The organism is Stutzerimonas kirkiae, assembly GCF_004327335.1.
Lineage (GTDB): Bacteria > Pseudomonadota > Gammaproteobacteria > Pseudomonadales > Pseudomonadaceae > Stutzerimonas > Stutzerimonas kirkiae.
Genome location: NZ_QJUO01000011.1, coordinates 1 through 57,671, shown reverse-complemented (window position 1 = coordinate 57,671; position 57,671 = coordinate 1). Strand labels below are relative to the sequence as shown.

45 protein-coding genes and 2 tRNA genes (1 of these 47 running past the window's edge) are annotated in these 57,671 nt (G+C 64.1%); 23 read left to right on the top strand and 24 right to left on the bottom strand.

The genetic code is table 11. From position 1 onward, the window contains the following. The 7 genes from DNJ95_RS08210 to DNJ95_RS08180 form a co-directional block, all read right to left on the bottom strand. Positions 1-1,134, bottom strand: partial view of an efflux RND transporter periplasmic adaptor subunit gene (locus DNJ95_RS08210; protein WP_207388739.1) — the 5' portion only. 243 nt of this gene lie to the left of the window's left edge; only the first 1,134 of its 1,377 coding nucleotides appear in the window; the start codon lies at positions 1,132-1,134; the stop codon falls past the left edge of the window. Continuing rightward, positions 1,131-1,898, bottom strand: coding sequence for an efflux RND transporter periplasmic adaptor subunit (locus DNJ95_RS08205; RefSeq protein WP_131184236.1), 768 nt, complete (start codon positions 1,896-1,898; stop codon positions 1,131-1,133). Before DNJ95_RS08205 ends, DNJ95_RS08210 begins: the two co-directional genes overlap by 4 nt. Beyond that, complete coding sequence (locus DNJ95_RS08200; protein WP_131184235.1) at positions 1,888-3,582, bottom strand: TolC family protein; 1,695 nt, start codon at positions 3,580-3,582, stop codon at positions 1,888-1,890. Before DNJ95_RS08200 ends, DNJ95_RS08205 begins: the two co-directional genes overlap by 11 nt. A 23-nt stretch (positions 3,583-3,605) precedes the next feature. Further along, positions 3,606-13,196, bottom strand: a complete 9,591-nt coding sequence (locus DNJ95_RS08195) for a beta-propeller fold lactonase family protein (RefSeq protein WP_131184234.1) — start codon at positions 13,194-13,196, stop codon at positions 3,606-3,608. 38 nt (positions 13,197-13,234) lie between these two features. Further along, positions 13,235-14,944 carry a hypothetical protein gene (locus tag DNJ95_RS08190; RefSeq protein ID WP_207388740.1) on the bottom strand — a complete coding sequence of 570 codons (1,710 nt, stop codon included), beginning with the start codon at positions 14,942-14,944 and terminating at the stop codon, positions 13,235-13,237. Positions 14,945-15,222: 278 nt separating this feature from the next. Continuing rightward, complete coding sequence (locus tag DNJ95_RS08185) at positions 15,223-15,651, bottom strand: YbaN family protein (protein WP_131184233.1); 429 nt, start codon at positions 15,649-15,651, stop codon at positions 15,223-15,225. Between the two features lie 101 nt (positions 15,652-15,752). Then, a complete protein-coding gene (locus DNJ95_RS08180; protein ID WP_131184232.1) occupies positions 15,753-15,974 on the bottom strand; it encodes a hypothetical protein in 222 nt (73 codons plus the stop codon). A gap of 22 nt (positions 15,975-15,996) precedes the next feature. Between DNJ95_RS08180 and DNJ95_RS08175 the strand changes: the two genes are divergently transcribed. From DNJ95_RS08175 to DNJ95_RS08165, 3 genes are all read left to right on the top strand, one after another. Beyond that, the gene (locus DNJ95_RS08175) at positions 15,997-16,626 is read left to right on the top strand and encodes a C40 family peptidase (RefSeq protein ID WP_131184231.1); all 630 of its coding nucleotides are present in this window, start codon (positions 15,997-15,999) and stop codon (positions 16,624-16,626) included. A gap of 168 nt (positions 16,627-16,794) precedes the next feature. Beyond that, positions 16,795-17,328, top strand: a complete 534-nt coding sequence (locus DNJ95_RS08170) for a C40 family peptidase (protein ID WP_131184230.1) — start codon at positions 16,795-16,797, stop codon at positions 17,326-17,328. Between the two features lie 16 nt (positions 17,329-17,344). Continuing rightward, positions 17,345-18,286 (top strand): AEC family transporter, encoded by a 942-nt coding sequence (locus DNJ95_RS08165; protein ID WP_131184229.1) that lies wholly within the window; start codon positions 17,345-17,347, stop codon positions 18,284-18,286. A gap of 159 nt (positions 18,287-18,445) precedes the next feature. Here DNJ95_RS08165 and DNJ95_RS08160 read toward each other — a convergent pair whose 3' ends face one another. Both DNJ95_RS08160 and DNJ95_RS08155 read right to left on the bottom strand, forming a co-directional pair. Further along, on the bottom strand, positions 18,446-19,723 hold the full coding sequence (locus DNJ95_RS08160) for an OmpP1/FadL family transporter (protein ID WP_131184228.1): 1,278 nt from the start codon (positions 19,721-19,723) through the stop codon (positions 18,446-18,448). 38 nt (positions 19,724-19,761) lie between these two features. Further along, the gene (locus DNJ95_RS08155) at positions 19,762-20,088 is read right to left on the bottom strand and encodes a hypothetical protein (RefSeq protein ID WP_131184227.1); all 327 of its coding nucleotides are present in this window, start codon (positions 20,086-20,088) and stop codon (positions 19,762-19,764) included. Between the two features lie 568 nt (positions 20,089-20,656). Between DNJ95_RS08155 and rnd the strand changes: the two genes are divergently transcribed. After that, a complete protein-coding gene (rnd, locus tag DNJ95_RS08150) occupies positions 20,657-21,781 on the top strand; it encodes a ribonuclease D (RefSeq protein ID WP_131184226.1) in 1,125 nt (374 codons plus the stop codon). Next, on the top strand, positions 21,778-22,071 hold the full coding sequence (locus DNJ95_RS08145; RefSeq protein WP_131184225.1) for a YcgL domain-containing protein: 294 nt from the start codon (positions 21,778-21,780) through the stop codon (positions 22,069-22,071). The genes rnd and DNJ95_RS08145 overlap by 4 nt, the downstream gene beginning before the upstream one ends. A 78-nt stretch (positions 22,072-22,149) precedes the next feature. On the opposite strand, the gene DNJ95_RS08140 is transcribed toward DNJ95_RS08145, so the two are convergent. From DNJ95_RS08140 to puuE, 9 genes are all read right to left on the bottom strand, one after another. Beyond that, on the bottom strand, positions 22,150-23,109 hold the full coding sequence (locus DNJ95_RS08140) for a LysR family transcriptional regulator (protein WP_131184224.1): 960 nt from the start codon (positions 23,107-23,109) through the stop codon (positions 22,150-22,152). Between the two features lie 35 nt (positions 23,110-23,144). Beyond that, the gene (locus DNJ95_RS08135; protein WP_131184223.1) at positions 23,145-23,804 is read right to left on the bottom strand and encodes a TetR/AcrR family transcriptional regulator; all 660 of its coding nucleotides are present in this window, start codon (positions 23,802-23,804) and stop codon (positions 23,145-23,147) included. Between the two features lie 216 nt (positions 23,805-24,020). Beyond that, positions 24,021-24,827: an outer membrane protein OmpK gene (locus DNJ95_RS08130; protein ID WP_131184222.1), complete on the bottom strand. Its 807-nt coding sequence runs from the start codon at positions 24,825-24,827 to the stop codon at positions 24,021-24,023. 114 nt (positions 24,828-24,941) lie between these two features. Further along, a complete protein-coding gene (locus tag DNJ95_RS08125; protein ID WP_131184221.1) occupies positions 24,942-25,289 on the bottom strand; it encodes a hypothetical protein in 348 nt (115 codons plus the stop codon). A 385-nt stretch (positions 25,290-25,674) separates the two neighbouring features. Continuing rightward, complete coding sequence (locus DNJ95_RS08120) at positions 25,675-26,874, bottom strand: urate hydroxylase PuuD (RefSeq protein ID WP_131184220.1); 1,200 nt, start codon at positions 26,872-26,874, stop codon at positions 25,675-25,677. A gap of 1 nt (position 26,875) precedes the next feature. After that, positions 26,876-27,388 carry an ureidoglycolate lyase gene (locus DNJ95_RS08115; RefSeq protein WP_131184219.1) on the bottom strand — a complete coding sequence of 171 codons (513 nt, stop codon included), beginning with the start codon at positions 27,386-27,388 and terminating at the stop codon, positions 26,876-26,878. Between the two features lie 67 nt (positions 27,389-27,455). After that, positions 27,456-28,451 (bottom strand): allantoicase, encoded by a 996-nt coding sequence (gene alc, locus DNJ95_RS08110; protein WP_131184218.1) that lies wholly within the window; start codon positions 28,449-28,451, stop codon positions 27,456-27,458. 15 nt (positions 28,452-28,466) lie between these two features. Then, positions 28,467-28,982 carry a 2-oxo-4-hydroxy-4-carboxy-5-ureidoimidazoline decarboxylase gene (uraD, locus tag DNJ95_RS08105; protein ID WP_131184217.1) on the bottom strand — a complete coding sequence of 172 codons (516 nt, stop codon included), beginning with the start codon at positions 28,980-28,982 and terminating at the stop codon, positions 28,467-28,469. Then, positions 28,979-29,902: an allantoinase PuuE gene (gene puuE, locus DNJ95_RS08100; RefSeq protein WP_131184216.1), complete on the bottom strand. Its 924-nt coding sequence runs from the start codon at positions 29,900-29,902 to the stop codon at positions 28,979-28,981. The genes uraD and puuE overlap by 4 nt, the downstream gene beginning before the upstream one ends. Before the next feature lie 186 nt (positions 29,903-30,088). Between puuE and uraH the strand changes: the two genes are divergently transcribed. The 5 genes from uraH (at position 30,089) to DNJ95_RS08075 (ending at position 33,220) form a co-directional block, all read left to right on the top strand. Next, a complete protein-coding gene (gene uraH, locus DNJ95_RS08095) occupies positions 30,089-30,439 on the top strand; it encodes a hydroxyisourate hydrolase (protein WP_131184215.1) in 351 nt (116 codons plus the stop codon). A 242-nt stretch (positions 30,440-30,681) separates the two neighbouring features. After that, on the top strand, positions 30,682-31,299 hold the full coding sequence (locus DNJ95_RS08090; RefSeq protein WP_131184214.1) for a CoA pyrophosphatase: 618 nt from the start codon (positions 30,682-30,684) through the stop codon (positions 31,297-31,299). A gap of 126 nt (positions 31,300-31,425) precedes the next feature. After that, complete coding sequence (locus DNJ95_RS08085; protein WP_131184213.1) at positions 31,426-31,614, top strand: DUF1289 domain-containing protein; 189 nt, start codon at positions 31,426-31,428, stop codon at positions 31,612-31,614. Between the two features lie 25 nt (positions 31,615-31,639). Beyond that, positions 31,640-32,821 (top strand): formate-dependent phosphoribosylglycinamide formyltransferase, encoded by a 1,182-nt coding sequence (gene purT, locus DNJ95_RS08080; RefSeq protein ID WP_131184212.1) that lies wholly within the window; start codon positions 31,640-31,642, stop codon positions 32,819-32,821. Between the two features lie 69 nt (positions 32,822-32,890). Then, complete coding sequence (locus tag DNJ95_RS08075; protein WP_131184211.1) at positions 32,891-33,220, top strand: YqfO family protein; 330 nt, start codon at positions 32,891-32,893, stop codon at positions 33,218-33,220. A gap of 223 nt (positions 33,221-33,443) precedes the next feature. Here DNJ95_RS08075 and DNJ95_RS08070 read toward each other — a convergent pair whose 3' ends face one another. The 4 genes from DNJ95_RS08070 to DNJ95_RS08055 form a co-directional block, all read right to left on the bottom strand. Further along, positions 33,444-34,022 carry a BON domain-containing protein gene (locus tag DNJ95_RS08070; protein WP_131184210.1) on the bottom strand — a complete coding sequence of 193 codons (579 nt, stop codon included), beginning with the start codon at positions 34,020-34,022 and terminating at the stop codon, positions 33,444-33,446. Then, on the bottom strand, positions 34,019-34,612 hold the full coding sequence (locus DNJ95_RS08065; protein ID WP_131184209.1) for a phosphoheptose isomerase: 594 nt from the start codon (positions 34,610-34,612) through the stop codon (positions 34,019-34,021). The genes DNJ95_RS08070 and DNJ95_RS08065 overlap by 4 nt, the downstream gene beginning before the upstream one ends. A 112-nt stretch (positions 34,613-34,724) precedes the next feature. Beyond that, a complete protein-coding gene (locus tag DNJ95_RS08060) occupies positions 34,725-35,084 on the bottom strand; it encodes a YraN family protein (protein ID WP_131184208.1) in 360 nt (119 codons plus the stop codon). Next, the gene (locus DNJ95_RS08055) at positions 35,081-36,841 is read right to left on the bottom strand and encodes a penicillin-binding protein activator (RefSeq protein WP_165491572.1); all 1,761 of its coding nucleotides are present in this window, start codon (positions 36,839-36,841) and stop codon (positions 35,081-35,083) included. The genes DNJ95_RS08060 and DNJ95_RS08055 overlap by 4 nt, the downstream gene beginning before the upstream one ends. Before the next feature lie 120 nt (positions 36,842-36,961). Between DNJ95_RS08055 and rsmI the strand changes: the two genes are divergently transcribed. From rsmI to DNJ95_RS08035, 4 genes are all read left to right on the top strand, one after another. After that, positions 36,962-37,831 carry a 16S rRNA (cytidine(1402)-2'-O)-methyltransferase gene (gene rsmI, locus DNJ95_RS08050; protein ID WP_131184207.1) on the top strand — a complete coding sequence of 290 codons (870 nt, stop codon included), beginning with the start codon at positions 36,962-36,964 and terminating at the stop codon, positions 37,829-37,831. Between the two features lie 197 nt (positions 37,832-38,028). After that, positions 38,029-38,751, top strand: a complete 723-nt coding sequence (locus DNJ95_RS08045; RefSeq protein WP_131184281.1) for an AzlC family ABC transporter permease — start codon at positions 38,029-38,031, stop codon at positions 38,749-38,751. Beyond that, a complete protein-coding gene (locus DNJ95_RS08040) occupies positions 38,733-39,059 on the top strand; it encodes an AzlD domain-containing protein (protein ID WP_131184206.1) in 327 nt (108 codons plus the stop codon). Before DNJ95_RS08045 ends, DNJ95_RS08040 begins: the two co-directional genes overlap by 19 nt. 37 nt (positions 39,060-39,096) lie before the next feature. Beyond that, positions 39,097-40,824 (top strand): MFS transporter, encoded by a 1,728-nt coding sequence (locus DNJ95_RS08035; protein WP_131184205.1) that lies wholly within the window; start codon positions 39,097-39,099, stop codon positions 40,822-40,824. Between the two features lie 68 nt (positions 40,825-40,892). Here DNJ95_RS08035 and rdgC read toward each other — a convergent pair whose 3' ends face one another. Continuing rightward, positions 40,893-41,813, bottom strand: a complete 921-nt coding sequence (gene rdgC, locus DNJ95_RS08030) for a recombination-associated protein RdgC (protein ID WP_131184204.1) — start codon at positions 41,811-41,813, stop codon at positions 40,893-40,895. A gap of 203 nt (positions 41,814-42,016) precedes the next feature. On the opposite strand from rdgC, the gene DNJ95_RS08025 reads away from it, so the two are divergent. The 3 genes from DNJ95_RS08025 (at position 42,017) to DNJ95_RS08015 (ending at position 43,115) form a co-directional block, all read left to right on the top strand. Further along, positions 42,017-42,092, top strand: a tRNA-Val gene (locus DNJ95_RS08025). A 12-nt stretch (positions 42,093-42,104) separates the two neighbouring features. Continuing rightward, positions 42,105-42,181 (top strand) — tRNA-Asp (locus DNJ95_RS08020). A 199-nt stretch (positions 42,182-42,380) separates the two neighbouring features. After that, positions 42,381-43,115, top strand: coding sequence for a BamJ family beta-barrel-assembly machinery protein (locus DNJ95_RS08015; protein WP_131184203.1), 735 nt, complete (start codon positions 42,381-42,383; stop codon positions 43,113-43,115). Between the two features lie 70 nt (positions 43,116-43,185). Here the strand turns inward: DNJ95_RS08015 and DNJ95_RS08010 are convergent, their stop codons facing one another. Beyond that, complete coding sequence (locus tag DNJ95_RS08010; protein ID WP_131184202.1) at positions 43,186-44,145, bottom strand: LysR substrate-binding domain-containing protein; 960 nt, start codon at positions 44,143-44,145, stop codon at positions 43,186-43,188. Between the two features lie 201 nt (positions 44,146-44,346). On the opposite strand from DNJ95_RS08010, the gene DNJ95_RS08005 reads away from it, so the two are divergent. The 6 genes from DNJ95_RS08005 to DNJ95_RS07980 all read left to right on the top strand — a co-directional run. Continuing rightward, positions 44,347-45,171 carry a response regulator transcription factor gene (locus tag DNJ95_RS08005; protein ID WP_131184201.1) on the top strand — a complete coding sequence of 275 codons (825 nt, stop codon included), beginning with the start codon at positions 44,347-44,349 and terminating at the stop codon, positions 45,169-45,171. A gap of 128 nt (positions 45,172-45,299) precedes the next feature. Beyond that, complete coding sequence (locus tag DNJ95_RS08000) at positions 45,300-47,624, top strand: TonB-dependent receptor (RefSeq protein WP_242671905.1); 2,325 nt, start codon at positions 45,300-45,302, stop codon at positions 47,622-47,624. A gap of 649 nt (positions 47,625-48,273) precedes the next feature. Beyond that, on the top strand, positions 48,274-50,097 hold the full coding sequence (locus tag DNJ95_RS07995) for a TolC family outer membrane protein (protein WP_131184199.1): 1,824 nt from the start codon (positions 48,274-48,276) through the stop codon (positions 50,095-50,097). A gap of 61 nt (positions 50,098-50,158) precedes the next feature. Continuing rightward, entirely contained in the window at positions 50,159-52,297 is a 2,139-nt protein-coding gene (locus DNJ95_RS07990) for a type I secretion system permease/ATPase (protein ID WP_131184198.1), read from the top strand. Beyond that, positions 52,294-53,742 carry an HlyD family type I secretion periplasmic adaptor subunit gene (locus DNJ95_RS07985; RefSeq protein WP_131184197.1) on the top strand — a complete coding sequence of 483 codons (1,449 nt, stop codon included), beginning with the start codon at positions 52,294-52,296 and terminating at the stop codon, positions 53,740-53,742. The genes DNJ95_RS07990 and DNJ95_RS07985 overlap by 4 nt, the downstream gene beginning before the upstream one ends. Positions 53,743-53,803: 61 nt before the next feature. After that, a partial coding sequence (locus DNJ95_RS07980; RefSeq protein WP_220445715.1) for a VCBS domain-containing protein occupies positions 53,804-57,671 on the top strand: 3,868 nt, incomplete at its 3' end.

Here is a 57,671-nt window from a genome sequence, read left to right as displayed (position 1 = left end):
GCGCACGTCGCTGCCGTTTTCCAGTTCGATGGCGTCGCCCACCGGCAGGTCGATCTCCAGGCGAACGTCGTGTGGGTCGGCGACCTGCATGATGCGCTCGCCCAGTGCTACTGGCCGGCCAATCCAGTCGCTGGGGTCATCGAAGATCGCCACACCGTCACGTGGCGCGAGGATCAGCGTGCGTTCGAGGTTGTCGCTCAGGTAGTCGACATCGGTACGGGCCTGTTCGCGGCGGCTGCTCAGTTCCGCCAGGGCCGCCTTGGCACGCTCGTCGAACAGGGCCTGCTGGCGTGTCTGGCGCAGTTGCGCTTCGGCCGCGGCCAGGCTCTGGCGGGCCGACTCCAGGCGGCTTTCCAGTTCCCGGCGGTCGAGTTGCACCAGCGCTTCGTTCGCCGTGACCATCTGGTTGGGCTGGACCAGGATGCGTTCGACCACCGCCTGCAAGGGCGCCCGCAGCACGGCGGGCTCGCGCGGCACGATTTCGGCGGGCGCCAGGACCGTCTGCCGCACCGGCAACAGGGCCAGCAGCAGGAGGGCCGCGACTGCCGCCAACAGCAATTTCCGTGGGCGCCGGCGTAGCGGGCCGAGGCCAGCCGCCGGGCTGGCGCGCCGTCCCGAGAGGCTGTCCCAGGCGTGGGCATAGGCATCCTGCAACAGTTCCAGCAGGGCCCGTTGCGGGCGTGCCAATGGCTGTTCGCAACTGAACAGCAGGCAGGCCAGCAACTCGCCGTTACGGCTTTTCAGGGGAACCCAGAGCAACTGTGGCGCCAGGTATTCGGACCACTCCGGCTGCTGGGCGGGGGGCACGTCGGCCACACTCAGTTCGTGCAGTTCGCCGGCCCAGGACTGGTGCCGCCAGTCCTGGCAGATGCGGGCCAGATAGAGCATGAAGGGCGCATTGGCTTCCACCTGGGCCAGCCCCGAGCAAGCCGCGATACGCCCGCTGTCGGCGCGCCAGAGCAGGGCTTCGCGGTAGTCGAGCAACTGGCGGCTGTCGTTGACCATCAGAAAGCCCAGGCCGAGCCGGTCTTCCTGGGCGCGGGCGCGCCGTTCCAGTTGCAACAGCAGCGCCATGCGTTCGCTGCGCCGGTCGCGCAGGGGTGTCACATTCGGAGGGGGCACATTGGCGCTCACGAATCCTCTCCGGGTGCTTGCAGCAACGCCACGCCACTCATGCCCGGCAGCAATCCCGCCGTATCGCCGGTAATGCGCGCGAACACCTTGAGCGACTGGCTCAACGGGTCGATGGCCGCGCCGAGGCGTTCGACCTGGGCGGCATAGCGCTGCCCGGTTTCGTCCAGGGCCACTTCGAAGTCCAGGCCGGCCTTCAGCCAGGTGAGCCAGGCGGAAGGTACGATCAGCTCCAGTTGATAGACGCTGTCGTCGTAGATCGCCAGCAGTTCGGTGCCCTCGGCGACGTGCTGCCAGCGTTCGGCCATGCGTTGCGACACCCGGCCGGCGAAGGGCGCATCGAGCGTGCAGCGTTTCAGCATGGCCCGGCTGACGCCGCTTTCGGCCTGGGCCACGGCCAGGTCGGCCTGGGTCTGGGCCACTTCCGCCTGGCTGATAGAGCCCAGCGCGTCGAGGCGCTTGGCCACGTCGAGCTTTTTCTGCGCGCCGCGCTGGACGGCTTCGCTACGGGTCAACTGGGCGCGTTGCACCGAGCAGTCGAAGGCGGCCAGACGCTGGCCCTGCTTGAAGGTTTCGCCCTCCCTGAGCGGCAGCTCGGTGAGCTTGCCGCTGATCTCGCTGGACAGTACGGTCTGGCGGACCGGGCTGAGCTGCACGCGCAGCTCGCCGGTTTCCTCGGCCTGGGCCATGTCCGGCAGGCTGGCGGCGATCAGCACCGCCAGCAGTGAACAGCGGAAGCTGTAGGTGTGGCGCCGCTCAGCGATCATTGACTCGCTCCACCGGCACCAGTTCGGCGCCACGCAGCGAGCCGAGGCTTTCCCACATATCCAGGCGCAGCACCTGGCGTTGCATTGGCGCCTGGGCGATCAGTGGAGTACCTGCGGCCGCGCTGCTCGAGGCCACGCCATAGGGCGCCTGCTGGGCGGCGGCGATGCCCGCCGGTATCGCGCCCTGGCCCTGGTCGAGGCGTACCGCGTTACTGGCGATGCTGCGGCTGAGTTCGGCGATGCTGCGGCCGGCGATGCGCTCGGGCAACGGGTCGAGGCCAGCGGCCTGGTAGACGGCGCCATGGGCGACCTGCAGTTCGGCGAAGGCGCGGTCGCGGGTGCGGGTGGCGAGTACCGTCTCGGTCGCCGTGCGTACGCGCTCCAGCCGGCTCTGCGCCTGGCTGGCGTAGGCGCTTTCGCTCTGGCGCAGGATATTGCGTTGTACCTGCTGCAGTTCATTGGAGCGGGCGAACACCTGGCTGGAGCGCTGGAATTCGCGCCAGGCCACGTTGACCTGGGTGAGGACGGCCATGCGCATGGCCTGGCGGCGCAGTTCGGCGACTTGCAGGCGGGCTTCGCCGCTCCTCTTCACGGCCGGATAGGCCAGCACGTTGAACAGGTTCCAACTGACCTGCAGGCCGGCGTCGGCCCAGTTGTCGTTGACCAGGTAGCTGTTGCTGTCGTAGTTGGCGCCGACGAACAGGTTGGCCCCCGGCAGCAGCTTGAGCATCGCGGCGCGGGTTTCCAGCACGGCATTGCGTGCCTGGTAGCTTTCGCTGCGGATTTCCGGGCGCTGCACCATCGAGGTGGCTTCCAGGTCGGCCAGGTTGTAGGCCAGGGCAGGCTGGGTATAGCTGGACTCGCCAGGCTGCACCAGGCTGTATTGGCTGGCTGGCGGCAGGTTCATCAGGCTGGCCAGGCGCGACTTGGCCACTGCCAGTTCGCCTTCCACGACTTCCAGTTGGCGCACCATCTCCAGCAGTCCCTTCTGATAGCGCAGGGACTCCAGTGGCGCGATCAGGCGTTGCTGTTCGGTCTGGCGGGCCTGTTGCAGGGCATTGCGGGCATCGCCGAGGGCGCGTTGCACTTCCGGTTGCAGGCGTTCGGCACTGGCCGCCTGCCAGTAGGCCTCGCGGACCTGCTGGATGATGTCGGCGACCACCTTGCGGCGCGCCTCTTCGGCGGCCAGCACCTTGTTGGCCTGGGCCTTGGCGCTGAAATAGCTGACGCCGAAGTCGAGCACGTTCCACGACAGGCGCAGGTTGGCGTCGCGGCTGGAGCGGTCGCTGCTGGTGGAGGGTTCCAGCGACTCCTGGCCGGTGGTGACCGATTCGCTGGACGAGCCGGCGACGTTGTCGCGGCCCTTCCAGCCGGCGCTGGCGGCCAGTTGCGGCAGCAGGTTGAGGTTGCTGACGCTCAGGGTATTGTCTTCCAGGGCGCGCTGCATCAGCCCCAGGCGCTGTTGCAGGTTGTACTTGACCGCGCGCGCCATGGCCTCTTCCAGGCTGATGGCGCCGGTCACCGGCTCCTGGGATTCGAACATGCTGCGGCGGTCTTCATTGGCTTCGGCCAGTTGCTGCTCCGGCGTCAGCGCCTCCGGGGTGACGGCGCAGGCGGAAAGGCCCAGGGCGGCGCAGGCGATGGCCAGGCGCAGGGAGGTCGGTTTGAAAGGGTTGCGGGTCATTTTCTGATGGTCCTTGAAAGTGTTCAGGCAGTGTGTCGGGTTGTCTGGATAACCGGTTCGTCGTTCAGCTCGCTCAGTTGGTCGAGCAGTTCCAGGGCCTCGCTGAGCAGGGCGCCGGAGGTTGCCTGGTGCAACTGTTGCGGCAGGCTCTCGACCGTCTCGACCGCAGGCCGGCTCGCCGGCTCGCGGCTGGCGCTGCCCGACTCATCCGTGACCTGGATCACCACTGGGGTTCTCCGCTCGTTGCCATCGGCGTCGCGGCTGACCAGGGTCAGGCGTACGTCGCCATGGCGTGCGAGCCAGGCACGATCGATGCGCAACTCGCCGGTGCGGGCATCGAAGGCGAAGGCCCCGCTGGGCAGGCGCATGCCATTGGCCAGGGTGATGCGCTGCGCCGTGTCGCGCAGTTCCGTGGGCAGGCGCAGGGTGATGCTGCGTTCGCTGACTGTTGTCAGGTTCACGCTGGCGCGCAGGGTGGAGCCATCGAGCTCGAAGTTGCCATCGAGCGCCGCCTCGGAGGTGTCCCGCAGCACTTGGTCGGCATTGGTCAGTTGCTGGGCAATCGAGGTCTTGCCATCGAAGCCACTGCCATTCGCCTGAACCCGTACCACAGGTGCACTGGCAGGCTGCGCTGTCGTGGAAGCGGCAGGCTGTGCGCTCTCCAGCAAGCCACGACCGTCTGGGAGTTCGAAGGGGGAGCGGTTCAGGGGCGGGGCATCGAAGTGAACAATGTTCGGTACCCCTGTTGCCGGTGGCATACCGGTGTTCAGTTCTGGCAACGTCGGGTCGCCGGAGGGGACTGTGTCGCCTGGGCCGGTGGCTGTGCCCGCGCTGGTCACGATCAGAGTCAGCGTACGCGAGGCGGTGGCGTTGCTGGTGTCGCTCACGCTGACGGTCAAGGTATGGCTGCCGGGCGTGGCGACACTGCCGGAGATCGTCCGTGTGCTTGCGTCGAAGCTCAGGCCGCTGGGCAGGCCGCTGACGCTCCAGCTCAGCACGTCGCCGTCGGCATCGCTGAACAGCGTTTCCGGAAGGGTGACGCTGTAGTCAGTGCCCGCCGTGGCGGCGGCGAGGTCGTAGCTGTCGTTGCCGGCGACCGGTGCCTGGTTATCGGCGGATGACAGGGAAACCTGTATTTCGAATGTCGCGCTGTCCGACGTGCCGTCGTTCAGGGCCAGAACGATGATACGTGTACCTGCTTCCCCGGAGGTACTGGCATAGGTGACCTGACGCAGGATGGCGTTGGCCTGTTCCTTGGTCAGGGCGGCGATGAAGCTCAGCGTGGCGCTGCCGCCGGTTTGTGTCAGTGTCGCCACTGCCGTGCCGTCCAGGCTGATGGTGTCGCCGTCCAGGGTGTAGCCGTTGCCGGCCTGGAAGCCGAAGACGTCGCTGGCCTGGCCGCCGAAGGTGACGCTGGCGCCCTGATAGTTGTCGGCGGTATCCAGCTCGGCATCGCCAAGCGTCAGGGTCGGCGCCAGCAGCACCGGATCGCCGCCGATCACGGCGCTGGGGGCCGCGGCTGGCGGCGCGTTCAGCACCTCCAGCGCATCGCCGACGACGATCACGCCGCCATCCGCCGACACGGATATCTGCCCCGCGCCGTCCAGGCCGCTCTGTGACGAGACTCGCGCCAGGGTGGCGGTGGCGTAGTAGTTCAGTGTGCCGTCGGCCAGCGTCACGAACAGCGCCTTGCCGTCGGCGGAGATGGCGATATCGCCGATGGATTCGCCGGTGATCGACCCCAGGTGGGTCAGCGTGCCGGTGGACGCATCCAGGCTGAAGGCATCGATCTGGCTGTCGTTGGCGACGAAGATCGTGCCGCCGTCGGCGCTGACTGCGACGTGTTGGAGGCCTGTCAGCGAGTCGCTGCCGTTCTGGGTGTAGCCCAGCAGATCGAGTGCGCCGTTGGCATCGCGCTGATAGACGATCAGCGAGGAACCATCGCTGGCATTGGTGACGACATACACCAGGCTACCCTGGCTGACGATGTCGGTCGGCGCCCACAGATAGGGCTCGCTCCACATGCTGCCGCCAAGCGCTTCGACGTAGGTCAGTTCGCCCGTCGCGGTATCGCGGCTCAACCAAGCCAACTGATCGTAATAGCTGTTGATGAGGTAGAGGTTTTCGCCGTCTTCCGACAGGGCGATACCCTGGATGCTATTGAGGTTACCGCCATCCACGCTGTAGTCGCTGACGATCGTGGCCTGGTGCGTGAGTGCGCCCGTGGCATCTGCGTTGAACCAGGCGATGGCGTCGCCGTCCGCGCGCAGGGCGTAGAGGCTCGTACCGTCGGCGGAGAGTAGCAACTGACTGATGCCGGCCAGCCCGTCCACGGCCTCGAAGGTGCTGACGTAGTTCAATTCGCCGCTGTCCACGTCGCGGCTGAACAGGGCGATAGCACCCTGCTCGTCGGCGAGGTACACGCGGGTACCGTCGCTGGAGACGATGCTGGAGGACAGGGTGCCCAGTCCGGCGATGCCGGTGAACGCCTGCAGGTGCTCCAGCTCGCCGAGCGAGAGCACCGGGTCGGCTTCGACGGTCGGCACGTCGTTGACGGCGGTGATGGCGATGGCCAAGTCCAGCGCCGCCGAGTCCAGGCCGCGTTGGTCGGCCAGGCTGACGCTGACGGCCACGCTGGCCGCCGGCGTATCGCTGCCGTTGGCGTAGGTGATCTGGCGCAACGCGTTCTGCACGTCCGCTGTGGTGGGAATGGCACCGTTCGCGTCGGTGAAGGTGATGCTCAGCACACCATCCGCGCTGGTCACGCTGCCGATGGTCACGCCGTCCTTCTTCAGGCTGCCGTTTTCCAGCGTCAGGCCGTTGCCGGCCGCGAAACCCAGCACGTCCGCCGTGCTGCTGCCTTCGCCGAGGGCGACGGTCAATACCGCGCCGTCGTAGTTGCCGCTGCCGCCGTTGAAGGCATCCATCTGCGTGTCGGACAGCGTGGCGCCCGGGGCGATGGCCACGGGATCGGCCTGCTCGGTGTAATCTGCCGTGGCACCGCCGCCCAGGCTCGGGGCGGTGTTTTCGGCGGTGGCGTTCGCCAGGGTGACGACTGCCGTTGCGTCGACCACCGTCGTGTCGTTGCCGCCATCCGCGTACTCTTTGACGCTCAGGCTGATACTGCGGGTGCCGCTCAGGTCGCTGCCAGTGTTGCCATAGGTCAGGCTGTCGATGACCCCGGCCGCGCGCTCGGGGGTGCTCATCAGGTACAGGGTGACGATGGTCTTGCCGTCCTGGATCTGTACGTAGTAGGACAGGCCTGTACCGGTGCTCTGTGTGCCGCTGGTGGCCGCGTCGAGCAGGATCTTGCCGCCATCCACGCCCAGCACGTCGCCGGCATCGGCAGGCTCCAGCGTGACGACCACCTGCCAGATCTGCTGGCCGGTCTCCACCGTGTCGATGACGGTGTTCTCGAACAGACTGACCCGCTCGCCCTCGGCGTTGTAGGTGGGTGCCAGCGCATCGGTTTCGATCACGGGCGGGTCGTTGACGCCTTCGAGCGTGACATTGGCGCTCAGTTCGTCGCTGTAGCCGGTGCCGTCGTTGAGCTTGATGGAGAAGGTGGCCTGGCTGCCGTGCTGTGTTGGATCGTCGCTGGTATTGCTGTAGGTGATGTGACGCAGCACGTTCTGTGCGTCGGCGCGGCTGACGGCAGCGGTGAAGGTGACGATGAACGACGAACCGGTGTCGATCACCGAGGCGATGGTCGCGCCGTCGAGTTTGATGTTGCCGTTATCGAAGGTCAGGCCGTCGCCGCCGCTGAAGCCGAAAACGTCATGCTCGCCGCTGCCGTCGTCCGTCCGGCTCACGACGATGCTGGCGCCCTGGTAGTTGCCCGCGCCATCGTCCAGGGCGTCCAGTTGCGGATCGCTCAGCGTGCCGCCGGGCAGCAGGGCGACCGCGTCGCCGTCTTCGGTATGGATGGCGCTCGCCGCCTTCAGGTCGAGCACCAGCAGGCCGTCGTCCCAGGAGAAGGTGCCGGCCACATAGAGCTGGGTGCCGTCGGCGCTGAGCGCGGCGCCACGCAATTCGCCGAAGTCCTTGCCGCCGGCGCCCTCCAGCGTTTGCGCCAGGGTAGGCGTACCGTCGGCGGCACGCGTATAGATGCCGATACTCTCTTCGCCTATAACGAACAGTGCCGCGCCGTCGTCAGAGACGATGATGCGCTTGGCGGTTTCGTCCAGTTCGCTGGTGGCCACGGCGCCCAGATTCCCCTCGGCGTCCACCGAGAGGGTGTACAGGCGGTAGGCGCTGCCGTCGTAGTCGATGGCGTAGAGCGTCGTGCCGTCGGGCGAAAGCGTCAGCGCCGAAGTGTAGTAGTACTGTTCCTCCGCCGCCGGGTCCGTGCCCTGCGCCGCCATCACGAAGGTCAGGCTGCCGTCGCTGGCCAGCCGATACACGCTGGCCAGCGTGCCGCCGCCGGAGGTGCCGACGAACAGGTACTGACCATCTGCGGAGAGTTGCAGCGCACTGAACTGCGCCTCTTCGCTGGAAGTCGTGTAGCTGTTCTTCTGCGTCAGTGTGTCGCCGCTGCGCTCGAAAACGGTCAGGCTGGAGCCCGCCGTGACATAGACGAGATCGCCATCGGCCAGCACGTCGCTGATCAAGCCGTGCTCGCTCACCAGATCGGCGCCGAAGCTGCCCAGCGATTCCAGCTCGCCGTTGCCCGCATCGACCGCGAACAGGGCCACGCTCTCGCCGCCGATCACGTAGACCGTGCCGCCATCGGCCGATAGCTGGATTTGCGCCGCGCCGGTCAGCGCGTCCACGTCCGTACTGGCGATGCTCTGCAGCAGCGTAAGCGCGCCGTCGCCGCCGCGCTGCAGGACATACAGCGTGCTGATATTGATGTACGCAATGGCTTCTGAACTCCACACTTCCGCCGTGCGCACCACATAGACCAGATCGCCCACACTGGCGACATCCTGGATGCCTTCGTACGGGCTGGGCCAGTCGTCGGAAGAAATCAGGTCCGCATAGTCGAGCGTGCCGGTCTCGGCACCGAGCGTGGGGCTCTGCCCCACCTCGACCAGCACCGTGGCCGCGATGGACAGCTCGGCCGTATCCACGCCGCCATTGTCCGTGCCGCCGTTGTCCTGGATTTCGACCAGGGTGACGACGCGCTCGCCGACCGTGCCGGTGGCCCTGTCGGTGTTGGCATAGGCCAGGCCGTCGATTAGCGCGGTGGCGGCCTCGCCGCTCATGCCCGCGCTGCTGGTGATCGTGACGGTGGCGACGCCGCTGTCGGCATCAATGGCGACGCTCCAGGCATGGCCATTGGTGGTCGTACCGCTGCCTGCCACCAGCGCGACGGTGCTGCCGTCGATGCGCAGCGTTTCGCTTGCACCATCCAGCAGGCCGGAAACGGTGAGCGTCAGGCTGGTGATGGCCTGCACGCTTTCCACGGCGGACACCTCGACATCGCTGAACAGATCGGCGGCGGCCCTGCCCGCGTCCTGCTTGGTGCTGGCCGGCGTGGCGTTCACCAGCGGGGCGTCGTTCACTTCGGTGACGGCCAGCGCCAGGGTGATGCTGTCGGTGCCGCTGGTGTACTGGTCTTTCACGCCGAGCGTCAGGCGGATGCTGGTGCCGGGGTCCCCGCCCTGGTAGGTGTAGCTGATCTGCCGCAGCACCGCGTTGGCGGTGGCTGTGCTCACCTCGGCGGTGAAGAGGATGGTCAGCGTGCCGTCCGCGTTGGCAAAGTCGGCGATCTTCTCGCCGTCGAGCAGGATTTCATCATCTACCAGGGTCAGGCCGTTTTCTTCGATGAGGCCAAAATTATCGTCAGCGTTGGCGTTGCCTTCACGTTGCAGCGTGATGCTGGCACCGTTGTAGTCGCCGGTGCCGTCGGCCAGGGCGTCGAATTCGGCGTCGGAGAGGGTCAGATCGGCGGCGAGGGTGAGGATGGTGCCTTCGGTGTAGGCGACGACCACCGAAGTGCTGATCTGGCCCAGGCCCTTTCCGTTCCAGAAACTGCCGTAGTAGATGGAAGAGCCATCCGAGGACATGGCGTAGCGCAAGCCCTGTGCGCCGCTGGTACCCAGAGTACTGGATTGAGTTAGCGTGCCATCGGCGTTGACGCTGAAAATGAGGACGTTGCCGCCGTTGAGGCCTGCATAGAGCGCGGAGCCGTCGGATGAGAGCGCCAGGCCCCAGGTCTGTCCGGGATTGTAGGTGGTGGCGCTGGTAACGGTATTGCTATCCTTGTCGTAGTGCAGCACCTGAATGCCGCTCGTGCCGCGTGACACATAGACGTAGCCGCTGTCGGTGGCGGCAATGCTGCGCATGAAGGTACTGCCGCCAGACCAGGTGGTGGCATGGGCCAGGCTGCCGTCGTCATTGACGGTGTAAATGGCGACCCGGGAGCTGCCGGTCACGTAGACCACGCCATTGGCAATGGCCAGCGCATTGGAGGTGTCGATACCGTCGGTGTAGCTGTCGAGCAGGTTCAGCGAGCCGTCATCGGCGGTGGAATAAGCGTAGAGAAAACTGTTGGACACGACGTAGAGCGCCTTGCCGTCGTCCGACACCACCATCTGCCGGACGGTGGACGAATCGGCGATCTCGACGCTCAGGCCGGTGGCAGCGAGGGTGCCGTCCGCGCCCACTTGCAGCGTCGTGACGGTGTAGGTGCCTGAACTGTTCTTGCCCACCAGGTACACGTACTGGCCGTCGGCGGAATACACCGCCGAGGAGGCGCTGTCCAGACCGTCGATTTCGATGCCGTTACTGTCGTCGCCGTCATTGCTCGTGCCTTGCACGAACTTCTGCACCAGTGTCAGGTTGCCTTCGCTGTCGCGGCTGTAGACGTACAGCGTGCTGTTGCCGCCAGGCGTCACAGCGTGTCCGCCTGAGTCATTGCCTACGATCAGTAGGGTACTGTCATCGGATGATAGTTCCAGGCTGTAGACGTTCTGATTGAAGCCAGTGAGGTCGCCCTCGGAGGTATAGGTCAGGTTGATGTCGTCCGTGCTCAACACCGGTGCACTGTTATCCGCTTCAGCCTGGCTGATCACCCGCAGCATCAGGGTATGTTCGGCACTGGCGCCATGCTCGTCGGTCACGGTCACGGTGATGCTGTAGTCACCCACAGTGCTCGGCGTGCCGCTCAGGGTGCGCGTGGCGGGATCGAAGCTCAGGCCGGCTGGCAGTCCGCTCACGCTCCAGGTCAGGGTGCTGTCGTCATAGATGGCGTCGGCATCGCTGAACAGGCCGGCGTCCAGCGTCACGCCGTAGCCCTCGGTGCCGATGACGATGGATTCCAGAGTGCCAGGCGCGTTCGCGCTGACCTCGGGGGCACGGTTGGCGATCTGTTCGACCACAAGATCCATTTCGCGCTCGGCGCTGAGGCCAGAGGTATCCGTCACCTTGACCGTCAGCGTGAAGGTGCCGGTTTCGGTGGTCGTGCCGGAAATGGTGCGGGTGGCCGCATCGAAGGTCAGCCCTGCGGGCAGGTCTGTGACTTCCCAGGTCAGCTTGTCGTTGCCGGCATCCGTGAACAGATTGGCGGGCAGGACATAGGTATAGGCTGTCTCGCTGGTGGCCTTGCCCACGTCGGTGGAAGCGGCGGAATTCACCTGCGGCGCTTCGTTGGCGCGCAGCAGCAGCGTCACGCTGTTGCTGGCGAGCGCGCCGTCGCTGCCTTGTAGCGTGAGCGTGACCAGACTGCCCGCGACGGTGCCTGCGGCACTGGTATAGGTGAGCTGGCGCAGTACCTGGTTGGCGACCGCCTTGCTGGTGTCGGCGGTGAAGGCGACGGTCAGCCTGCCGTCGGTATCGACGGTGAAACTGGCGATGGCCGCGTTGTTCAGGGTGATGGAGTTGCCGGACAGGGCGAGATTGTTGCCGACGGCGAAGCCGAAGGTTCCGCCCGCGACGTCGGCACTGACGGTGAGGCTGGCACCCTTGTAGTTGCCGGTGCCGCCATCGAGCGCGTCATAGTTGCCGTCCTTGAGCGTCAGCCCGTCGGCGAACGCGGTGGGCTCGCCAAGGTTGAGGGTCTGAACATCGGTGTAGCGGGTGAGGTTGCCGCCTGCCACTAACAATGAACCATTGATGGAGACGGCGATGTCGCTGCCGCTGGTATTGCCGGCGATGGTACTGACCAGGCTGATCGAGCCATTGGCCACAACCGTATACACATTGATCGTGCCGCTGGAGGTTGTCGCATATAGCCGGTCACCCTCGGCGTTCAATGCCAGATCGCGGACGCCGCTGAGCGATGCCGAATCAACCTGAGTCAGTTGGCCATCGCTCAAGTGGTAGACGGAGAGGGTGCCGGAGGAGGGATCTCCCACGTACAGGTATTGGCCGTCGGCTGACGTTTCCATGGCATAGGCGACGGCGTCAGACCCTGTCTGACTGGTTGTGGTACTGGCCACCAGGGTCAATCGACCATCATCGCCGCGCTGGTAGACCTTCAATTCATGAGACTGCCAACTCACGGCAGCACTGTGCATGACGTAGACGAAATCGCCGGACGTAGCGATGACGCCGTTGCGATGCGCATCCAGTGTCTGCAATTGGCTCAATGCGCCCGTTTCGGTATCGCGGTTGTAGACATGGATCTCTCTGTTGTAGTTGCTGGAGGTGTCCACGTAGACCTGCGTGCCATCATCCGAAATCGCCAACCCGCCGCTGCCGCTGCTTGCGCCCTCGTTCAAGGTGATCGTTGCGGTATAGCTCAGTACGCCGTCGTTGATGCTCAACTGAACCAGCCTGCCACTGCTGGAAATCGTGTAAAGCGATTTACCGTCCGGGCTCACCACCATATTGCTGATGGCACTCAAATCGGTATGGGTAAGCGTCTGCAATGCGCTCAAGGCACCCGCGTCGTCGACGGCGAACACCTGGATGCCGCCGCTGCCGGCCACGTAGGCATACTGGCCGTCGGCGGAATAGGCCACCTCGGTGCCATTGCCGATACCCAGTTCATCGGGCGTGAAGGTTTCCCGGGCTTCCAGCCCGCCGTCGTTCTCCAGCACCGGCGCGACATTGATCTGGTTGTCGATGCTGATGGTGGCGGAAGCTTCCGGGGCGATTTTCTGGCCTCCGGTGTCTTCAAGGCTGGACAGGGTCACCTCGACGGTCCCGCTTTCAAGTGATTTGTCCAGTACTTGGTATTTCAGGTCATCGATCAGTTGTGTCGCCGCTGCTGCGTCAATGCCCTCGTCCGCCTCGAAGTTGAGGGTGATGGTGGTCGTGGAGGCACCGACGCTGACCGTGTAGCCGTAGCCGTTTGCATCGGTGAACCCGGTGGCCCCGATGTCCAGCGTGAGTTGCTGGCCGTCGACCACCAGTGCCTGGTTGGCGCCGCTGCTGTTCACCGTGATGACCAGTTCCTGGATCAGTTCCCCGCCGTTATCGAGGGTGATATCGACCGCCTGGAAAAGATCGATCTCCACCGGAAATGCATCGGTGCTGTCGGTAACGGTGACGGTGCTGTTGGTCGGGGTCGCTTCGACTCCGGGTGTCGTCTCGGTGGCGCCCACCTGTGCCGCCACATCGGCAGCAGTGGACACTGCGGCAGCATCGAGCAGGATGCGCGGCTCCAGGGCCAGTGCCAGGCTGGTGCGTTTCGTGCGTTTGCGGGCGTTCGGGATGGTGGTCATGTCGAAGTCCTGTCGGAGGATACGGAAACGGCCTGCGGTCACTCGACCAGGCGGACGTAATATTCGTGTTTGATCTTGTCGGTGATGTCGGTGAGGAGGCTGTCGATCTGGTCCTCGCCTTCACGGAAGCTGGTAGCGTTGGCGAAGGTCATGCTGCCCGTGCCCTGGGCACAGATGCGCAGAGGCGTTCCCGCCACGCTGTCGAACAGCACTCGGCCGAATTCTGACGGGTCCCCCGGACGGACCCCGATGAAGTGGAATTTCAGCTTCCTCTGCTGGAAGCTGTTGCAGAGACTCTGGAAGCGTCGAGAGGCCGCTTCCGTATCACCCTGGCCGGTGCCAGTCGACTGGCCATCGATGGCGGAGCCGACCTGGGCGGAGTTGTAGGCGTCGGTGTCGAACCAGTTGCCGGTGGTGTTGGCCAGCATGACCATGATCTTGACGTTGTCGGTGTTGTCTTCCGTGGCGAAGTCGAGTGGCAGTTCGCTATCGCCCCAGCCATTGCTGCCGCGCATGTTTGGGGACAGGGCATGGGCGGCCCAACCCATGGCGATGGCGTAGTTCGTGTTGAAGCCGGTGCGCATTTCGTCCAGGCGCTCTTCGATCTTTTCCAGGTCGTTCGTCAGGGGCAGCAGGGGCGCCCTGGGACATCCCACGTCGCCGATGATGTAGCGGATGTCGTTGGTGCCGCTGGCCTGGCCGAAGGTCGGGTTGGGGCCGGTCCAACTGATACTGGGTTCGGATGGGTGGTTTTCGGGCAGGTCGTGGCGGTAGTAGACCCGTGTGAACTGGCCTGCGGGTGGTTGGTCCCAGAAGTAGTTTTCGCCGAGCCGCAGGCCACGGTTCAGGCACAGGCGCTCGGTCATGGGGTCGGGCATGCGGCGGTCGCTGAGGTCCCGTATCCCGGTGCGGAACAGTGTGGTCAGCTCCACCGGGCGGATGGCCGTGCTGGTGGCCCAGCGGCGGATGCGGTTCGGATCTTCGGTGTCGTAGACATTCACTGTCTGGCTGAAAGGGATCAGGGAAATCCAGATGCGCCGTTCGTCACTTTCGTCGCCTTCGAGCAGGCGGTTGGCGAAGCCTTTGAACAGGCGGCGCAGGGCGGCCAGCTCGGCATCGCCTTCGGTCAGGCTGTTGGGAAGCACGATGGCGATTTCGGTCGATTTGGCGACCACCTCCGAGGTGGAGGACACCTGGATTTCTTCGCTGGCGGCACCCAGCATCGGCGCCTCGGCCTGGAAGCTTGCCATCACGGTGTAGCGGGTGTGGCCTTCCTCGTCGGTTTCCCTGCTCAGGGATACGTTGTCCTGGGCAATCCGCTCGGCAAGGCTGCTGTCCATGCCCAGGTTATTCTTTACATAGTTGTAGGCCAGAGGTGCCAGTGCCTCCAGCGAACGTTCGCCGTCCATCAGGTGCGCCTTGCCCACCGCCATGGCCGCCACATCGGTGGCTCGCTTTACCTGGGCCGCATCATTGGTCATACGGCTGGTTTCGAGCGAGTAGGCTGTCGACAGCAGGGCACCGCCCAGTGCCAGGACCATGAACGGAGCGATACCTCCATCCTGCTTGCGCATGAAGCCGCTGAACGGGTTGCGAGGATGGTGCGTGGTGCCTGGAGAGGCCTGGGGGTTGTTCGGGCCTTCATGCGCCAGGCCTGTCGTGGCGACCATGGCCGTCGGCCAGGCGCGATTCCCTGCGGCGGCCATTAGCCGCTGCAGCCAGTGGCGAAATAGGGCGTGGTGCTTCATGAGGGTATTCTTTTCCTGGGCCAGCAGCCGTTCGTCGAGTGGACGGGTGGGTTGGCAAAATAAGAATACTTCCCAATATCGGCAAGTTAAGCATTATTAAGAATGCTTAACGAAGGCTCCCGCATGGCGCGGCCCTGTCTGCCGGGGCTGCGGGAGGGCGGTCGCGCCACGCGTGCGAATAGCCGGGAAGAGCGCGCTGGGAAAGCAGGATGAGGGCCAGGCTTTTCGTCCAGTGTTCAGGCTTCCAGCGCTTTTGCCGAGCGCAAGTCCCGAGGCGCTTACTTGTCGCCCAGGGCGGGCAACTGCTCCGTGCCGCCCGGCCGTTCAGGACGCGACCAGATCCATGCGGCGCCGATGACCATCCCGCTGGCGGCGAGAAGCGTCAGCCAGAATGGCGGGCTGTGCCATGCCAGCAGGGCCAGGCAGGCGAGCATGCCGAAGCTGGCGAATGCCTTGCTTTTGCGTGTGATGACACCGCCGTTGCGCCAGTTGCGCAGCAGTGGGCCGAAGACCCTGTGCCTTTCCAGCCAGTTGCTCAGGCGCGGCGAGCTGCGGGCCGCGGCCCAGGCGCTGAGCAGGACGAACTCCGTGCTTGGCAGCCCGGGAATGAAAAGGCCCAGAATGGCGCAGCCCAGGCTGAGATAGGCCAGGAATACGAGTGCCAGCCGTCTGAGGCCGGTTGCGGGGGATTTTCTATATGAATGCATGGCAAGACTGCTGCGGCGGGCGAAGGCTGATGTGTATGGCGGAAGTGCAACGCATCTTCTCGGAGCCTGTTCACGATCTGTTGTGCGTCGGCCCTGCTGCGTTAAAAACAGACCCTGGCTCGCGAGATCGTGAACAGGTTTCCAGGGCAGTAGAGTTCAAGAGGGCGCTGGACGCCAGTTAATAAAGCTTCATGGTTATCAGGGAAACCGTTGCGGGTCTTGCGTTTGCCGGCCAGACGTTTCTCTCCGGGCAATTCGTCACATTCGCGGTGATAAAATTTGCTCATCGCGCTAATAAAGGGCATAGTTTCGCCTTCGTTCATTTACCCTGACACGGTCGTGCCCATGCGCCAACGCTTCGCACCCCTCGTGCCCTTCGCACTGACAGCCCTTCTGGCAGCCTGTGCTGCACAGCCGCAGCAGCCTGAATTGGTACAGCCGCCGCAGCCGCGCCTGCAGCCGCTGGTACTGCAATTGCCTGATGAACCATCGGCAGTGGCGCAGCAGGCAGAGCCGGCGCATGACTTCTCCGCCGAGCAGGGCTATGAAATGCCCGTGCTGGCCGACAGCATCCTCGAGAGCGGTTTCAAGCTTGTGGGAACGCCTTATCGCTATGGTGGCAGCTCGATCAGGACCGGCTTCGATTGCAGCGGCTTCGTCGGCTTTCTGTTTCGCGAGGAGGCAGGCATAGAGCTGCCCCGTTCGACGCGTGAAATGATCGACCTGGATGCCCCGCTGGTAAAACGCTCCGAGCTCGAACCGGGGGATGTGCTGTTCTTCAATGACCGTGGGCGTGGCCGTGTCACCCATGCCGGCATCTATATTGGCGATGACCAGTTCATCCACTCCTCGAGCAGCCGCAGCGGCGGTGTGCGCGTGGACAGCCTGGATGACAAGTACTGGCGTGCCAGCTATATGAAAGCCAAGCGTGTCCTGGCTCTCGCTTCCGTGGATGGCGCAACTTCCCATCATTGATGGATAGCCCCGCACCGATGGTGTCGCCCGAGTTTGTCGCTTCCGTAAAGGGTGCCTTGGCCGCGGGTGGCGGTGCTCCCGGAAAGCTTCGCGGGGCCCTGACATAGCCTTGTTTTTTGCCGGTTGCCCATGCACAGTGACCGCTCATCCGTCGGGAGCCGTTCTGTAATGCCTATGCCGGTCAGAATCTCACTGCTTGCCTGCTGCGCGTTGCTGGTTGCCTGTGCCGGCTCTCCCCCGCAGGTTTCTCATGAGCACTCCCGTGTCGTGGCATTTTCGCCGATGGCGGCCTCGGGTACGGCCGAGGACGTACTGTTCAGTGCGCTGGGCCTGGTGGGTACGCCTTATCGCTGGGGTGGCAATACACCCGAGAGCGGTTTCGATTGCAGTGGGCTGATCGGCTACGTCTATCGTGGCGCCGCCGGCGTGGTGTTGCCGCGTACGACCCAGGAGATGATGGGCGCGAGCGGCGCCAGGGTAGGGCGCGATGCCCTGCGCAGCGGCGATCTGCTGTTCTTCGCGACCAATGGCGGACGGCGGGTCAGCCACGCCGGTATCTACGTCGGTGATGGCCGTTTCGTACACGCGCCGTCGAGCGGCGGCACGGTGCGCCTGGATAGCCTGTCCAACAATTACTGGCACAAGAGCTATATAGCAGCCAAGCGGGTGCTTGGTGCGGAGAGCCTGGCCAGTAACCCGTAAGGGCCCGTGATTTCCCATGTTCGATCTCTTTATCCAGACCCTGGGCGTCACGGCTCCGGTGTTCGCCATGATGTTCCTCGGGCTGTTGCTGCGGCGTCTGGAGTGGATCGATACGGCTTTCGTCAGTACGGCATCGAGCCTGGTCTTTCGTGGCACCATGCCGACACTGTTGTTTCTTTCCATTCTGCGTGCCGATCTGTCGATGGCGCTGGCGCCCGCGTTGCTCGGCTATTTCTGCCTGGCCAGCGTGGCGAGTTTTCTGCTGGCGTGGGGCTGGGCGCTGTGGCGCTGCCCCCGGGCCGATCGTGGCGTCTATGTGCAGGGCGCCTTTCGTGGCAACAACGGCATCATCGGGCTGGCGCTGGCGGCCAGTCTTTATGGCGAGATCGGGCTTTCCCTGGGCAGTGTGCTCGCAGGCGTGGCGATCCTCTGCTACAACGTGCTCGCGTCGGTGATACTGGCGCTGTACAGCCCTGCCGCCAGTTCCGACGTGCGCAGCATCCTGCGCAGTATCGTCCGCAATCCGTTGATCATCGGCATCGTGCTGGCCATTCCGTTCGCCTATTGGCGGATCCCGCTGCCCGAGTGGCTGCTCGAGTCGGGCGACTATTTCGCGCAGATGACGCTGCCGCTGGCGTTGATCTGCATCGGCGCCACGCTCTCCCTGAGGGGGCTGCGTGACAGTGGCCGGGTCGCGCTGAGTTGCAGCCTGCTGAAAATGTTCGGCCTGCCATTGCCGTTGACGCTGGTGGCCTGGTGGCTCGGTTTCCGTGGAGCCGAGCTGGGTATTCTCTTCCTGTATTTCGCTTGCCCTACCGCGGCGGCCAGTTTCGTCATGGCCAAGGCTGTCGGTTCGAACCATCAGTTGGCGGCCGCGGTCATCGCCATCACGACGCTGATGGCGGTGGTCAATACCAACCTGGGGTTGTTCATCCTGCAATGGGGGGGCTGGATCTGATCGCTCAAGGGTTGTGTCGGGTAGGCGCAGCCGGAAGCTGGAAGCCAAGTCCACGTGCGCCGTGCGCACCGAGGGTGATCGCGCATCGCTTGCCGGCCCTTCTTCGAGCCGGTTGCCGGATGAAAGGCCGGGAATGCTCCCGGCCTTTGGCCTTGCGGGTCAGAAGCGGTAGGTCAGGCCCGCGCCGAAGCCGTGGGCACGGTTCTCGTACCTGGCCGAGTAGGCGCCGCGAGAGGGGCTGCTGCGGTTGAGCTTGGTGTCTTCCTCCCACAGGTAGCTGTAGGCGAAGTCGAGGGTCACGTCGTCGCTGGGGTTCCAGGCCAGGCCGAGGCTCACCGCGGTGCGGTCGCCGGAGGGAATGCGCGGCGAGCGGTCGACGTTGTTGGTCGGGCTCTGGTCGAAGGCTACGCCGCTGCGCAGCGTCCATTGCGGGCTGAGCTTGTAGGCGGCGCCCACGGCGTAGGCCCAGGTGTCGTGCCAGTGCTGGTCTTCGACGACGGGGTCCAGGGCCGAGCCCTGCAGCGCCAGTGGCAGGCCCGCGTTCTCGATGACCAGTGCCTCGAAGCGGCTCCAGCGGGTCCAGGTGGCGCCGGCATAGAGCGTCCACTGGTCGTCCAGCGCGTGGGTCACGGAGAAGTCCACCGACTCGGGCGTCTGCAGTTTCAGCGAGGCGTCGTATTTTCTATCCGCCCCCAGCAGCGCGAAGGTTCCACCGGACAGCCTGGTATCGCCTTCCAGCTTGTACTTGACCTTGGAGTGGTAGGTGATGCCGGCGCGGGTATGCGGGGAGAATTCGTAGAGCACGCCGACGTTGAAGCCCAGCGCGGTGTCATCGCCCTTGACCTTCACGCGGCCATCGTTGGTGCCGGGTGTGAAGGAGTTGAGCGATGCGCTTTCCAATTGCCCGTCGATACGGTTGATGGTCGGCCCGAAGCCGATCGACAGCCGCTCGTTGAAGCGGTAGCTGACAGTGGGTTGCACGGTGATCACGCGCACTTCGCTGTAGTCCCCGAAGTAACGCCCCTCGAAGCCGTTTTCATAGTCGCTGATCATGCCGAAGGGGACATAGATGCCGACGCCAACGGCCCATTTCTCATCCAGCGGCTTGACGTAGTAGCCCATGGGCACTGCGGTGAACGGCACCATGTCGCCATCGTTGCTGCCACTGACATGGGACGGGCTGCTGGTATGGCTGATGTCGGTGCGGGCATGGATGGCGGCGATGCCGAAGCTGGCTTCCTCGCGTTGCAGGCGAGCCATGCCGGCCGGGTTGCCGAACAGGGTGCTGGCATCGTCCGCCGCCGATGAACGACCGGCAAAGGATGTTCCCATGCCGCTGATACTCTGTTCGTTGAGCGCGTAGCCAGCGGCCAGGGCCTGGCCGCCCAGTACGCCGGCAGTCATGGCCAGTGTGGTTTTCAAGCATGCATTTTTCATTTTTGTTTTCATTATTGGTTCTCGCTTCAGGGGACGGTTCACGCCTGCCGGTTTTGACCTGGCTCATCCTGAATGGTGCCGGGCAGGCTCTGTTTCGCAGCTTGCGATCCGTTGGCGAGGGAGTGTAGCGCAGTCTGCAAGGTGACCGTTCGGACCATTCGTGACCTTATGGACAGATTTTCCGGGATGCAGGTGGCGATCATATGCGCGCCCGCCTTTGCGCCTTCATAAATGTGTGCACTGGCGTCGGGGTACGGTGCCTTGCGAGCGGATTGGCAATAGTGTGTCTGGCTGGCTTCTGGATCGTAGAGCATGATCTCGGGATCATCTTCCTTGTGCGAATGCCTGGTGGCGGGACGGGGCACGCGTGAATACTTCCCTGTAGCTCTTCGCTGCCATCCCTGGCGGCGAAGGCCCCGTCCCGCCACCAGGCATTCGCACAGCCACCTCCAGCAGAGCCAGTGGGAAAGAGCTGCTGAAACCGAAAGCCCTACCAATGATCCAGCAGTGCGCTGACGGCTTCTTCCATAGTCGCCGCGGTATTCGCCGCGAGCCCGTCCAGCCCCGCCACGAAACCTTCGTCCGCAGGGACGCCGACGAAGAGGCCCCTTATTCATATGCGCGACGGGTTCGTGCGTGTTTCGTAGCGGGGCCGTCCGGATTGGCGACATCTCGGACGCCCGGACAGCGCCAGCGGCCTACGATAAAATGCACACCTGATTGCCAATCCGCTCGCAACGAGGCAGCGTACTGGCCTCCAGCCTCCAGCCTCCAGCCTCCAGCCAGCCTCCACGGCCTGGCCTGGACGGGGCTCCATGCGATTGGGCTGCGGGATGTTCGATGTTTCCGCGCAAGATGGAGGCGGGACGTTATACTGCGCGCCTTTCGGCCTTATGCAGATCAGGCTCCGAACCGCTTCGCAAGGAGACGCCTTTGTCCCTGGAAATCCAATGGGTACTCGACAACGAGCAACTTGCCCGGCTGTGCCGACAATGGTGCCAGCAGCCTTATGTGGCGCTGGATACCGAATTCATGCGGGTCGATACTTTTTATCCGATCGCCGGGTTGCTGCAGGTCTGCGATGGCCGTGAGGTCTGGCTGGTCGATCCGCTGCGGATCGACGACTGGAGTGCATTCGCCGCATTGCTGGAAAAGCCCGAGGTGGTCAAGGTGCTGCATGCCTCCAGCGAGGACCTGGAGGTCTTCCTGCATCTGGCCGGTGCCTTGCCCGCGCCGCTGTTCGATACACAACTGGCGGCGGGCTACCTGAATATCGGTTTCTCCATGGGCTATTCGCGTCTGGTACAGCAGGTACTGGGTATCGAGTTGCCCAAGGGCGAGACCCGTTCCGACTGGTTGCAACGCCCGCTCAGCGAATTGCAGGTGCGCTATGCCGCCGAGGATGTGCAGTACCTGGCCGAGCTCTACGTTGCCCTGGGTGCCAGGCTGTCGGCCGAGAAGCTGGCCTGGGTTCTGCAGGATGGCGCCGAACAGGTCGGCAACCTGCGGCGTGTGGTCGATCCGCGTCAGGTCTACCGTGATCTCAAGCAGGCCTGGCGCCTGCAGCCGCAGCAACTGGCGGTGTTGCGCGAGCTGTCGGCCTGGCGCGAGACCCAGGCGCGCGAACGCGATGTAACGCGCAACCGGGTCGTGCGCGAAAACAGCCTGTGGCCATTGGCACGGACCCAGCCCGGGGACCTGGTCAGCCTGGCGCGTATCGAGGACATGCATCCGCGCACCGTACGCGAGGATGGCGAAACCCTGCTGGAGCTGATCCACCGGGCCGCCGCACTGCCCGAGGGGGACTGGCCCGAGGTGCTGCCGGAGCCGTTGCCCCTGGAGGTATCCACCCTGCTGAAGAAGTTGCGCGCGGTGGGCCAGCGCGAGGCGCAGCGGCTGGATATCGCGCCCGAGCTGATGTTGCGCAAGAAGGTACTCGAGGCCCTGCTCAAGACGGGGTACCCCGATGGCCCCTACCAACTGCCCGAATCCCTGCGCGGCTGGCGTCGCGAACTGATGGGGCAGGCACTGCTGGATACCCTGGAGCCACAGCCATGAAACGTATCTGTTCGATCTACAAGAGCCGGCGCAAGAACGAGATGTACCTGTATGTGCTGAAGCAGGATGCCTTGTCGCGGGTGCCCGAACCGCTGCTGGCCGCGTTCGGCCCGCCGATCCATGCGTTCGACCTGGTGCTGAGCCCGCAGCGCAAACTGTCGCGGGAAGATATCGAACAGGTGCTGGCGAATCTCGACCAGCAGGGCTACCACCTGCAGATGCCGCCGCCCGAGGACGATTACATCGAGCACCTGCCGGAAGAGTTGCTGACCCGCAACGATCCGATCTGATCATCGGCTTCAAGCTTCAAGCTTCAAGCTTCAAGTGTGGCGCGCTGTCCTGCCTGGCGATGACCAGCGAGCCACGCGCTATTGGCCATTCTCTGCGGCCGGGGCTTTCAGATTCCTTTCCAGTTGTTCGCGCTCGGCGATTTCCTCGCACAGCGCGCGTACGAATGCGTCCACCGCCACCGGCAGGTAGCGGGCGCCGCGTACGTAGACCCCGAGGTCGCTGAACACGCCGCCATTATCGGTCAGCGGCAGGTGCACCAGTTCGCCGCGGGCGATTTCCGCTTCTATGCCGATGCGGGTCTGGAAGGCGACGCCGATGCCGCGCCGGGCCATTTGCTGCGCCAGTTCCACCGAACTGGTTTGCAGGCTGGCCTGGTGGGAAATGCGGTTGCGCGTCAACAGCGGAGCCATCAGGTGGTGGATGGACAAGGCGCTCTTGGCCAGGATCAGCGGGTACTCGGCACAGGTGGCCAGGCTGACCTCGCTGCGTGTCGCCAGCGGGTGATCGGCGGCGACGATGGCACCGAGGCGGAAATGGCCGACGCCGAGTTGCTGCAACTCGGCCGTGCGCGGCAGGGCGAAGGCCAGGCCGATGTCCGCCTGGCCGCTGATGACCGATTCGGGAATGGCCTGCGAGCCAAGGCTGGTGATGCCCACGGTAATGCGCGGATAGCGCTGGTTCAGGCGTTCCAGCACGCAGGGCAGCAGGTCGATGGTCACGCCCTCGATGGTGGCGATTTCCACATGGCCGCTACGCAGCCCTTGCAGGGCATCCAGCTCGGAGCGCACGCGCTCGGCATCCTGCAGCACCACCAGCACATGGCGCGCGAATATCTCCCCCGCGGCGGTCAGGCGCAGGCCGCCGGGCAGGCGCTCGAACAGCGGCATGCCGATCTCGTCCTCGAGCTTGAGAATCTGCCGGTTCACCGCCGATGAGGCGATATTCAGGCGGCGCGCCGCCTCGCGGATGGAGCGGCAACGGCGGACCATGTCGAAATAATGGATGGCCGGGGAGTGGATATGCAGCTTGCGGGACATGGGGAGCCTTCGATTCCAGCCTGGTGTGCGGGGCGTCAGCGCGGCGGCGTGAGGCCGCAACCCTTGAGCACGATCTGGATCAGTGAGTCGGTGGCGCGGGCGAAGTCTTCCCGGGTCAGGCGCTTCTGGCCGACCATCTGGGTGATCTGCTCGGAAAAGTCGGCATAGTGCTGGGTGCTGCTCCAGATCAGGAAGATCAGGTGGGTGGGGTCGACCGGGTCCATCTTGCCAGCGGCGATCCAGGCTTCGAACACGGCGGCACGGCCACGGAACCAGACCCGGTAGTCCTGGCTGAAGTGCTCGGACAGGCACTCGCAGCCACTGATGACCTCCATGGCGAAGATCTTCGAAGCCTTCGGGTGGCGGCGCGAAAACTCCATCTTGGTGCGGATGTAGGCGGCCAGGGCCTGGGCCGGGTCGTCATCCACGCTGAGGTTGTCGAAGGCGCTGTCCCACAGTTCGAGGATATTGCGCATGACCTCGACATAGAGCCCGAGCTTGCTGTTGAAATAGTAGTGCAGGTTGGCCTTGGGCAGTCCGGCGCGCTGGGCGATGGCGTTCATGCTGGTGCCCTTGAAGCCGTAGCGGGCGAACTCCTCGGCGGCGGCGGCGAGAATGACGTCTTCGTTCTGTTGTCGGATACGGCCGCTCGGACGTTCCGGCGACTCGGTGTACGAGGGTATCTTGGCGTTCATGGGCTCCCTTCCGGATATGGCAGTACGGGGCTATCTGATAGCCTTTGGCCGCCCGGCGCAAGGGGAAACAGCCAGGGGGCGATCGCGCTATGCGTTCGAAGAGCCGAAAACGGCGCTGAAGGCTTGGGGCTGGACGACAGGCTTCTGCGTCCAGCTTTCCAGCCTCCAGCGCTTTTGAGCGAATGCCTGGTCGATAGTGCGATCGCCCCGGGGCTATCAGAAATGCGCCTTGATAAGCAGACTGGTGCTGTTCTGGTTGGTGTCGAAGCCGCTCCTGTCCTCGATGCCGTACTTGTTTTCCCAGTAGCTGTATTCCACCCCGACGTAGAGCTTCTTGGCACCGTAGTTCAGCGCCTTGCCCAGGTCGTACTTGATCTGCGGGTTGAAGTGCAGGTTGCGGTTCATGTAGTTGCCTGTCTTGTTCTTGGAGCCGGCGTCGTTGACCACCCAGTCGATGTAGCCGTCGAAGAGGATATCGGATTTGCCCACGGGAATGGTCATGGCCCAGGTGGGGGTGATCTGCCACTGGCCGCTGGGCTTGTTGCCGTAGGTGCCATCGGGCTTGCGGTAGTAGGTGTTGATCGCAAGGCGGTCGAAGCCGGGCACGTTCAGGTCGACGGCGGGGCCGAGCAGGTAGCTCTGGTTGCCGTCCTTGCCGCGTTCGTAGGTGGCCGAGATCAGCACATCCTTGACCGGTCCGAAGGCGAAGCTCTTGCCTGTGACCTTGCCGAGGGACAGGCGTGGGCTGAATTCCCCGTAATAGGTGCGTCCTTCGCTGCCGGACAGGCCGTTGAACCACTTGTGGTCGACGAACATGAAGAGGTCGCCCCAGCGCCAGCCACTGACATGCTCGAAGGTGACGGTCTGCTGGGTCTTGCCTTTCTGGCCGCCATCCACCTGGAAGTCCGTGCCGTTCAGGTAGGTGAGGCTGTTGCCATGCCAGAGCAGTGGACTGTCGGCCATGCCATAACCGCTGAACAGAAGGCCGGTGGCCAGGGTGAAGCAGGGCAGAGTGCGTTTCATTATAAGTGCTCCTGTCGATAGTTTTTAGTTGACCAATCAGTCAGGAAAAATGATGGCAATTCGTGTGCCATTATCTGTGTCAATGTTCTTTGTTTTTTAAAAATTCCTTTTTAATCAAAAGGATATTTTATTTTTTTGGCTGGATAAGAGGTTTGCATGGATGTCTATATAGGTGTGTTGATAATCAAATAAGCTGACTGACCGGTTGGTCAGGTTATTTTGTGGGTCAGATTTGTGCGGGAAGTGTTGGCGAGGGCTCCGTTTTGGCGCACGGATGGGCTGCCGGGCTTGTGCCGGCGTGGCGGCATTGTCAGCGTGGCTCGCGGTGAGCACGTATGGGAGAGCGAGCTTTTCGCCGCCCAGGGTGATCGGATGAAATCCCGGCCCATCGCCGTGGAGGCCGGACTCGCGGCGAATATCGTGGCGCCGATGGAAAGAGCCGCCGCTCGGTGCCTGGATCATTCACAGGGTTTTCGGTTTCCCGCTCTTTCCCTCAGGCAGTACCGCTAGTGGCTGTGCGGATGCCTGGTGGCGGGACGGGGCCTCGCCGCCAGGGAAGGCGGTGAAAAGCTACAGGGATGTATTCATGCGTGCCCCGTCAGGCATTCGCACGGGGACGATCAGCCCGAGGCCGCGCTGTACGATCCTGAGGCAGACACACTATCGGCAATCCCGTCGCACTGTCCCGCCCCTGAGGCAGGGCGGATGCCGGCGGGAGCAGAGGTGAGCGTTCATGCGATGGCCCTGTTCCGCCACCGTACAATCCGCGCACCGAAGGTTTTTCGTCTTGAAAAGGGTTGGCTCTTTTGACGGGAGCGACATTCGATCACCGCCAGTGCCCTGGGTATCAGTCGCTGTGGGCGCCGTGGGCGATCCAGTGGCCCAGTAGGTCACGTTCTTCCTGGGTCATCTGGGTGATGTTGCCCGGCGGCATGATTGGTGTGGCCACGGCCTGGGCATGGATTCTGGCCGCCATCTGGCGAATCTGTTCGTCGCTGTCGAACATTACCCCGGCCGGCGCGGTACTGAAGAACTCGCTGGTGGGGCTGGACGAATGGCAGACGGTGCAGCGCTCGTGGATGACTGCGCTGACCTTGCCGAAGGCACTGGCGGATATGCCGCCCGCGGCCTCGGCGGGAGGCTGCGTGACCTGCTGCCTGGGGGCGCTGACGAACGCCAGGCAGATCAGCGCGAGAGCGGCGGCCGGCAGTGCCCAGGCGAATCTGCGGGTTTGCTGGCGGGTATTGAAATAGTGCCGTACCAGCACGGCGATCAGGGCGATGGCGGCGAGGATCAGCCAGTTGTACTGGCTGCCGTAGGTGCTCGGGAAATGGTTGCTGATCATGATGAACAGCACGGGCAGTGTGAAGTAGTTATTGTGCCTGGATCGCAATAATCCCTTTCCTGGCAGGCCCGGATCGGGTTGCCGGCCTTCGCCTATGGCTGTCACCAGTTCGCGCTGGGCCGGCATGATGACGCGGAACACGTTGCCGACCATCAGTGTGCCGATCAGCGCGCCGACATGGATATAGGCGGCGCGCCCGCTGAACACCTGCGCATAGGCCCAGGCGGCGAACACGATCAGCGCGAACAGAAGCGCGCCGAGCAGGCCGGGGCGCCGTCCGAGGGGCGAGTCGCAGAGGCGGTCGTAGACCAGCCAGCCGGCGAGCAGCGAGCCGAGGCCGATGGCCACGGCGGCTGCCGGCGACAACTGGCTACCGGGGGCGATCAGGTAGATGGCGGGGTTCAGGTAGTAGACCACGGTGAGCAGGGCCACCCCCGAAAGCCAGGTGCTGTAGGCTTCCCATTTGAACCAGTGGAGCTTTTCCGGCATCTGCGCGGGCGCCAGCTTGTACTTCTCCAGGTGGTAGATGCCGCCGCCGTGGATGGCCCAGAGGTCGCCGGACAGCCCTTCCCCCGGGTTGTCGCGCTCGAGGTTGTTTTCCAGCCAGACGAAGTAGAAGGAGGCGCCGATCCAGGCGATGCCGACGATCATGTGCACCCAGCGGATACTCAGGTTCAGCCATTCGGTCAGGTGAGCTTCCACGTCATATCCCCCTGTCGACCAGAGAAAGCAGGACACGCTGGTCCTCGGGGAAGAAATGCTCGTCGCAATTGTTGCCGGCGCCGGCGCGATCGATCACCAGGAAGTCATCCTCGGGGGCGATGCTCAGCACCGGGTGGTGCCAGACACCGCGACGGTAGTTCACGCCCTGGCGGCCATTGCTGATAAAGGCGTGGATCTGGCCTGGTTGCGGTTCTTCGCCGATGGGCGCGACCACGATCAGGAACGGCTTGCCGTGCAATGGCATGAAGGCCTGGCTGCCCAGTGGATGGCGCTCCAGCATGGCGATGGGCAATGGCCGGGGCAGTGCCTGGGCGCGGAAGATGCTGATCAGCACTTCGTCTTCGGCGGCGGCTGTCTCGACCTTGCTCAGCCGGTGGTAACGGCGGGTGGAGCCGTTGTTGATCATGAAGAAGTCGCGTCCGGCGCTCTCGATGACATCGCCGAAGGGGGCGAAAGCGCTTTGCGTCAGGGGTTCGATGGTCAGGGTACGCATGGGATATTCCATATCGGTTGGTCGGGTTCGCAGCCCCTGGATAGGGTGATGGGGCTGGACACGCTTCTCACTTCGCCACCTTGCCGAACAGCCGCAGGCGGCTGACGCCGCCATCCGGGAAGATATTCAGGCGCACATGGGTGATCGGGCCGAGGGCGGCGATCTGTTCGGCGAATTCGTGTTCCTGGTGCATCGAGAGTTTCTGGCTGGGCAGCAACTCGCGCCAGAACAGGCTCTGGGTCTCGATCTGGGCGTCGGTGCCGCCTTTGACGAAGGCGCCCTGGATAGAGCAACTGTCCGGGTAGTTGCCCTTGAAGTGCAGGGTGTCGACGACGATGCGTTCGATCTCGCCCGGATGGCCGAGGGCTACGATCACCCAGTCGTTGCCCGGGGTACGGCGGCGCGCGGTTTCCCAGCCGTCGCCCATGTTGACGCCGCGACCGGGGTTGAGCAGGTTGCCCATGCGGCCGAAATGCTCGTCGGAGCAGGCCAGGGCACGACCGCCATTGAGGGCGGCGGCCAGGTCGATGGCTTCCTCTCCGCCCTGCGCGCTCCAGTCGCGGTAGGGAATGCCGTGCACGCGCAGGCGCGCTACGCCGCCGTCCGGGTAGATATTGAAACGCAGGTGGGTGAAGGGCTGGGCGCAGTCGAGCGCATGGTAGTGGTGGCTGTCGCCGCACAACTCGACGGCGGGCAGCACTTCCGTCCACTGAGTCTCCTGGTCCGGGTCGCCCGCGGCGACGAAGCAGGCCTCGAGGGACGCCGATGGCGGGTAGTTGCCGGTGAAATGACGGGTGTCGATGTCCACGCCCTTGAGCACGCCAGGGACGCCCAGGCGGATCACTGCATGGTCGTAACCCTCGAAGCGCTTGCGGCGGGACTCCCAGCCATCCATCCATTTGCCGTTGTCGTCGAACACGCCTTCCTTCCACACCGGCTCGCCGGGCTGCAGCATGCGGTCGGCGGCGGCGAACCAGTCATCGCTGACCTCGATGACACGGCTGCCGAGGCGGGCATCGGCCAGGTTGAGGTATTTCTCGAAGGGAGCTGCACAGGTCTTCATGGGAATGCTCTCGAATTACAGCGCCAGCAGGCGCAGCAGGGCGATCTTGTTGATTTCGGCGATGGCGCGGGCGAACTCCTGCTCGGGCGTGTTGTGCAGGCGTTCCTCGAAGGCGGCGAGGATCCGCTGCCGGTCGCTGCCCTTGACCGCCATGATGAATACGAAGCCGAAGCGCGACTTGTATGAATGGTTCAGGTACTGGAAGCGTTCGAACTCCTCGGCGCTGCAATCCTGGATGCCGGCACCGGCCTGTTCCGCGCTGGAGGCGGCGGTCAGTTCACCGCGCACGGCGGCCTTGCCGGCCAGGTCGGGGTGGGCGTTGATCAGGGCGAGCTGCCTGGCCGGGTCGGCATCCAGCAGCACCTGCGCCATGCGCGCGTGCAGGTGTTCGATCTGCTCGTCCGCCGCCGTGATGCCCTGTTCGAACAGCGCTTCGGCCACCCAGGGCGAATGCTCGTAGATATCGGCGAAGGCCTCGATAAAGGCCTCGCGGCCCAGGGTCGAGGGCTTGAGCGTGTGGAAGGCGGTCATCCTTGTGCTCCGAACGGGTGGGTGGCGTGCCAGTGGCGGGCGATATCGACGCGGCGGGCGAACCAGACCCGCTCATGCCCCTTCACGTAGTCGATGAAACGGCAAAGCGCGGCGAAACGCGCGGGACGGCCGAGCAGGCGGCAGTGCATGCCGATGGACAGCATCTTCGGCGCACCGGCGCGGCCTTCGGCATAGAGCACATCGAAGGCGTCCTTCAGGTAGTTGAAGAAATCGTCGCCGCTGTTGAAGCCCTGTACCTGGGTGAAACGCATGTCGTTGGTGTCCAGGGTGTAGGGGATCACCAGATGCGGGCGTTCCACGCTCGAGGCCGGGTCCCAGTAGGGCAGGTCGTCGTCGTAGCTGTCCGAGTCGTAGAGAAAGCCGCCTTCCTCGCGCACCAGGCGGCGGGTATTGGGCCCCGTACGGCCGGTGTACCAGCCCAGCGGGCGCTCCCCGGTGATCTCGCCGAGGATGGCGATGGCTTTTTCCATCTGCCGGCGTTCCTCGGCCTCGTCCATATGCTGGTAGTCGATCCAGCGGTAGCCGTGGCTGCAGATTTCATGGCCGTCCGCGCACATGGCGCGGATGACCTCGGGGTGACGCTGGGCGGCCATGGCTACGGCGAAGATGGTCAGCGGGATGCGCTGCTGGCGGAACAACCGCAGCAGGCGCCAGACGCCGGCACGGCTGCCGTATTCGTACAGTGACTCCATGCTCATGTTGCGCACGCCTGGCAACGGCTGGGCCGCGACCATCTCGGACAGGAAGGCTTCCGACTCGTTGTCGCCATGCAGGATGCAGCGCTCGCCGCCTTCCTCGTAGTTGAGCACGAAGGACAGGGCGATATGCGCGGCGTCGGGCCAGTGCGGATGGGGTGGCCGGTCTGCGTAACCGACGAGGTCGCGGGGATAGGGATTCACCTTGGAGGCCTCCTGCTTGTTCTGTTCGGGGCGGATACTGCCCGGTGCATGTCATGAGCAAAGCAAAAAACTTGCCCGATTGGTCAGGTTTTTGCTCGGGACACTATGCCGGTCGCGCTGCGTGACGGCAAAATCGCTACGCTGGTAGCACTGGCAATACCACCCCGAGCCTGGAGATCGAAGCCCATGGGGAAACTGACGACACACGTCCTGGATGCCGCCCATGGCTGTCCGGGAGCGGGAATCACACTGCTGCTGTATCGCCTCGAAGGCGACCGGCGACACTTGCTTAAAGAGCTGCAGACCAATGCCGACGGGCGCTGCGACCAGCCGCTGGTCGATGGCGAGGAGGCCCGGGAGGGCGTCTACGAACTGCATTTCCGCATTGGCGACTACTTCCGCGGGCGTGGTGTCGAACTGCCCGAGCCGGCCTTCCTCGATACCGTTGTGTTGCGCGTCGGGCTGTCCGCCGAGCGCCACTTTCATGTGCCCTTGCTGGTCTCGCCCTACAGCTATTCGACCTATCGGGGTAGTTGAGGCTGCCTTGTTATGGGGCGCACGGCCGTGTGGGTGCGCCGTTTTGTTGCATGCGACCGATGCCATCGGCAAGGTGCTTCGATAAGGGCGCCGGAGGCTGGACGAAAAGCCGTGATAGCCGCCGTTTTTCGTCCAGCCTCCCGGCGTTCTTTCCCCAGGAGCCCGTAGCGCGATCTCCCGTGGGTCTGTGCGCCCGGAGTCTTTCATGCCATGATGCCCGGAAAGACAAAGCGAGAAGAATCATGTTGGAAAAGCTTATCCAACGTGTGCGTGATTACTCCCCGCACCTCATGGTCACCTCCAGCCGTTACCCCGAAGCCGCCGTGCTGATGCCGGTGACCCGCAGTGACGATCCCGAGCTGGTGCTGACGCTGCGCGCCAGCGGTCTTTCCACCCACGGCGGCGAGGTCGCCTTTCCCGGTGGGCGGCGCGATCCCGAGGACAGCGACTTCATCAGCACCGCCCTGCGCGAGGCCGAGGAAGAAGTCGGCCTGCCGCCCGGCATGGTGGAAATCATCGGCCCGCTCAGCAGCCTGGTTTCGACCTATGGTATCCACGTCACTCCGGTGGTCGGCATCGTGCCGGACTATGTCGAGTATCGCGCCAACGATGACGAGATTGCCTCGGTATTCTCGGTGCCCTTGAGTTTCTTCTGCCAGGACCCGCGCGAATTCACCCATCGCATCGACTACCAGGGGCAGTCCTGGTATGTGCCCTGCTACCGCTACGAGGACTACCAGATCTGGGGACTGACCGCGATCATGATCGTGGAACTGGTCAACCTGGTGTACGACGCGGGTATCGAACTGCGCAACGCTTCCGCCTCCTTCATCGACCTGAGCCCGCGGCGCCCGCGCTGACCGGGCAAGGCCAGCGGGCTGCCGGCGAAGGCGAAGACATGGCGGCCATGCCTGGCTTGCGGCTTGCCGCCCGGCCTTGCATCATTACCGGCAATTCGATTGCCAGCCCCCTGGACGCCCACGACGATGGAAAAGGAAAGACCGCTGCCCTCGCCGTGCGTGAGTATCTGCGCACTCGATGAGCAGGATATCTGCACCGGTTGCCAGCGCAGCATCGACGAGATATTGCGCTGGAGCCGCCTGAACAATGACGAGCGCCGCGAGGTGCTCGCACGCTGCCACGAGCGGGCGAAAGCCGCCGGGCTGCTTCTCTGAAAACCGCTTGAACCGAGGAATTCCCATGCCCCGTATTGGTACCCCCCTGTCGCCCAGCGCGACCCGTGTCCTGCTGTGCGGCTCCGGCGAGCTGGGCAAGGAGCTGGTCATCGAACTGCAGCGCCTCGGGGTCGAGGTGATCGCCGTCGACCGCTATGCCGATGCGCCGGCGATGCAGGTCGCGCACCGTCACCATGTGGTCGATATGCTGGATGGCGCCGCGCTACGTGCGGTGATCGAGCGGGAAAGGCCGCACTATATCGTGCCGGAGATCGAAGCCATCGCCACCGCGACCCTGGTCGAGCTGGAGGGCGAGGGCTATACCGTCATTCCCACCGCGCGGGCCACGCAACTGACCATGAACCGCGAAGGCATCCGCCGCCTGGCGGCGGAAGAACTGGGCCTGCCGACCTCGGACTACCGCTTCGCCGATACCCTGGAAGAGTTCCGCGCCGGTACCGAGGCGGTGGGTTTCCCCTGCGTGATCAAGCCGGTCATGAGTTCATCCGGCAAGGGCCAGTCGGTCCTGCGCAGCGCGGTCGATATCCCGGCGGCATGGGATTACGCCCAGGCGGGCGGGCGTGCCGGCAAGGGACGGGTGATCGTCGAGGGTTTCATCGACTTCGACTACGAGATCACGCTGCTGACCGTGCGGCATGCCGGTGGTACCACGTTCTGCCAGCCGGTTGGCCATCGCCAGGAGAAAGGCGACTACCAGGAGTCCTGGCAGCCCCAGGCGATGACGCCTGCCGCGCGTGCCGAGGCCGAGCGCATCGCCCTGGCGGTGACCGAGGCGCTGGGCGGGCGCGGCGTGTTCGGCGTGGAACTGTTCGTCAAGGGCGACAAGGTCTGGTTTTGCGAGATCTCGCCGCGCCCGCACGATACCGGCCTGGTCACGCTGGTTTCCCAGGACCTGTCCGAGTTCGCCCTGCATGCGCGCGCGATCCTCGGGTTGCCGATCCCGGCCATTCGCCAGTTCGGTCCATCCGCTTCGGCGGTGGTGCTGGTGCAGGGCGAGTCGGCGAGTGTCAGCTTCGGCAATCTCGGCGCGGCCCTGGCCGAGGCGGATACCTCGCTGCGGCTGTTCGGCAAACCCGGCGTCAGCGGCCAGCGCCGCATGGGGGTGGCGCTGGCGCGCGATGAAAGCATCGAAAGCGCCCGCGCCAAGGCTTTGCGCGCCGCCCAGGCGGTGAATGTGCAACTCTGACGGACATGCCGGGGGCGGCTGGCTTGAAGCTTGAAGCTTGAAGCTTGAAGCCTCCCAAGCGAGGCTACGATGCACAAGCTGTGTTTCTTCGTGCCCGACAGCCATGTCGAGTCGGTCAAGGCGGCGGTTTTCGCGGCAGGCGGCGGGCGTATCGGCGATTACGAGCATTGCTGCTGGCAGGTACTGGGCCAGGGGCAGTTCCGGCCTCTGCCGGGCAGCGAGCCCTTCATCGGCTCACAGGGGCAGGTGGAGCGCCTGCCCGAGTGGAAGGTGGAGATGGTGTTGGAGGATGGATTGGTCGATGCCTGTATCGAGGCGCTGAGGGCCAGCCATCCCTACCAGACCCCGGCGTACGAGGTCTGGCCCGTGGGAGCTGGACGCCAGAAGCCGGAAGCTTGAAGTGAGTGAGCATCCTTTCATCGCTGGAAACTCAGGGCAATCGCGCTAACAGTCGAAAACAGCGCTGGAAGGCTGGACGAAAGAGCGTGGCAGCCGGTGTTTTTCGTCCAGCTTTCCAGTCTCCAGCGCTTTTATCGAAGCACCTTGCCGATAAATAACGGCATAGCGCGATTGCCCTGGCTGGAAACCCTGATGCTATTGACTTTCAGCTTCCAGCTTGTTTTCAGTCGATATATTCGAACAGCTTGACGATACGCTGCACGCCCGAGACGCCCTGGACCAGGCTGGTGGCGCGGTTGCCTTCGGCGCGGGTCACCAGGCCCAGCAGGTAGACGATACCGTTTTCCGTGATGACCTTGATGCGTGAGCCGGGCACGCTGCTGTCGGTCAGCATCTGGCTCTTGATCTTGGTCGTCAGCCAGGTGTCGTTGCTGCGGGCCAGGGCCGAGGACGGTTGCAGTATCTGCAATTCGTTATGCACGCGCTTGACGCGCTGCACCGACGCCGCGGCCTGTTCGGCCAGTTGCTTGAGTTCCTGGCGCGGCGTCTGGCCGGCCAGCAGCACCACGCCGTTGTAACTGGCGACGATGATGCGTGACGAACTTTCCAGGTCGGGGTGGGCCTTGGCGATATTCACCGCGGCCTTGGTTTCGATCAGCGAGTCGTCGATCTTGCTGCCGATGGTGCGAGTGCCGCGGTTGTCCTCTATCGGTTTGTCGCGGGCGGCCGTCAGCACCGAACTGCAGCCGCTGACGGCGACGCACAAGGCCAGTGCGGTGGCGGACAAGATGCGCTTGTTCATTCCTCACTCCCGAACAGTTGGTTGTCGATCAGGTCGCACAGGCAGTGGATGGCCAGCAGGTGGACTTCCTGGATGCGCGCGGTGACCTTGGACGGCACCCGTATCTCGATGTCTTCCGGCAACAGCAGCGAGGCCATGCCGCCGCCATCGCGGCCGGTCAGGGCGACCACCAGCATTTCCCGGTCATGGGCGGCCTGGATGGCCTGGATGACGTTGGCGGAGTTGCCGCTGGTGGAGATCGCCAGCAGCACATCGCCCGGCTGGCCAAGGGCGCGGATCTGCTTGGAGAACACCTCGTTGTAGCTGTAGTCGTTGGCGATCGAGGTGATGGTGGAACTGTCGGTGGTCAGGGCGATGGCCGGCAGGCTCGGGCGTTCGCGCTCGAAGCGGTTGAGCAGTTCCGAGGAAAAGTGCTGGGCATCGCCGGCCGAGCCGCCATTGCCGCAGGAGAGAATCTTGCCTTCGTTGAGCAGGGCGGTGACCATCGCCTGGCCGGCCAGTTCGATGCTGGGCGCCAGCACTTGCATGGCTTGCTGCTTGGTGTCGATGCTCGCCTGGAACAGTTGGCGGATACGGTTTTGCATGTCCATCTATAGTTGACCTTCGGTTGGCTGGCGGGCCTCATGGCCGTGGCGGGAGAATGCTAGGGTCTGTCGGGGCCGGGGCGCAAGCCGGCGTGTCTCGCGGGAGGCTGCCATGGAGTCAGCCATCGAAGGCATTGCGCAGCCAGTTGATCTCCTGTTCCGAGTCCATGGCTATGACATCGAAACGACAGGGGTGGTTGCTCCAGCGCTGTTCCTTCAGCAGAAAGAACTGGGCGGTGCGGATCAGCTTCTGCCGCTTGCGGGCGTCGATGCTTTCCAGCGCGCCGCCCCAGGCCGAGTGCTTCCTGTAGCGAACTTCGACGAATACTACTGTACCGCCATCGAGCATGACCAGATCGATCTCCCCGCTGCGGCAGGACCAGTTGCGCGCCAGCAGGCGCAGCCCCTTGGCGCTGAGGAACGCCAGGGCGCGCGCCTCCGCGGCGCGGCCGCTGTCCTGCCGGCGGTCGTCGTTCATGGCGTGTCGGCAAGACGCTCGATCTGGCCGTTACGGAACTGTGCCCAGGGCAGGCTGCGCTCGATGCGCCGCTCCGGGTTGAGCGTGAGGCTGCCGGACAGGCCGTCGAGGCGGGTTTCCGGCAGCGCCAGCAACTGGTTCAGGCGTGGGGCCAGCAGGTAGGCGTCGGCGCCCATGGCGTACAGGCGGCCCAGGCTGCTGCCGGCCTGGGGCCACTTCTGCTCGACCTGCTGGCGCAATGGCAACTGGCTGTCCAGCAGCCAGGGCGTTTCCGCGAAACGGATACCTTCCAGGTCCAGATACTGGGTACGGTCATTGCTGGCCGAGAACAGGTGTGAAGTGGCATACACCGGCAGGTCGTCGGCGTACTGGAACACCAGGGTCGGCTTGACCTGCTGTGCCTGCTGCGGCGTTGCGGCGAGGAACAGGAAGTCCACGTCCTGGCGGCGGGTCGGGGTATCGCCCGAGGTCAGTTGCAGCAGGCGCGCGATCTGTCCGGCCAGTTCCACCGGCTGGCCGATGGAGTCGGCGGCGACCAGGGTGCCGCCGAGTTCCTGCCAGCTCTGGCGGAAGGCCTGCTGTACGCGGTTGCCCCAGTCGCCGCGGGTGGTCAGGGCGATGGCCCGGCGGTGGCCGTCGGCCCAGGCGCGGTGGGCGACTTCGCGTGCCTCGTCCTCGGCGGCGAGGCCGAACTGGAACAACTGCGGCGGCGCGATCTGCCCGGCGTCACTGTAGTTGAGCGCCAGGGTCGGCAAGGGTAGGGCCTGGCGATCCGCCAGCTTGCGCACCTGTTCTTTCTCCAGCGGGCCGATGATCAATTGCACACCGTCGCGGGCGGCGCGCTGGTAGAGCTCGTCGATGGAGGCGATGCGGCTGCTGTCGTAGAGCTCGATCTTCAGTTCGGTGCGCTGCTCTGCCTGCGCTTGCAGGTGGGCGGCCAGGAAACCGTCGCGCAGGGCGCGGGCCGGGCCGGCCAGGGGGCCGTCGGTGGGCAGCAGCAGGGCGATATGGGTCAGTGGCTGGGCCTCGAGCCGCAGCAGCTTGCCGAGGGGCTCCGGCAGGCGCAGGGCCGCCGGGTGCTGCGGATTCTGCTGGCGCCAGTGCTCGATGGCGTTCTGCTGCTGGTTCAGTGTGCCGGCCTGTTTGACGGTATCGCCCAGCGCCAGCCAGCCCGATAGCGTCGGGTCGCTGTCCTGTTGCAGTTCGTCGCGGGGCAGTGCGGAAACCAGGCGCCAGATGGCTTCATGGTTATCCTCGGCGCTGGCGCCACTCAGCAGTGGCGCACTCTCGACCCGTTCGCGCGCCGCCGCCAGGAGTTGCTTGTCCGCTTCGAGGGCCTGGGCGCGCACCAGGCGGCTGCGTATCTGCTGGTCCAGCGGCAGTTCGCCGAGCCGCTCGAAGGCCGGGTGCTGGAGCGCGGCAAGCGCCTGCTGCGGGTTGCCGTCGGCCAGCGCCAGTTCCGCCGCGAGGGTGCTGGCGAAGATCTGCTGCGCCGGCTTCAGCAGCGCCAGGTCGAGTTGCCGCAGGATATCGCCCGTCTGTTTCAGGTTGCCTTGCTGGTAGCTTTGCTGGGCGGCCGCCAGGCGCAATTGGGCCGCCTTCTCCGGGGAGCTGTCCTGGGCCTGCTGCAGCAGTTGCTGGGTGCTGGCCTGGGGAGTGCGGGGCAGTTCGCCGAGGGTGGATGAAGGCGAAGAGGAGCAGGCCGCCAGCAGGGCGGCGAAGCAGAGCAGTAGCAGCGGGCGTAGACGGGCCATCATGGGTGGGGTTCCTGGGAGACAATGGCGAAGAATCGCCCGATTGTACCCAAGCCGGTGCCTCGCGGGGACATTGCCGGGCTACAATGCGTGTTTCCGCCATTTTCAGACGAGGTGTGAGCCGTGACCGCCACGGATATCCCGAACGCCACAGCGGGTACGCTCTATGTGGTCGCCACACCGATCGGCAACCTGGACGACATCAGCGCCCGTGCCCTGCGCATACTGGGCGAGGTCGCGCTGATCGCCGCCGAGGACACCCGCCATTCGCTGCGCCTGTTGCAGCATTTCGGTATCGATACGCCGCTGGCCGCCTGCCATGAGCACAATGAGCGCGAGGAGGGTGGCCGCTTCCTTGCCACCCTGCAGGCGGGCAGTGACGTGGCGCTGATTTCCGACGCCGGTACGCCGCTGATTTCCGATCCGGGCTACCACCTGGTACGCCAGGCGCGGCGGGCTGGCGTTCGCGTGGTGCCGGTGCCGGGCGCCTGTGCGCTGATCGCCGCCCTGTCGGCGGCGGGGCTGGCCTCGGACCGCTTCGTTTTCGAGGGCTTCCTGCCGGCGCGCCAGGCGGCGCGCCTGACGCGGCTGGAAGCCTTGCGAGAAGAGGCGCGCACGATGATCTTCTATGAGGCGCCGCATCGGATCGTCGAATGCCTGGCCGATCTCCAGGCGGTCTTCGGTGGCACGCGCCAGGCGGTGCTCGGTCGCGAGCTGACGAAGACCTTCGAGACCCTCAAGGGCTTGCCCCTGGCCGAACTTCGCCAGTGGGTCGAGGCCGATGCCAACCAGCAGCGTGGCGAATGCGTGGTGCTGGTGGAAGGCTGGCAGGCGCCCGAAGGAGAAGACGCGGTGGATGCGCAGGCGTTGCGGGTGCTCGACCTGCTGCTCGACGAGTTGCCGCTCAAGCGTGCCGCGGCATTGGCGGCGCAGATCACCGGCGTGCGCAAGAACCTGCTCTACCAGTTGGCGCTGGAGCGCAAGGCCGGCTGAAGTCGGCGCCATGTCCCGGTCTTGGGGCGCAGCCGGAAGCTGGAAGCGCAACCCACGCAGGGTGCGCCGTGCGCACCAAGGGGAATAGCGCGTCGCTTGCCGGTGCGCAGGGCACACCCTGCAACGGCTTCCAGCTTCCAGCAAGGCATGTTCCTTATTGGTCGATAAACTATTCATTGCTTGAGGGAGTAACCGCGATAACTCGTTTGCAGGAATTTCTACTGGGGTGCCGCGACAGTCTTCCGATGATCGTCGGTATCCTGCCGTTCGCCCTTATCTATGGTGCCATGGCCGCTCTGGCCGGGCTCGGGCTATGGCAGACGCTGGGCATGTCGCTGCTGGTCTATGCCGGTTCGGCGCAGTTTCTCGCTGTCAGCCTGCTGATGAGCGGTGCCGGGGTGCTGGTGATTCTGTTGACCACTTTTATCGTCAATCTGCGCCATATGCTCTACAGCGCGGCGCTGCAGCCCTATGTCGGCGCCTTGCCGCTGCGCTGGCGCCTGCCACTGGCGTTCGGGCTTACCGACGAGACCTTTGCCGTGGTGCAGCGGCGCTATCTGTCGCGAGGCATGGCCGGGCATGCGCGCTGGTATCACGCCGGCGTGGCGTTATCGCTGTATCTGGCCTGGGGCGGCGGCTCCCTGGCGGGAGTGCTGTTCGGCCAGCGTGTGCCGAACCTGGAGGGCTGGGGCCTGGATTTCGCCATGCTGGCGACCTTTATCGGTATCGTCGTGCCCGCCCTGCGCAATCTTCCCCAGATCGCGGCGGCCCTGGTCGCGGCGGGGGTGGCGCTGGCCTGCCATGGCTGGCCCTACAAGCTGGGGCTGATGGCGGCGGCGCTGGCCGGTATCGCCACGGGCGTCATGCTCGAACGCCTGGCAGCCACGGAGGAGGCGCAGCGATGCAGACCTGGTGGCTGATCATCGGCATGCTGGCGATCACCTTCGCCATTCGCTACGGCCTGTTCGCCTTTCCCGGGCTGCGCTTCCCGCCGCTGGTGCGGCAGGCACTGCACTATGTGCCGAGCGCCGTGCTGACTGCGATCGTCGTGCCGGGCATGCTGCTGCCACAAGGCGTCTGGGCGTTCAATGCGGAAAACGCCTATCTGCTGGCCGGGTTGCTGACCATCCTGATCGCCGCCCTGAGCAGGCACCTGCTGCTGACCATCGGCGGCGGCCTGCTGGCGTTTTTCCTGTTGCGCTGGGCAATGGGGCAGTTGCCGCTGTAGATTGCCGGTCCGGCCCATCGTTCGTGCAAGGAATCCCATGCGCTCGCCTTCGTCGCTCGCCCTGCTCGGCAAGAAACGCTTCCTGCCGTTGTTCGTGACCCAGTTGCTCGGCGCCTTCAATGACAGCCTGTTCAAGCAGGCACTGGTGCTGGCGATCCTCTACCGCATCGGCTCGACGGTGGATGCTAACGTACTGGTCAACCTCAGTGCGCTGTTGTTCATCCTGCCGTTCTTCCTGTTCTCGGCGCTGGGCGGGCAATTCGGCGAGCGTTTCGAGAAGTCGCGGCTGATTCGCGCCCTCAAGCTCTGGGAAGTGGCGATCATGACGGTCGGCGCGCTGGCGATGTGGTTCGCCCACCTGCCGCTCCTGCTGCTGGTGCTGTTCTGCATGGGCACCCAGTCGGCGCTGTTCGGGCCGGTCAAGTATTCGATCCTGCCGCAGGTGCTGGACGAGCGCGAGCTGATGGCGGGTAACGGCCTGGTGGAAATGGGCACCTTCCTGGCCATCCTCGGTGGCACCCTGGTGGCCGGGCTGCTGATGTCCAGCGAGCGCTACGCGATCCTGGTGGCGGCATCGGTGCTCGCCGTGGCCCTGGCCGGCTATCTCGCCAGCCGGCAGATCCCCCTGGCGCGGGCACCGCTGCCGGAGCTGGCGCTGGACTGGCATATCCTGCGCCAGACCCGGCAGATCCTGCGCCTGGGCTTCGGCCAGCACCGTTCGGTGTCGCGGGCGATGATCGGCAATTCCTGGTTTTGGTTCCTCGGCGCGACCTACCTGACGCAGATCCCGGCATTCGCCAAGGGCGTGCTCAATGGCAATGAAACGGCGGTGACGCTGATTCTCAGTGTGTTCTCGATCGGTATCGCCTCGGGTTCGATGCTCTGTGCCCGGCTGTCGGCGCGCAAGGTGGAAATCGGCCTGGTACCCCTGGGGGCGCTGGGTGTGAGCCTGTGTGGCGTGCTGCTGTGGTGGCATGCCAGTACCTTCAGCGCAGCGCCGCAGGTGCTGGGTGCCTGGGGGCTGCTGGCCGAGCCGGGGGCGCGCTGGATCCTGCTGGATATCTTCGGGCTGGGGCTGTTCGGCGGCATCTATATCGTGCCGCTGTATGCCCTGATCCAGTCGCGCAGCCCCGAGCACCAGCGGGCGCGGGTGGTGGCGGCGAACAATATCCTCAATGCCCTGTTCATGGTGTGTTCGGCGATCCTGGCGATCCTGCTGCTGGCGGTCGTCGGGTTGTCCATTGCGCAGTTGTTCCTGGTAGTGTCGCTGTTCAACCTGTTGCTGGCTTTCTATCTGTTCCGTGCGGTGCCGGAGTTCCTTCTGCGTTGCGGTGCCTGGCTGCTCGGACGTACGCGCCAGCGGGTGCGGGGCGAGGGTGGCGAGCGAATCCCCGCGCACGGGGCGGCGCTGTTGCTGGCGCGGCATGAGCGCTGGGTCGAGGTGCTGCTGATCGGCGGCGCCATGCGGCGGCCGGTGCATTTCTTCACGACGGATGTGCTGTCCCCGCCGTCCAGGCTGTTGCGTATATGCGGTGTGTCGGCGCTGGATGGCGAGGACGTGCAACTGTCGGGACGGGTAGCGGGCCTGATGGCGGCGGGCGAGCTGGTTTGCCTGTTGAGTCGCGAGCCAGCGCGGGCCAGGCAGGTTTTGCAGGGCCGTGCGCATGGCCTGGCAGTGCTGGAGATCGAGTTGCGCGAGGACGGGCCGCGTTCGCGTATCCTGCATGTCACGCTGGCTGGAGCAGTAGACCGCGAGTCGCCGTAGAGTGCGCCGTGCGCACCGCCAGGCGATACGGCATCCCCCGGTGCACACGGATAGGCTGAAAGGGCGGCTCAAATGCCCTGGGGGATTTCCTCGCCGCCCAGCGCCTCGAACAGCGACGGTAGGAACTGGATGAGCGTCAGCATCATCAGGGTGAAGCTGGCGTCCAGTTGGCTCAGGGCATCTTCGCCGCCATCCTGCTCGGCCTGTTCCTGCAGCAGGTTTTCGAAGCGCAGGCGCTTGATCACCAGTTTGTCGTCGAGAATGAAGGACAGCTTGTCCTGCCAGGCCAGGGACAGTTGCGTTACCTGCTTGCCGGCCTCGAGATGCTGCTGGATTTCATCGCTGGTCAGGTCCTGGCGCTTGCAGCGCACCACGCCGCCATCCTCGTGGGTGTCGCGCAGTTCGCATTCGTCCAGCACGTAGAAGTCGCTGGCGGCTTCCTGGGTCTTGACCCACTGGGTGAGGGTGGCGCTGGGGGCGATCTTCACGCTTAACGGGCGCACCGGCAGCGAACCGATGGCCTCGCGCAGGGTGGACAGCAGGTCCTCGGCCTTCTTGGCGCTGGACGAATCGACCAGGATCAGGCCCTGCTCAGGCGCGATGGCGGCGAAAGTGCCCGACTTGCGGATGAAGGCGCGGGGCAGGAAGGTCTGCACGATATCGTCCTTGAGCTGGTCGCGCTCCTTCTTGTAGACCTTGCGCATCTGCTCGGCCTCGATCTCGTCGACTTTTTCCTTGAGCGCGTCACGCACCACGCTGCCGGGCAGGATGCGTTCTTCCTTGCGCGTGGAAACCAGCAGGAAACCGTTGCTGGAATGCACCAGCGGCGCATCGGCGCCCTTGCCGAAGGGGGCGACGAAACCATAGGTGCTCAGCTCCTGGCTGGCGCAGGGGCGGGCGGGCTTGCTGGCCAATGCGGTTTCAAGTGTCTCGGCATCGAGGGGGATATCCTGCGTGAGACGGTAGACGAGCAAATTACGAAACCACATGGGATCTGGAACTCCGGTAAAGACGAAGCGTGCATTATTCATCCATGGGCGGGGCAGGCCAACCCCGGGGAGCGTCGCGGCGACAAGAAGATGCCGGAATCAGCGCTCTTTCTAAGTCTTTGGAAGCTTTGGAATTTTTTTTGAAAAAAGGGCTTGCCAAGGTCGGGATGGCTCTCTAGAATGCGCCCCACTTCGAGAGTGAAGGGTGATTAGCTCAGCTGGGAGAGCATCTGCCTTACAAGCAGAGGGTCGGCGGTTCGATCCCGTCATCACCCACCATCGAGGTAACGCGCAGCGGTAGTTCAGTCGGTTAGAATACCGGCCTGTCACGCCGGGGGTCGCGGGTTCGAGTCCCGTCCGCTGCGCCATATAGCTTCAAGGGGTCACTGAACGCCCCTTGGATACGAAGAAAGCGGCCAATGGCCGCTTTCTTCGTTTCTGCGTTCTGGAATTTTCCTTCTTGTCGGCGCTCTCCGGGCCCGGCGCAGGTAGCAGCGTTCATTCATGCCTGCTAAGCTCGACCGCTCGTTTTTGCTTCACTCCCTTACAGCGTAAAAAGGAAACAGCATGAGACATCAGCGTTTGGCGCCTGCGATCGCCCTGGTTGGCCTGGTCCTGGCGGGCTGTGACTCGGAAACCAGCGTCAAGCTGGACACTCCGGCACAAAAAGCGTCCTACGGCATCGGTCTGAACATGGGCAAGAGCCTGGTGCAGGAAGGCATGGATGATCTCGATTCCAAGGCTGTGGCGCTGGGTATCGAGGATGCCGTGGGCAAACAGGAACAGAAAGTCAGCGACGAAGAGCTGATGAAAGCCTTCACCGCGTTGCAGGAGCGTGCCGAAGAGCGCATCGCCAAGTTGAACGAGGAAGCGCTGGCCGCCGGCAAGAAATTCCTCGAAGACAATGCCAAGCGCGACGGGGTCAAGGTGACCGAGTCGGGCCTGCAGTACGAGGTGGTCAAGCAGGCCGAGGGTGCCCAGCCGACGGTCGATGATATCGTCACCGTGCACTACGAGGGCAGTTTGTCCGATGGCACCGTGTTCGACAGCTCCATCAAGCGTGGCGAACCGATCGATCTGCCGGTTGGCGGGGTCATTGCGGGTTGGGTCGAAGGCTTGCAACTGATGCATGTCGGCGAGAAGTACAAGCTCTACATCCCCAGCGAACTGGCTTATGGCGAGCAGAGCCCGAGTCCGCTGATTCCGGCCAACTCGGTGCTGGTGTTCGACCTGGAGCTGCTGGGTATCAAGGCGCAGCCGCAGGCTGGCGAAGGCGCGCCGGAAGCGGCCGGGAAGAAGTGATCGGCTGCCGCGCGCGTCAGGCATGATTGAGAGGGCGGCGCTTCGATTGTCTCGGTGCGCCGCTTTCTTTTTATAGGGGGGTGATGCCTTCGTTCTGGCGGTTCTGCAGGCTGCTGCGCAGGTGCTGGATCAGTTGGCGGGCGGCCTGGGTGATGCCGCGGGCGGCGGGTGTCAGGGCGTAGAGCGTCAGTGGCTGGGGTTGCTCCTGCGGGCAGGCCAGGCGCAGGGTGCCGGACGCCAGGTCTTCATGGCAGCAGCACAGGGGCAGGTAGGCAATGCCTATGCCGGCTTTCGTCGCCTCGCGCAGTAGGTGCAGGTTCTGTGCGGTGAATGCCGGGGTCTGCAGGCGCCGGTCCTGGTTGTGCAGTGACCAGGTGCGGGGGGGCGTGCCGAGGGCGAGCAGGTTCTTGTCCGGTACTTGCTCCAGGGTTTGCGGATTGCCCAAGGCTTCGATCAGTGCAGGGGTGGCGACGATGACCTTCTGCAGGCTGGCCAGTTCGCGTGAGACGATATCGCTGCTGTTATCCGGCGCTTCCAGGCTCAACGAGAGATCCAGGCGCTGTGATGCCAGTTCGACCTGGGCATCTTGCGGCAGCAGGGAAAAGCTTACGCGGGGATATTGGGTCTGGAAGTCGTGCAGCAGTTGCATGAGCCACTCGCTCAGGATGTCGGGAGCCGACAGACGCAGCAGGCCGCTGGGCGCCCCATTGGCCTGCTGGGCGCAGGCTTCGACGGCCTCCGCTGCTGCGAGCATTTCCAGGGCGTGCCGGTAAACCTGTTCGCCAAGGCTGGTCATGCTGAAGGAGCGGGTGTTGCGGTTGAGCAACTGCAGTTCGAGACGCTTTTCGAGTTGTATGATGCGGCGGCTCAGGCTGGACTTGGCGATGCCGGTCTGCTCTGCGGCGGCGGAGAAACTGCCGGCCTCGACGACGCGGATGAACCAGTACAATTCGCCCAGCAGGTTGGCCTGGGTCGTGGCCTGTGTTTGCTGTCTTTGGGATACTGTGTTGTCGTGTGCTGGGCTGTTCATTCGGCTTTCACTGTGCAGAGTCTGGCCAATCTTATGCTCCGTTTCGTCATGGGCCTTTTGGCTGAGCGGATGCCAGCTTTGGCAAAAGGGATTTCCGGATAATTCAACCGGGGATTTCACGGGTTGGACAGCGATTGCCGGGATTCTCTCGGTGGTGCGCTGCCAGTTCTGTCAATCGGATACCGGGAGCGCTCCGTTACCATGCACCGCAATCGTGATTTCTTGCCTGGCACTCCACATATTCTGGTGATCGATGACTCGCCCGAGGATATTCGTTCGCTACTGGTCCTGCTGCGCCAGCAACCCTGGCGTCTGACCCTCTCCAGCGATGCGCGTCAGGGCTATCAGCGTGCACAGGCTCTGCGTCCGGATCTTATCCTGCTCGATGTGCGTATGCCCGGCATGGATGGTTTCACACTGTGTCGCCTGTTGCGCGAAGCGCCAGCCACCCGCTTGCTGCCGATTATTTTCCTGACCTCCTTGGGCGCGGTGGACGAACGCCTGGAAGGGCTGAGCCTGGGGGGAGTGGACTATGTGCTCAAATCCTGTGCCCCGGAGGAAGTGCTGGCGCGGATACGCATACACTTGCAACTGGTCCGGCGTGGTACTGATGCCCTGGGCGCGATGCCGGCCGAAGACGTTTCCGCGGATCAGGTGATCCTGCGGGCAGCCATGCGCCTGGTCGGGCAGAATCTGGACTGCATGCCTTCGCTGGCGGAGATTGCGCGCAAGGTCGGTACGCACGACAAAAGGCTTTCGGCCATTTTTCGCGAGCAACTGGGGATCACGGTTTTTGCCTATGTCCGTGAAGAGCGCCTGCGTCGTGGGAAGGAACTGCTGGCCGATAGCGGGATGAGTGTGCAGGATATTTCCGAACTGATCGGTTTCCGCAGCGCCTGCAACTTCTCCACGGCTTTCAGGGAGCGCCTCGGCATGACTCCCAGCCAGTTTCGCGAGCAGTTGCAGAATGGACGGGGCGCTGATCCCGTTTGTCGCGCCGATGGCCCGGGGCGGGCCCGGATGTAGCCTGGTGGCTCCCGACGGGAGAGGAGCCTTTCCAACTAATAACTAGAGTGCTCTCGGTATGAATCGATACCGAGGGTGACCGATTGTCAGGCATGGGGTATTACCTGGCACCGCCGTGGGGAGGAATTGTGTACAGATGTATCGTGCCGTGGGGGCTGGCCTGCCTGGTTGCCGCCGATGCCTGGGGGCAGGAGGATGTGCTGGCGCTCGATCCGGTTGATGTTTCCGCCCGGCATCGCGCGGAGGTGACGCAGGATGTGCCTATCGCCATGACGGTGCTCGATGGCGAGCAACTGGAGCAGGCCGGACACTACGGTCTCCGGGATATCCAGCAGCAGGCGCCCGGGCTGGTCGTCTCCGGACATGGCCCGCGGCATGCCGGGTACGGCTTGCGTGGTTTCGGAGCCACGGCCTACAACGACGGGCTGGACAGTAGCGTCGGGATTTTCGTCGATGGCGTCTATCTGGGGCGCCAGGGCATGGCTTTCTCCGACCTCCTCGATATCGAACGCATCGAAGTGCTCCGTGGGCCGCAGGGCACCTTGTTCGGCAAGAACAGCAGTGCCGGCGCCTTGAACATCGCTACGCGCCAGCCGACCTTCCATGACGAGGTCGAGGCCGAAGCCAGCTTCGGTTCGTACGGCGAGCGGCGTTACCGAGCAACCCTCTCGGGGCCGTTGCTCGACGATGTACTGGCCGGACGTTTCAGCTTCGTCGACAGGAAACGTGATGGAACGGTCGACAACCACTATGACGGCAGTTCGCTCAACGACATCGACAGCCAGGCCCTGCGCGGGCAATTGTTATGGACGCCGAACGAGTACCTGAGTGCCCGGCTGATCGCCGACGTGGGGCGCGATGACAGTGCCAATACCGTATTGCCCAGCCACTACAGTGGGCAGAGCGATGCCCGGGCCGCGGCCCTGGGGTATCACATACTGGCCACGGCGCCTTTCGAGCGTGAGGTCTGGAGCAATATGCCGCTCAAGGCCAGGAACGATCAGAACGCCCTCTCCCTGCAACTGGATTGGCAGATGACGGATGACCTCGGCCTGACCAGTATCACGGCCTATCGGGACTGGACCTTGCGCGATGCCCGTGACGCCGATGGCATGGACCTGTCGATCGCCTATCTGGACACATCCCTGGATCAGCGCCAGTTCAGTCAGGAGCTGCGGTTGTCCGGAGCGCTTGGCAGCGACCTGGACTATGTCGCTGGCCTCTACTACTTGCAGCAGACGCTCGATCGCCGACATGCCGTCGAGTTCGGCCAGGACGCCAGTGCCTGGTTCGTTGCCGACCGGATGGATGAGTTGAGTCGACTGGGCTTGAGCCTGACCCACCCAAGCCAGGTCCCTTCATTCCTGCTCGACGGCGGGCGGCAGTCGATCACTGGCGAGCAGAAAAGCGACAGTCGTGCGCTGTTCACCCATGTCACCTGGCGCCCGTGGGCGCGCCTGGAGCTGACGGGTGGCCTGCGCTACACCTATGAGCGCAAGCAGGGCTGGGTGGCGCGGAATGTATCGGGCCTGGTGTCCCTGGATGGTTTGCCGCCGATCTTTCAGGCGGGTGGAGAGCTGCTGCGCGAACTGGCGCTGGGCGATTATTACTACCGGCGCGACAGCGTCGGGGAGGGGGATATCTCTTCCTTGCTCGGTGCCAGCTACCGCTTCAACGATCAGGTCCTGGCCTATGCCAACTGGTCGCGTGGGCACAAGGCCGGGGGAATAAATTTCGATGTCGTCGGGCCCCGGGCCGCAGCGACGTTCGATGCCGAGCGTGCGACTTCGCTGGAACTCGGGCTCAAGACGCGCTTCTGGCAGCAGCGTGCCAGCCTGGACCTGGCCCTCTACCAGACCGATGTGGACGATTACCAGGCGTTGACCCTGAGCCAGCCTGAACATATCTGGATGCCGCCCTTGCGCAACAACCTGCTGAACGTCGGCAAGGCTCGCCTGCGTGGCGTGGAACTGGATTCCCGGTGGCGGCTGCACTCGCGCATGGACATGCGCCTGGGCGTGGCCTGGAGCGATGCGCGCTATCGAAGCTTCGACAATGCCCCTTGCGGGCCGGGGCTGGCTCCGTCGCTGTGCGATTACTCTGGCAAGCGCCTGTACAACGCGCCGGAATGGAATGCTTCGGCCGGCCTCGATTACCACCATCCCGTCGGTCGCGGGCTGGAGGGGTTCACTGGCCTGGAGCAGAGCGTGCGCAGTGGCTATTACGGCACGCTCGAAGGCGGCAAGGGCAGTTGGCAGCCCGGTCATGGCCTGACCAATCTGCGTATGGGCCTGCGCGCCTCCGATCATGGCTGGGAGGTCGAGTTCTGGGTGCGCAACCTGTTCGACAAGGACTACATCACTGCGGTGTACGCCTCGCTCGGGCTTGGTGATTATGCCGTCATGCCCGGCGATCCACGGACCATGGGCATGACGATGCGTGTCCGTTTGTAGTTGCACCTTGTCCCTTGTGGCAAAGCCCGATGGCGCGCCGCAAGGTGCGTCTTGGCGCGCTTCCCAGCCTTTTGCGGCGTGGAGAGGCTTTGTTCGAGCGTATGAGTGGCTATCTTTCAGCTAACTCAGGGTTCGAAAATCTAGCCTTATGATGTTCGGCTGCTCTCCCTATATTGTCAGGCGACAGCCCATTTCCTCGTGTGTGGGGAATGGGTGGTGCCCTGTGGGCCCGCTTCCGGGGGAACTGCAGGTTCCAGGCGAGTGGATGGGTCGGTGGCGCTGTCGCCTTGTACGCGCCTGGCTCGGGCAATCTTCCTGTGCATAGATGAATGGGATTTGCGCTCGAATATTTTTTATTCGAGCGCTTCCGGTTTTTAGTCGTCTGTGCGCGCGGAAGATTGTGAATATTATATTCGAGCTATATGGCAGGCTCTGGATGTTGGTCCCGGAAGATTATGTGCCAAGCGTAGGCTTTATTTGACTTGGCTGGCTTTCGAGTGCCTGTGGCAGTTAGAAAAAACTGTCGGAAAACATTGGCTGTTTCATTAATAAACGGCGCGGAATCACTTTATTAATGATCGCGCCTCTCGATAAGTACGATCAGCTGCTGATAACCAGGCAAATGCCTTGAAGCAACTTGGGGATTTTTATGTCACCGTTCAATGCTCACCGCTCAACGATAACTGCTCCTAAGCTCTGGACGACTTCTACCCTATCGGTTCTGATCGGGCTTTCAACTTTATCTTTTGCCGCGTCTGCTGTGCAGAACGATAATCTGCTGGGTGTCGTTCAGGAGTCTCTGGAGTTCAATCCTGAACTGCAAACCCGCCTTGCGGCTTTTTATGCAGCCAGTGAAGACACTCGCGAAGCCTTCGGTGGTTATTTGCCATCAATTGATTTGAATGCTTCTGTCGGGCAAGGCAATCGACAGTTCGACAGCCGCAGTGACTATTCGCGCAACTATGCCGAGATTTCCCTGACTCAGATGTTGTTCGACGGCTTTCGTGTGCGCAATCGCCTGGCCAAGGCGGAACATACCAGCCGGGTGCGTTATTACGAGTTACTGAGTGAAGCGGAAACGAAAGCGCTCGAAGTGAGCGAGGCTTATCTCAGTGTGCAGCGCCACCGGGAGCTGGTCGCCCTGGCGCAGAAGAACCTCGATAACCACCGTCGTGTCCAGGGCCGGGTAGGCGAGCGCGCCCAGAGCGGCATCAGCAACCAGGCCGACCTGCAACAGATCAACGGCCGTCTTTCCCTGGCGCGTTCCAACCTGATGACCGAGGTCGCCAACCTGCAGAGCGTCACCGCACGCTTCCAGCGTCTGGTCGGGCGCCTGCCTGCCGATGCGCTGGAACCCGTTGCATCCGAAGTGGTGCGGGTGCCAAGCGATCTGAAGGACATCCTCGACCGCGGTTATGTGAACAACCCCGAGCTGTATGCGGCTTTCGAGAATATCCGTTCCGCCGAAGCCTCCCTGGGCGAGATCAAGTCCAACCGCTATCCGACTTTCGAGCTTGGGTTGCGCCATGGGCTGTACAAGAACAACAACAGCTTCGATAACCGCACCGACCCGGACCCGTACGGCAACGAAAGCATCGTCGAGCTGCGCGCCCGCTACAACCTGTTCCGTGGCGGCAGTGACCGTGCCGCCGAGCGGGCGGCGTTCCGCCGGATCAACCAGGCCGAAAGCCTGCGTGACAAGGCCTGCGTCGACCTGCGGCAGACCGCGACCATCGCCTACAGCGATGTGCTGAACCTGCAGGAAAAGCGTCAGTCCCTGGCCGCTCACCGTGATGGCGCCGCCAACGTGGTGGTCGCTTACCGTGACCAGTTCGATATCGGCCGCCGTTCACTGCTGGATGTGCTCGACTCCGAGAACGAGGTGTTCCAGGCCGAGCGTGCCTATGTGGATGGCAGCTATGACCTGCAGATAGCGCGCCTGCGCACGCTGCACAGCATGGGCCAGTTGCTGCCGTCACTGTCCGTTTCCACCGATTCGATGCCGACCCTGGAAGATCTGCGTAGCGGCGATGTCGCTCCGGACTCCAGCCGCTACTGCGCGGCTTACCAGGGCGGGGACTGGGGCGGCGACGCCTACCTGAACCAGCCGTTCCAGGCCAGCGAAGTGCTGGAGCTGAGTGGCGATGCCCTGTTCGATACCGGCAGCAGTGAAATCAAGGCCGGTTCCGTCGCGCGCCTGCAGAGCTTCGTGCAGCGCCTGACCCAGCAGGGCGGCCTACAGTCGCTGAGCATCGTCGGGCATACCGACAATACCGGTTCTGCAAGCCTCAATCGCGAACTGTCCTTGGCGCGTGCCGTGGCCGTGCGGGACTTTCTGCTAGCCAATGGCGTCGAGCAGGCGGCGATCTCCGTTTCCGGCGCCGGTGCCGACCGGCCCGTCGCCAGCAATGCGACCGCGCATGGCCGTGCGGAAAACCGTCGCGTGGAACTCAGTGTCAAGCGCAGCCAGTAAGTCACGGGTCTGACCCGCATGATCGTGCGGGCCAGACTGCCGCACTGGATGGAGCAGCACGATGGAAGTTTTAGTCGATGATCCCCTGAGCACCTGCCTGCTCTGGATCGCCCAGTCGAATGGGGTTGCGACGAGCAGGGACGCCATCGTCGATGGCTTGCCCCTGCTCGACGGGCGCCTGGCCCCTTCGGTCTTTCCGCGCGCCGCCGAGCGGGCAGGCTTCACCGCGCGCCTCGCGCGGCAGGACCTGTTGCGTCTCAACGAGTTGCTGCTCCCGTGCATCGCGCTCCAGCGAGGCAACAAGGCTTGCCTGCTGGAGCGCGTCGATGCGCCTTCGAAAAAAGCCTGGGTTCGCTTTCCTGAGCTGGACATGCAGTTGCAGGAAGTCGAGCTGGACGCGTTCCAGGCGAACTACAGCGGTGTCGTCATGTACTGCCGGGCGGACTTCCGCCTGCTGGAGAAGCACGATACCGGCGCCAAGCGAACACTCGCATCCAGAGGGCACTGGTTCTGGAGCGTGATCAGGGAAAACCGGGTGCTTTACCGGGATGTCCTGGTGGCGGCGTTTTTCATCAACCTGTTCGCGCTGGCCATGCCGCTGTTCGTGATGAACGTGTATGACCGCGTGGTGCCGAACCATGCCACCGATACCCTGTGGGTATTGTCGTTCGGGGCCGTCATCCTGATCTGTGGCGACCTGCTGCTGCGCATGTTGCGTGGCTGGTTCGTCGAACTGGCCGCGAGCCGCGCCGACACCCGGCTGTCCGCCCTGATCATGGAGCGTGTGCTGGGAATGAGGCTGGAACACAGCCCGGCGTCGATCGGCTCGTTCGCCTCCAGTGTCAATGGCTTCGAGGCGGTGCGTTCGTTCATCGGCTCGATGACCGTCACCGCGTTGCTCGACCTGCCGTTCTTCCTGCTGTTCGTGGTCATCATCATGGTGATCTCCTGGGTCATGGCCATTCCCGTGCTGGTCGGCGCCGCGTTGATCATTCTCTACGCCCTGTCGGTACAGGCCAGGATGCGCCAGTTGTCCGAGGTGATGAGCAAGGCCAGCGCGCAGCGCAGCTCCGGCCTGATCGAGAGCCTGAGCGGCATCGAGACGCTGAAGAGTTTCAATGCCACCAGTCGCATGCAGAGCAACTGGGAGCAGTCGACCCGGTTCCTCTGCGCCTGCTCGGGCAAGTTGCGCATGCTGGGCAACTCCGTGGGTTCGGGGGCGTCCTGGGTGCAGCAGATGGTGGCGGTGTGCATGATCATCGTCGGTGTCTACCTGGTGATCGACGGGCAGATGACACAGGGGGCTTTGATCGCCGCCTATATGCTGTCCTCCAGGGCCATGGCGCCGGTTTCGCAGACCGCTTCGCTGTTGACCCAGTACTACCAGGCCGCCACCGCGCTGGCTTCGCTGGAGCAGCTCATGGCCAACGGCCAGGAGCGCAGTGCCGACAAGCCACTGGTCAGCCGTCCGAAGCTGCGTGGCGAAATCGAGCTGCGCAATGTGTCGTTCAAGTATCCCGGCGATGAACGCGAAGTCCTCCGTGACGTTTCGTTGCACATCCGCGCGGGCGAACGGGTGGCGATCCTGGGGCGGGTCGGCTCCGGCAAGTCCACGCTGGAGAAGCTCATCCTGGGCCTGTACCAGCCGACCGCCGGGACGATCCTGGTCGACGGGGTGCACCTGGCGCAGTTCGACCCTGCCGAACTGCGGCGCAACATCGGCTATATCCCCCAGGAAACCCGGCTGATCAGCGGCACTGTCTACGAGAACGTCACGCTTGGCGTCGACAACCCGGAGCGTCAGCGCCTGCACGAGGCGATAGAGATATCCGGCCTGAAGGGCCTGGTCGGCGCCCATGCCGATGGTCTGGGCATGCAGGTGGGGGAGGGCGGCAGCCGTGTTTCCGGTGGCCAGCGACAGACCATCGCCGTTGCCCGTGCGGTCATGCCCGACAGCAGCATCCTGCTGTTCGATGAGCCGACCTCGGCCATGGACAGCACCCTGGAAAACCACGTCACGCGGGCGCTGGGGCAGTTCAGCCAGGGCAAGACACTGCTGCTGGTCACGCACCGTACGAGCCTGCTGGCGCTGGTCGACCGCTTGATCGTGATGGATGGCGGGCGTGTGCTGGCCGATGGGCCGAAGCAGAGTGTCCTGCAGGCCCTGGAAGCGGGCACCTTGCAGAAGGTGGCGCCATGAGCCAGCAGAAAGCGCCCGATGTGACTGCGAAGCCGGCCGAGCAGCAGGCGTTCGAGCACCTTGAGAGGTTGTCTGGCGCGGGCGCTTTCGGCCGTTCGCTGGTCGATCGCCTGTTCCGCCCGTTGTTCGCCGGCTTTCGCAATGGCTCCGCGCGCTGGGAGCAGGACGCCGAACTGGCGCTGGAGCGGCAGAAGGTGCTGCGCGCACGTGGGCTCCTCTATTCCATCGCGGCGATCTTCGCGGTGCTGTTGTTGTGGTCCGCGCTCACCCGGATCGACGAGGTGACGCGGGGCGAAGGCAAGATCATTCCATCCCGGCAGTTGCAGATCGTGCAGTCGGTGGACGGCGGTGTGGTCGAGGATGTCTTCGTGGAAGAGGGCGACGCCGTGAGCCGGGGCGATGTACTGGTGCGCATCGATCCGACGCGTTTCGTCGCCAGCTTCCAGGAAGGTAGCGTGCGCGTATTCGCCTTGCGGGCCAAGGTCGAGCGGCTGAAGGCGCTGGTCGATGACCTGCCATACCAGCCCGAGCGTCCGGCGCAACTGAGTGCCGACCAGAGCGTGGTGCTGGAGCAGGAGCACAGCTATTACCTCGAGAGCCGCAAGGAGCTCGAGCAGAAGCTGTCGATCGCCCGTGAGCAGCGGGCCCAGCGCCAGCAGGAACTGAGCGAGGTGCGGGCCCGGCTGCATGCGGCCGAGCAGGCCTATCGCATGTCCAGCCAGGAATTGCAGGTGACGCGGCCGCTGTTGCGTTCGGGGGCGGTGTCCGAGATCGACATCCTGCGGCTCGAACGCGATCAGGCGAGCGCCGATGGCGAGCGCCGGCAGGCCGCGGCGCGTGCCCGGCAGATCGAGGCGGGCATCCAGGAAGCCGACGCGCGCCTGCGTGAAGTCGAGCTGACGACCCGCAACCTGTGGCGCTCCGAACTGAGCGAGGCATCCTCGCAACTCAACAGCCTGGACAAGAATGTCGATGGCCTGGCCGACCGGGTGAAGTTTTCCGAAATCCGTTCGCCGGTCAACGGCACCATCCAGCGCGTGCTGTTCAACACCATCGGCGGTGTGGTGCAGCCTGGGCATGCGGTGATCGAGATCGTGCCTAACGACGACCGGTTGCTGGTGGAGGCCAGGGTCGCACCGAAGGACATCGCCTTCCTGCGTCCCGGGCTGCCGGCCACGATCAAGCTGCACGCCTACGATTTCTCCATCTATGGCGGGCTGGAGGCGCAGTTGCAGCATATCAGCGCCGACACCATCACCGATGAACGAGACAACACCTTCTACCTGGTGCGTGCGGTGACCACCGATGCCGAGTCTGCCCAGCGGCTGGCGGTCATTCCGGGGATGACCGCGCAACTGGACATCATCACCGGCAAGAAAAGCATCCTGGCGTATTTGCTCAAACCCATCCTGCGCGCCAAGGCCAATGCCTTGAGCGAGCGTTGATATTCATTCTTCAGGTGTGCCCGCTGCCGGGCGGCGGGGATAATTCGAATCGAGGTCCACTATGAACAATCTGGCAACCGTAGCTTCTCTCGTTGGTCAGGCCTGGGCCGTCTCGGCCAATGGCGAGCGGCGCGAGATCAAGGTCGGGGATGTGTTGCGGCGCGACGAGAAACTGGTCACCGAACCGGGTGCTCGCGTTGAACTGGATTTTGGCGACAACCAATTGCTCACCCTGCTTGGAGAACAGCAGGCCGACCTCGGCCAGATCGCGTCGAGCGCGCCTGTCTCCAGCAGCGAATCGCTGCCGCAGCAGGAGCGCCTGGTACGTGATGAGGCGGCACCGCGTGCGCCGGAACGGCAAGGCAGCTCCGGACTGCCGGCCGGGCACGATTTCGTCGAGCTGGTGCGTATCGGCGAGATCATCGAGGCCGATGGCATCACGCCGATTACCGTGGCGCGCATCCAGGAAATCCTCCGCCCGCTGGGCATGAGCCTTCCGGACCGTGAGTTCGACACCGACTGGCGCTACGAGCACCGAGGGGAAGACAACGGCAGCCGTGGCATGCCATCGGTCACGGTGCCGCTTGGCTCCGGTTCCACTTCTTCCAGCCTGACCATTCCCGAAAATGCCACGGTGCCCGCCACCGGGACGTTCGTCGTTACCGCACCCAATGGCCTGAAGAGTGTTTCCGTCGACGGTACGCCTGTCACGGAGACCACCCTGCGCGCGCTGGACCCGAACGATCCGACCACGCATGTCGTCATTCCCGGCAAGGAGGGCGACCTGACGCTGACCGGCTATGACCCGCTTACCGGCACGGTCACCTACACCTATCAGCAGAGTGGCAGCAGCAAGGATCACAGTGGTGGTGATGGCAGCATCACGGATACCTTCCCGATCATTGTTACCGACCAGCGCAACCTGACCTCGCCGCCGGGGGCGGTGGTCGTGCAGATCACCGATACGGTCCCCGAGGCAGTGGATGACCTGGCCACCATCGGTGAGGACACCCCGGCAGTGACTGGCAACGTCATCGACGGTGCCAGCGACGGCGACGGCAAGGACATCCTGGGGGCCGATGCCACGCGGGTCACCGGCGTCGTGCCGGGCAGCGTGCCGGCGGGCTCCCACGTGCCGGATGGCAATGTCTCGAGCACGATCACCGGGCAGTACGGCAGCCTGACGCTGAACCCGGACGGCAGCTACACCTATACGCTGGACAACGACAAGCCCGAGGTCAACGCGCTGAAGGATGGCGAGACCCTGGACGAGGTGTTCACCTACACCCTGACCGATGGCGATGGCGACCCGTCCACCGCCACGCTGACCATTACCATCGACGGCAAGACCGACGGCCCGCCGACCATCGTGCCGGAGGACGGCAACGGTGCCGACGATCCCGCGACCGTCGCGAGCATCGGGCAGGCCACGGTATGGGAGTCCGGCCTGGTGGAGGGCGATGGCTCCGAGAAGACCACTGGGGTCATCGATATCAGCGCGGCCGATGGCCTGGTAAAGCTGACCATCGGCGGTGTCGAGCTGGACCTGGCGATCTTGCAGGCCCTCGATCCGGCCGCCCCGGCAAGCCATGTCACGCTCACGACCGACCATGGCAGCCTGACCATCACCGGCTTCGACGCCATCACTTCCGTGGGGGGCGTGCCGACCGTCGGCAAGCTGCACTACGGCTATGAGCTGAGCACGCCTTACGACAACGCCTTGCCGGCCCATGCCGACAATGGCCTGGACGAGATTCCCCTGGTGGTGACAGATGCCGGCGGCGAGAGCGCCAACGGCAAGCTGGTGATCAATATCATCGACGATGCGCCGCTGGCCGAGGACGATGCCAACCGCGTCGGCGAAGATGCCCTGGCGCCGGTCACTGGCAACGTGATTGGCGGCATAGGTGCGGCCAGCGACGACGAGGAAGACCGTATCGGCGCGGATGGCGCGACTGTCACCGCCATCGGCAGCGACAACGTCGCGGGCAACACCTCCACGCAGAGCAACGGCGTCCTGACCATCGAGGGCGAGTTCGGTACGCTGACCATCGCCCCGGACGGCAGCTACAGCTACCAGTTGGACAACGACAATGCCGAGGTCAATGCGCTGAAGGACGGCGAGACCCTGAGCGAGGTGTTCAGCTATACCCTGACCGACAATGACGGCGATGCGGACAGCGCCAGGCTGATCATCACCATCGACGGCAGGACCGATGGCCCGCCCTCCATCGTGCCCGAGGATGTGAACGGCAATGATCCGGCGGACTTCACCACCCTCGGCCAGGTAACCGTATATGAACGGGGCCTGAGCGCTTCCGACAGCAGCCATGTCAGCACGGGCAGCATCACCATCAGCACGCCGAACGGGCTGGGTTCCATCGAGATTGCTGGCGAGCCTGTCAGCCTGTCGGCGTTGCTGGCACTGGACCCGCTCGACCCGGCCACCCATATCGAAATCGATACCCCCGAGGGCAAGCTGACCCTGACCGGGTTCGACGTCACCAGTAGCGTTGGCGGTGGCGCGGTACCGACCCTGGGCGAATTGCAGTTCAGCTATGAACTGGAAAATGTGCAGACCACCCCGGCCGACCCGCTCGACCCGGACGTCGGGCGCAGCAACAGCGAAACGATTGGCCTGAAAGTGATCGATGGCTACGGGGATGAGGCGGTTGGCAACCTGGTCATCAATATTGTCGATGACGTTCCCGTGGCGCGAAACGATGCCAACGAGATCGACGAAAACAGCCCGTCGGTCGCTGGCAATGTGGTGACGGGCCAGGTACCGGGCGATGCAGCCGATACCCAGGGCACCGATGGTGCGATGGTCACCGGCGTCGTGCCGGGCAGCGTGCCGTCGGGTTCCCACGTGCCGGATGGCAATGTCTCGAGCACGATCACCGGGCAGTACGGCAGCCTGACGCTGAACCCGGACGGCAGCTACACCTATACGCTGGACAACGACAAGCCCGAGGTCAACGCGCTGAAGGATGGCGAGACCCTGGACGAGGTGTTCACCTACACCCTGACCGATGGCGATGGCGACCCGTCCACCGCCACGCTGACCATTACCATCGACGGCAAGACCGACGGCCCGCCGACCATCGTGCCGGAGGACGGCAACGGTGCCGACGATCCCGCGACTGTCGCGAGCATCGGGCAGGCCACGGTATGGGAGTCCGGCCTGGTGGAGGGCGATGGCTCCGAGAAGACCACTGGGGTCATCGATATCAGCGCGGCCGATGGCCTGGTAAAGCTGATCATCGGCGGTGTCGAGCTGGACCTGGCGATCTTGCAGGCCCTCGATCCGGCCGCCCCGGCAAGCCATGTCACGCTCACGACCGACCATGGCAGCCTGACCATCACCGGCTTCGACGCCATCACTTCCGTGGGGGGCGTGCCGACCGTCGGCAAGCTGCACTACGGCTATGAGCTGAGCACGCCTTACGACAACGCCTTGCCGGCCCATGCCGACAATGGCCTGGACGAGATTCCCCTGGTGGTGACAGATGCCGGCGGCGAGAGCGCCAACGGCAAGCTGGTGATCAATATCATCGACGATGCGCCGCTGGCCGAGGACGATGCCAACCGCGTCGGCGAAGATGCCCTGGCGCCGGTCACTGGCAATGTGATTGGCGGCATAGGTGCGGCCAGCGACGACGAGGAAGACCGTATCGGCGCGGATGGCGCGACTGTCACCGCCATCGGCAGCGACAACGTCGCGGGCAACACCTCCACGCAGAGCAACGGCGTCCTGACCATCGAGGGCGAGTTCGGTACGCTGACCATCGCCCCGGACGGCAGCTACAGCTACCAGTTGGACAACGACAATGCCGAGGTCAATGCGCTGAAGGACGGCGAGACCCTGAGCGAGGTGTTCAGCTATACCCTGACCGACAATGACGGCGATGCGGACAGCGCCAGGCTGA

Bases quoted from the DNA above. Each gene is read 5' to 3' on its own strand.
- DNJ95_RS08205 (WP_131184236.1), bottom strand. From the start codon at position 1,898: ATGATCGCTGAGCGGCGCCACACCTACAGCTTCCGCTGTTCACTGCTG.
- DNJ95_RS08200 (WP_131184235.1), bottom strand. From the start codon at position 3,582: ATGACCCGCAACCCTTTCAAACCGACCTCCCTGCGCCTGGCCATCGCC.
- DNJ95_RS08195 (WP_131184234.1), bottom strand. From the start codon at position 13,196: ATGACCACCATCCCGAACGCCCGCAAACGCACGAAACGCACCAGCCTG.
- DNJ95_RS08190 (WP_207388740.1), bottom strand. From the start codon at position 14,944: ATGAAGCACCACGCCCTATTTCGCCACTGGCTGCAGCGGCTAATGGCC.
- DNJ95_RS08185 (WP_131184233.1), bottom strand. From the start codon at position 15,651: ATGCATTCATATAGAAAATCCCCCGCAACCGGCCTCAGACGGCTGGCA.
- DNJ95_RS08180 (WP_131184232.1), bottom strand. From the start codon at position 15,974: ATGAACGAAGGCGAAACTATGCCCTTTATTAGCGCGATGAGCAAATTT.
- DNJ95_RS08175 (WP_131184231.1), top strand. From the start codon at position 15,997: ATGCGCCAACGCTTCGCACCCCTCGTGCCCTTCGCACTGACAGCCCTT.
- DNJ95_RS08170 (WP_131184230.1), top strand. From the start codon at position 16,795: ATGCCTATGCCGGTCAGAATCTCACTGCTTGCCTGCTGCGCGTTGCTG.
- DNJ95_RS08165 (WP_131184229.1), top strand. From the start codon at position 17,345: ATGTTCGATCTCTTTATCCAGACCCTGGGCGTCACGGCTCCGGTGTTC.
- DNJ95_RS08160 (WP_131184228.1), bottom strand. From the start codon at position 19,723: ATGAAAAATGCATGCTTGAAAACCACACTGGCCATGACTGCCGGCGTA.
- DNJ95_RS08145 (WP_131184225.1), top strand. From the start codon at position 21,778: ATGAAACGTATCTGTTCGATCTACAAGAGCCGGCGCAAGAACGAGATG.
- DNJ95_RS08140 (WP_131184224.1), bottom strand. From the start codon at position 23,109: ATGTCCCGCAAGCTGCATATCCACTCCCCGGCCATCCATTATTTCGAC.
- DNJ95_RS08135 (WP_131184223.1), bottom strand. From the start codon at position 23,804: ATGAACGCCAAGATACCCTCGTACACCGAGTCGCCGGAACGTCCGAGC.
- DNJ95_RS08130 (WP_131184222.1), bottom strand. From the start codon at position 24,827: ATGAAACGCACTCTGCCCTGCTTCACCCTGGCCACCGGCCTTCTGTTC.
- DNJ95_RS08125 (WP_131184221.1), bottom strand. From the start codon at position 25,289: ATGATCCAGGCACCGAGCGGCGGCTCTTTCCATCGGCGCCACGATATT.
- DNJ95_RS08115 (WP_131184219.1), bottom strand. From the start codon at position 27,388: ATGCGTACCCTGACCATCGAACCCCTGACGCAAAGCGCTTTCGCCCCC.
- alc (WP_131184218.1), bottom strand. From the start codon at position 28,451: ATGAAGACCTGTGCAGCTCCCTTCGAGAAATACCTCAACCTGGCCGAT.
- uraD (WP_131184217.1), bottom strand. From the start codon at position 28,982: ATGACCGCCTTCCACACGCTCAAGCCCTCGACCCTGGGCCGCGAGGCC.
- uraH (WP_131184215.1), top strand. From the start codon at position 30,089: ATGGGGAAACTGACGACACACGTCCTGGATGCCGCCCATGGCTGTCCG.
- DNJ95_RS08090 (WP_131184214.1), top strand. From the start codon at position 30,682: ATGTTGGAAAAGCTTATCCAACGTGTGCGTGATTACTCCCCGCACCTC.
- DNJ95_RS08085 (WP_131184213.1), top strand. From the start codon at position 31,426: ATGGAAAAGGAAAGACCGCTGCCCTCGCCGTGCGTGAGTATCTGCGCA.
- purT (WP_131184212.1), top strand. From the start codon at position 31,640: ATGCCCCGTATTGGTACCCCCCTGTCGCCCAGCGCGACCCGTGTCCTG.
- DNJ95_RS08075 (WP_131184211.1), top strand. From the start codon at position 32,891: ATGCACAAGCTGTGTTTCTTCGTGCCCGACAGCCATGTCGAGTCGGTC.
- DNJ95_RS08070 (WP_131184210.1), bottom strand. From the start codon at position 34,022: ATGAACAAGCGCATCTTGTCCGCCACCGCACTGGCCTTGTGCGTCGCC.
- DNJ95_RS08065 (WP_131184209.1), bottom strand. From the start codon at position 34,612: ATGGACATGCAAAACCGTATCCGCCAACTGTTCCAGGCGAGCATCGAC.
- DNJ95_RS08060 (WP_131184208.1), bottom strand. From the start codon at position 35,084: ATGAACGACGACCGCCGGCAGGACAGCGGCCGCGCCGCGGAGGCGCGC.
- DNJ95_RS08055 (WP_165491572.1), bottom strand. From the start codon at position 36,841: ATGATGGCCCGTCTACGCCCGCTGCTACTGCTCTGCTTCGCCGCCCTG.
- DNJ95_RS08040 (WP_131184206.1), top strand. From the start codon at position 38,733: ATGCAGACCTGGTGGCTGATCATCGGCATGCTGGCGATCACCTTCGCC.
- DNJ95_RS08035 (WP_131184205.1), top strand. From the start codon at position 39,097: ATGCGCTCGCCTTCGTCGCTCGCCCTGCTCGGCAAGAAACGCTTCCTG.
- rdgC (WP_131184204.1), bottom strand. From the start codon at position 41,813: ATGTGGTTTCGTAATTTGCTCGTCTACCGTCTCACGCAGGATATCCCC.
- DNJ95_RS08015 (WP_131184203.1), top strand. From the start codon at position 42,381: ATGAGACATCAGCGTTTGGCGCCTGCGATCGCCCTGGTTGGCCTGGTC.
- DNJ95_RS08010 (WP_131184202.1), bottom strand. From the start codon at position 44,145: ATGAACAGCCCAGCACACGACAACACAGTATCCCAAAGACAGCAAACA.
- DNJ95_RS08005 (WP_131184201.1), top strand. From the start codon at position 44,347: ATGCACCGCAATCGTGATTTCTTGCCTGGCACTCCACATATTCTGGTG.
- DNJ95_RS07995 (WP_131184199.1), top strand. From the start codon at position 48,274: ATGTCACCGTTCAATGCTCACCGCTCAACGATAACTGCTCCTAAGCTC.
- DNJ95_RS07990 (WP_131184198.1), top strand. From the start codon at position 50,159: ATGGAAGTTTTAGTCGATGATCCCCTGAGCACCTGCCTGCTCTGGATC.
- DNJ95_RS07985 (WP_131184197.1), top strand. From the start codon at position 52,294: ATGAGCCAGCAGAAAGCGCCCGATGTGACTGCGAAGCCGGCCGAGCAG.